Consider the following 57,671-nt stretch of genomic DNA (forward strand, 5'->3'; position numbering starts at 1 on the left):
CGTGCCGATCGTGCCGGCGGACGGCCGGTCCAGCCCCGCGACCAGGTTGAGCAGGGTGGATTTGCCGCAGCCCGAGGCCCCCAGGAGGGTGACGAACTCGCCGGGCGCGACATCGAGCGTGATGTCGTCCAGGACGAGCTGCCGGCCGGCGGGGCCGGGGAAGGACTTCGAGACATGCTCGATCCGGGCGGCATACGTCGCCGCCGTGGCGTCCTCGGCGACCTTGTCGGTCGTGGCCGTCAAAGTGGCCATGGTCGTCACCTCCTGGGAAACGTCGGGTGCGGGGGTATGGGCGGGGGAGCTACTCGACGCCGAGACCGGCGTCGTCGACCTCGTCCCTGCCCTCGGCCTTGAGGACCTTGTTGAGCGGCGCGAGGTCGTAGATGCCCTTGAGGTCGGGCTTTTCCAACAGACCGGCCTGGACCGCGTGGTCCGCCTCGGTGCCGAGGGTCGCGGCCAGTGGGTCGTCAAGGAAGGCGATCGACTTCCAGGCCGGGTCGATGACCTCGGCGGGCAGGGCCTTGCCGGAGAGCTGCTCCAGGGCCTTGTTCGCGGAGGCCTTGGCCTTGTCCGGGTTGGCGTTGATCCAGGCGTTGGTCTTCACCGAACCGCGCAGCACGGCCTCGACGACATCCGGGTGTTCCTTCAGGAAGTCCTGCCGCACGATGATGTTCGTGATCACGAACTTCTTGTCGGGCCACAGGTCGGCCTCGTCGAGGAGCACCTTGGCGCCCTCCGAGACCAGCTTGGACGCGGTCGGCTCCGGCACCCACGCGCCGTCGATCGAGCCGGACTTGTAGGCGTCGGGCGTGATCTTGTTGTCCGTGCGGACGACGGACACGTCGCCCTTGCCGCTCTCCGCGTCGACCTTCCAGCCCTGTTCGGAGATCCAGTTGAGCAGCGCCACGTCCTGGGTGTTGCCGAGCTGCGGGGTGGCGATCTTCTTGCCCTTGACGTCCTTCAGGGACTTGATCTTCTCCGGGTTGACGACGAGCTTCACGCCGCCCGAGGCCGAACCGGAGATGATCCGCAGGTTCTTGCCGTCCGCCTTGGTGTAACCGTTGATGGCGGGGGAGGGACCGATCCAGCCGATGTCGGTGGACTGGGAGTTCAGCGCCTCGATCTCCGACGGCCCCGCGTTGAACGTCGACGCCTTGATCGTGGTACCGCCGAGCTCCTTCTGGAGCAGGCCCTCCTGGACGCCCACCAGAGCGGTGGCGTGCGTGAGGTTGGGGAAGTAGCCGATCTTCACCTCGTCGGCGGAGAGCTTCTTGGCGTCCGCCGCGACCTCGGCCTGCTTGCCGTCGTCGGTGGACTCGGCGCCGTAGCCGCAGGCGGTCAGCAGCAGAGGGAGCGCCGCTGTGACGGCGAGGATGCGCAGGGCGGAGAGAGGTCTTGCGGCAGACACGGAGGTGTCCTCTCAGGAATGAGTGATCTGGAACGTACGGGGCGAGGCGCGCGGCCTCTGGATGCGCACCGGCACAGCACTCGCCCGCCGGCCCGGGAGGGGACGGCAGGGGTACTGCGTGTTCGGCGGCGCGGGCGGCTGCTGCGGCGGTCTCAGACGGGCCGACAGATGGCGCTGGACGTACGCCCGAAGTCGATGTGACGACGCGAGGTCAGAAGAGGCAGCAACAGGCCTGTGTGATGACGCGTCCGCATGGTGACCCCACCCCCACAGATTCCTAGTTTTCCTACCTGGTTGATGGGGATCGTGGCAGAAGGCGGCGTCCAGCCCAAGGGGATGTTCAGATAATGGACGATGCCATCTCTCTATGTGGGAACGGCGAGCTCAGAGCGCACAGCAGGGCACGTGCGACCGCGTCGTTCTGGCGGAACGCGGGCGCGTCGGTGCGGGGGCGGGCGAACGCGGCGACGGCCCGGCTGTTGGTCGGGGCGCCGAGCGCGATACGGCGCGGATGCGTGCCGCCCACGGACGGGTCGAGGACATGGCCGTCCGTGGGGGAGACGGCGAGCAGTCCGGAGCGGTGGGTGTGGGTGGCGTCGGCGATGACCTCCTCGGTGAGGGCGCCGGCCCGGTGCAGGTCGCGCAGGAGGGGGTCCTCGGTGCGGCTGAGGGAGGCGCCGGGCAGATACGCCTCGATCAGCGCGGACGCGTGGACGGTGTGGCCGGGGACGGTGGGGCTGGTCGCGGTGAAGGTGCCGGTGGTCTCGTCGGTGCCGATCAGGATGTCGGCGCCGAGGAACCGGACGATCCCGGCCCGGGACAGGGCCAGCAGCTGGCGCAGCCGGAAGCCGGGCGGCCCGGAGGCCAGGAAGCTGAAGAAACCCTGCCACCAGCCGTCGAGCTGCTCGGCGACGGACCGTGCGGTCAGCCGTCCCGCCGCGACCAGCCGGGGCAGTTGCCCGTAGAGGGAGAGCAGGGCGAGGAACGCCCCGAGATCGGCGCTGAACTCCGGGTCCTCGCGGCGGGTGACGTCCCGGGCGATGTGATCGCGCAGGTGCTCCTGGAAGGCGCCCGGGGTGGGGAAGGCGAGGCCGTCCAGGGGGTGGTCCAGAGCCTCGAAGTCCAACCGGTCCGCCGGGTCCGGTACGGCCTTGGCGACGAGGGCCGTCATCTCCTCGCCGTACCATTCCAGTCGGTCGTACGCGGCGACGAAGTCCGCCCAGGGGAGCGCGGTGCGCCCGGGGTGGGCGTGGAAGAGCTCGTGGTAGTGGCCGAAGCCGATCTCCTTGGCCATCAGCGGCCACACATCGCGCCGCAGATCCAGCGGGCGGCCCTCGGCGAGCAGCCCGTCGACCGCGTCGGGGCCGAAGTACCGGGGCAGCGGGGGCCGGGGGCCCTGGAGCTGGTAGCGGGTCTTTGAGTGGTACGGCACCCCACGCCGTGATCCGACGTGCAGGACGGGCTCACGGCCGGACGGCAGGTAGGTGAGGGTGCCGTCGGGCTCGGTGCGGTAGGTGCCGCCCCGGCCCTCGGTGAGCAGGGACATCAGGTCGATGAAGGCGAGCCCGAAGCCGCGCAGGATGACGTGTTCGCCGGGGCGCAGCGCGGACAGGTCGGCGTCGGCGGAGAACTCCGGCGGGAGGTGGAAGCGGCCGTGACGGCGGGCGAAGGCGGCGTGGTCGCGGTGCTCGGCGGAGGGGAGGGAGCCGATGTGTCCCTGGGCGAGGACCACCAGGTCGGCGGTGAGCGGCGTGGCGCGGTCGGCCAGGTGGACCTGCTGGGGGCCGTCGGCGGGACCGGTGACGGCGGTCGCGGTGGTGCGGTGCCACTCGACGGTGACGGCGGGCGGCAGCTCGGCCAGCGCCCGGCGGAACACCCAGTCCAGGTAGGCGCTCTGGGCACGGCGTGTGGGGAAGTCGCTCCCGGCCAGCGAGCGCAGCTCGGCCAGCACGTCCGGGTCGGCCGGTTCGGCGTAGGGCGTGTGGCGCGGGACCCGGCCGGAGAACTGGGCCGCCCACTCGGCGAGCGACGGCCCCGGCCGTACCGGACCCTCGATGGTGGACGACTCGTCGGTGAACATCGTGACGTCCTCGGCCATCGAGTTCATCCGCAGCAGTCCGGACTGCGCGTCCCGCCAGACCCGCCCCGGCCCGGGCGGATGCGGGTCCACCAGATGGATCCGCAACTCCCGCCGCCGGTCCCACAGTTCGGGCGCGTTGGCGGCGATCCGCTCCAGCAGTCCCGTGGCACGCGGCCCCGCGCCGACGACGACCAGGGCGGCCGCGGAAGTGCCGCCGCTCACCGGTCGCCGCCGATCACCGGGCGGGCGTCGGCCGCCGTCGCCGCGCTCAGCCGGAGGCGCACAGCGGTCAGGTGGCCGCGCAGCCGCTGGAGCGGAGTGGGCGGCAGGGCACGGGAGTTGCCGCGGGCGTAGTACCGCTCGACGTAGAACTGGCCGGCGCTCAGCACCGTGGTCACCGCGATGTACCACAGCGTGGCGACCATCAGCAGCGGGATCACCTGGTACGTCTGGTTGTAGATCAGCTGCACCGAATACAGCAGGTCGTGCACGGCCAGCACGCTGACGATGCTGGTGCCCTTGAGGGTGCCGATCAGCATGTTCCCGGCGGTCGGCACGATGGAGCGCATCGCCTGCGGGACGACGATCCGGCGCAGGGCACGGCGTCTGCTCAGACCGAGTGCCTGGGCGGCCTCGGTCTGCCCGGCCTCCACGGAGAGGATGCCGCCGCGGACGACCTCGGCGGCGTAGGCCGTCTCGTGCAGGGTCAGGCCGATGACGGCGGTGAGGGTCGGGCCGAGCAGGTTGACCGTCTTGACGGTGAGGAACTCCGGGCCGAACGGGATGCCCAGGCCCAGCGTCGGGTACAGGGCGCCGATGTTGAACCAGAACAGCAGCTGCACCAGCAGCGGCGTGGACCGGAAGACCCACACATAGCCCCAACTCAGCGTGCGCAGCACTGGGTTGGCGGAGAGTCGCATGACCGCGAGCGCGGTACCGAGCAGAAAGCCCAGCACCATCACGACCGCGGTCAGCCACAGCGAGAGCAGTAGTCCGTCGAGCACGGCGGCGGTGGTGAAGTACCGGCCCACCACGCCCCATTGGAACGCCTCGTTGCGGACCACGGAGTTGAGCACCATCGCGAAGAGCAGCAGGGCGACGGCGGCGGTCAGCCACCGTCCGGCGTGCCGGCGCGGCACGATCCGGGGGAGGTCGGGGGCAGGGGCGTCAGGTGCCCGCGGGGTCTTCGCGGCAGGCGTGGACGTGACATCGGGCGGCGTGACCATGGGGAGGCTCTCCGGGGAGGGAATCGCAGGCGTGGGTGTGCCCGGGGCGGCGCGGTGCGGCCGGGCTTCGGTGTCGTCACGCTGCCGCGTCCCTCAACGCGGCCGGAGAGGCTGCCGCGCGTCGCGGAGCCGATCCGCCTTCGATCGTATGTGCCCCTGCCGTGCGGGTGTCAACAGCCCATGAGGAAGGACCGTTCGAGCCGGTCCGGCATCCGGGCGTCGCTTGACGAGGGCCACGATGTGCTGCTCAATTAATCGCATGAACGCCCAGCAGCGCTTGGTCACGCGCGATCACATCGACTTCGGTCGGGTGTGGTCCGCGGCGTGTCGCGTCTGACTCGGCAGCGGGCCGTCTGACCGGCCCTTCCCTCCCTCGGTGACCCCGTCGCGGGCCGAGTTCTCCCTTCGCGCGCTGCCGCAACCCCCTCCTCGGTTTCACCGACGCCTGTCGTCGTCACGCCTTTGACCGACCCGTCAGCGGTTATCTGACGGTTCCTCACTCGTGCCTGTGCGCCGGGCAGTTGTGCTTCGCCCTGCCCGCGCGCTCCCGCATTCCCGAAAGGTCTTCCCATGCCCGTGGAGTTCCTCGGCATCGCCGCCACCAACGACGGCTCCGAAACCACGCCGCGCTCCGGCGCCGCGTTCGACAAGGAGTACACGCTCCGGCTCGCCCGGGCGCACGAGGACCACGGCTGGGACCGGGTGCTGTTCGCCTACGGCTCCGGATCGCCGGACCCGGCGCCGGCCGCCGCCTACATCGCGAGCCGGCTGGACCACCTCCAGATCCTCCTCGCCCACCGGCCCAACGTGTCCTACCCCACCTTCGCCGCCAAGACCTTCGCCACCCTCGACCAGATCAGCGAGGGCCGGCTGACCGTGCACTTCATCACCGGCGGCAACGACCACGAGCAGGGCCGTGAGGGCGACACCCTCACCAAGGACGAGCGCTACGCCCGCACCCGCGAGTACATCCGCATCGTCAAGAAGATCTGGACCACCCACGAGCCCTTCGACCACGAGGGTGACCACTACCGCTTCCACGACTTCGTCAGCGACGTCTTCCCGGTCCAACAGCCCCGCCCGGGCGTGTCGTTCGGCGGCTCGTCGGCCGCCGCGTACGCCGCCGGAGGCGCCGAGGCCGACATCTACTGCCTGTGGGGCGAGCCCCTGGCGAAGACCGCCGAGCAGATCGAGGAAGTGAAGGCCGCCGCGAAGGCCGCAGGCCGCACCGACGTGCCGCGCATCCAGGTCGCCTTCCGCCCGATCATCGCCCCGACCGAGGAACTGGCCTGGGAGAAGGCCCACCGCACGGTCGGCGCCATCCGGGAACGCCGCGAGACGGGCCTCGTACGGCACCACCGCAGCGGCGCACCCGAGAACGCCGGCTCGCAGCGGCTGATCGCCATCGCCGAGGCGGGCGAGCGCTACGACCGTGCCTTGTGGACCCCGACCGCCGCCGCGACCGGTGGCGCGGGCAACTCCAACGCCCTGGTCGGCACCCCGGAGACGGTCGCCCAGGCGCTGCTCGACTACTACGACCTCGGCGTCGACATCCTCTCCGCGCGCGGCTACGACCTGCTGGGCGACGCCATCGACTTCGGCCGCCACGTGATCCCGATCGTCCGCGAGGAGGTCGCCAAGCGCGACGCCGAGCGGGCGGCGCGCGGGACGCAGACCCTCGCGGCGGTGAACGGATGACCTCCGCACCGGAGTTGACGGCCATTCAGGTTGCCGTCTCCGATCCTCGGGTCGAGCCCCTGCTGCGCGAACTCGGCCACGAGTACTCCACCCGCTACGGCAAGGACGCGCACGCCGAGATCTCCCGCTACCCGGACGAGGAGTTCACCGAACCGCACGGCGGGCTGCTCCTGTTGCTGCTGGAGCGCGGGGAGGCGGTCGCGGGCGGTGCCTTCCGTCGGTACGACGCGACCACGGCCGAGCTGAAGCGGATCTGGACGCACTCCGCGCACCGCAGACGCGGCCTTGCCCGGCGCGTCATCGCCGAGTTGGAGCGGGCGGCGAGCGCGGGCGGCTACCGGCGGATCTACCTGACCACCGGGCCGCGCCAGCCCGAGGCCCGCGGCCTGTATCTGGCTACCGGCTACACACCGCTGTTCGACACGGAGGCCGACCCGGAAACCATCGGCCCGCTGCCGTTCGAGAAGCACCTCGCAGTCCGGGAACGCACGGGAAAGGCCCCCGACCAGTGAACCTCCGCACGATCAGAACCCGCCTGCGCGGCGCCGCCGCCCTCGCCCTGCTGCCCCTGCTCGCGCTGACCGCCTGCGGCTCCGGCGACACCGGCGGCGCGGTGCCCGTGGGCGCCCAGGGCTCTCCCGCGCCGACCGACGACCCGGTCGCCGCCGTACGCGAGGTGGACTCCGTCGCCGCCCTGCTGCCCGCCGACGTACGCAAGGCGGGCACGCTGCGGGTGGGCAGTTCGATCGGGTTCCCGCCCGGGGCGTACTACCCGAACGGTACGGACAAGGCCCCCGCCGGCCAGGACATCGACCTCGCCGACGCGGTGGCCAAGGTGCTCGGCGTGAAGCTGGAGCGCCAGGACGCCTCCTTCGAGACGATCCTGCCCGCCCTCGGCAGCGGCAAGTACGACTTCGGCACCGGCAACTTCGGCGTCACCAGCGAACGCCTGAAGACCATCGACTTCGTCACCTACATCAACGACGGCCAGGGTTTCGCCGTGAAGCAGGGCAACACCGCGCTCAAGTCGAAGATCACCGACCTCACCCAGCTGTGCGGGCTGACCATCGGCACCGGCGCCGGAACCACCTTCGAGGCGACCCTCACCGCGCAGAAGGGCGTGTGCGCCAAGGCGGGCCGGAAACCGTACGACGTGAAGGTCTACTCGGAGAACGCGGCGACGCTCACCGCGCTTCAGCAGGGCCGTATCGACGTGATCATGTCGACGATCAACGGCCTGCGCTACCAGGCGTCCCAGCCCGCGTCGCAGACCACGTTCCTGGGCGAGTTCCACCGCCTCGACGTCGGCTTCGCCTTCAAGAAGGGCTCCCCGCTCACCAAGGCCTTCCAGGCCGCCGTCAACGAGCTGATCAAGGACGGCGCCTACGCCCGGATCCTCACCAAGTGGGGCACCGCCGCCTCCGCGATCGACACGTCGCGGATCAACCCGGCCGAGCACAGGTGACCCATGAGCAGCCACACCATCACAGAACCGGCCACGCAACAGGTCGAGGACTCCGCTGACCTGAAGATCGTCGCCACCCGCCACTACGCCCGCTGGGCCGCGGGCATCGCCGTGATCGTGCTCGTCGCCCAGTTCACGCACGGCCTGGCCACCAACCCCGTCTGGGAGTGGAACGTCTTCTGGGACTACGTCTTCTCCGAGACGATCGTCCAGGCGGTGTGGGTGACCCTCCAGCTCACCGCCTACGCCACCGTCCTCGGTTTCCTCCTCGGCACCGTGCTCGCCTTCATGCGGCTGTCCCGCAGCCCGGTGCTCTCGACCGTCGCCTGGGCCTATGTCTGGATCTTCCGGTCGATCCCGATGATCGTCCAGCTGGTCTTCTGGTTCAACCTCAGCGCGCTGTACAAGGAGTTGGGCGTCGGCGTCCCCTTCGGCCCGGTGTTCTTCTCCATTGACAGCAACACGCTCATCGGCACCATCGGCGCCGCCGTCATCGGACTGACGCTGCATCAGGCCGCCTACGCCGCCGAGATCGTGCGCGGCGGCGTCCTCTCCGTCGACCACGGGCAGCTGGAGGCGGCGGCGACGCTGGGCATCCCCCGGCTGCGGCAGATCCGGCGGATCGTGCTGCCGCAGGCCATGCGCGCCATCCTGCCCACGGCCGGCAACGAGATCATCGGTCTGCTGAAGGGCACTTCGGTGGTCTATGTGATGTCCATCGGCGAGCTCTTCTACCAGGTCCAGGTGATCTACGGCCGCAACGGCCGGGTGATCCCGCTGCTGCTGGTCGCCACCGCCTGGTACGTCGTCCTCACCTCCCTCCTCTCGGTCGCCCAGTACTACGTGGAGCGCCGCTACGCCCGGGGCGCCGACCGCACCCCGCCGCCCACCCCGCTCCAGCGCGTCCGGCGCCGGTTCGCGACGAAGGAGATCTCATGAGTGCCGTCATGGTGGACGTCCACGGCGTCCACAAGAGCTTCGGCCCGCTGGAAGTGCTGCGCGGCGTCGACCTTCGGGTCCGCGCCGGCGAGGTCACCGTGATCCTCGGCCCCTCCGGCTCCGGCAAGTCCACGCTGCTGCGCACCATCAACCACCTGGAGAAGGTGAGCCGCGGCTGGGTCAGCATCGACGGCGAACTCATCGGCTACCGCCGCTCCGGGAACAAGCTCCACGAGCTGAAGGAGAAGGACGTTCTCAAACAGCGGACGAACATCGGGTTCGTCTTCCAGAACTTCCACCTCTTCCCGCATCTGACCGTGCTGGAGAACCTCGTCGAGGCCCCCGTCTCCGCGCTGCGCCGCCCGCGCAAGGAGGCGGAGGACACCGCCCGCCGGCTCCTCGACCGGGTCGGCCTCGCCGACAAGTCGGACGCCTACCCGCGCCGGCTGTCCGGCGGCCAGCAGCAGCGTGTCGCCATCGCCCGCGCGCTCGCCCTGGAACCGAAGGTGCTGCTCTTCGACGAGCCGACCTCGGCCCTCGACCCGGAACTCGTCGGCGAAGTCCTCGACGTCATCAAGGACCTGGCCGGCACCGGCACCACCATGATCGTCGTCACCCACGAGATCGGCTTCGCCCGCGAGGTCGCGGACACCGTGGTGTTCATGGACGGCGGCGTGGTCGTGGAACAGGGCCCGCCCACGGCCGTCCTGGACCACCCACGCCAGGAACGGACCCGCGCCTTCCTCTCCAAGGTCCTCTGACCCACCCTCAGCCACCGTCACCCCGGTCCGCCACGCAAGGAGAACGACCGTGTCCACCAGCCTCGCCCGTCGCCGTACCACCGCAGCCGTCCTGGGACTCGCCTGCGCCCTCGTCCTCTCCGCCTGCGCCAATCCCACCGACGGCGGCACCACCGAGGTCGCGGCCACGTCGGGCACCAAGACGAAGATCAACCTCAGTCCCGACCAGGACCGCGTCACCACCGACAAGGTCGACTCCATAGCCGCCGAGGTCCCGGAGGCGATCCGCAAGAGAGGCACGCTGGAGATCGTCGGCTCGTCCGGCTCCGCCGCGCCGCTCACCTTCTACGCCACCGACAACAAGACCGTCATCGGCGTCGAACCCGACCTCGCCCACCTGGTCGCCGACGTCCTCGGGCTCAAGGCGGACATCAACACGGTGTCCTGGGAGAACATCTTCGTCGGCCTCGACAGCGCCAAGTACGACGTCGGCTTCAGCAACATCACCGTCACCGAGGAGCGCAAGGAGAAGTACGACTTCGCCACCTACCGCGAGGACAACCTGGGCTTCGAGGCCAGGAAGGGCAGCGGCCTGAAGGTCACCGGCCCCGCGGACGTGGCGGGCAGGACGGTCGCCGTGGGCAGCGGAACCAACCAGGAGAAGCTGCTCATCGAGTGGAGCAGGGAGAACGAGAAGGCCGGCCGCAAGCCGGTGGACATCAAGTACTACCAGAACGACAGCGACACCTACCTCGCGCTCCAGTCCGGCCGGATCGACCTCTACCTCGGCCCCAACCCGACGGCCGCCTACCACGCGGCCGCCACCGGGAAGACGGAGGTCGTCGGCACCTACTCCGGCGCCGGTGCCACCCTCCAGGGCCTCATCGCCGCCACCACCAAGAAGGACAGCGGTCTGGTCAAGCCGCTCGCCGACGCCCTCGACCACGTCATCGAGAACGGGACGTACGCGAAGGTCCTGGGGCGCTGGGGCCTGTCCGACGAGGCCGTGACCAAGTCCGGGATCAACCCGCCCGGCCTGCCCCGGACCGACAAGTAGCCGACCCGTCCGACAGGACACGGGGTCATGCCCCGCCAACTCCGCCTCCCGGTCTCCTGAAAGGTCCACCCATGGCCACCGTCCTCTCCGTCTCCGGCAGCCCCTCCGCCGCCTCCCGCACCGCCCGTCTGCTGCGCCATCTGGACGACCGGCTCGCCGCCCAGGGCCACGACGTGATCCCGCTCGACGTCCGCACCCTCCCGCCCGAGGCGCTGCTGCACGCCGACTTCCGGCATCCGGCGATCATCGAGGCCACCGCCCTGGTCGAGCGCGCGGACGGCATCGTCATCGGCACCCCCGTCTACAAGGCCGCCTACTCCGGTCTGCTGAAGTCGTTGCTCGACCTGCTCCCGCAGTACGCGCTCGCGGGCAAGACCGTCCTGCCGCTGGCCACCGGCGGCACCACCGCCCATGTCCTGGCGATCGACTACGCCCTGCGCCCGGTCCTGAACTCCATGGGTCCCGCCCACATCACCCCGGGCTGGTTCACCCTCGACAAGGACATCACCGTGGGCGACGACGGCACATTGAGCGTCGCACCCGGCAGCGCCGAGGCGCTGGCCCAGGTCACCGACCAGTTCTCCCTCGCCCTCGGCGGCCGTCCGGCCCTGCTGGCGGCCGCCGGATGACCGAGAAGACCGTGATCGCCGGCCCGGCTGTCCGTACGGAGACACTCGCCGAGGACGCGCCGCTGATCCAGCGGTTCGGGGAACCGGTCGGCGCCCCACTCCCCGGGCCCGCACCGCCACGGGCGCGACGCCCGCACCCGCCCACGCGTCGCCTGGCCACCACCCCTCAACCAAACCCTTCGCGCCGCCCCTGCTGATGGCACGACCCGGCCCGCTGGAAGGTCCAGCACACCGGCCGCCACGTGTTCAACGGCGCCCGCACCGGCACGCACTGCTGTGACGCACCACCTCGATCGGAGACCCCCATGGCCCTCACCTTCCACTGGTTCCTGCCCACCAACGGCGACAGTCGCCACGTCGTCGGCGGTGGCCACGGCACCCCGGCCACGGCGTCGGGCCGCGACCGGCCGCCGACGGTCGCCTACCTCAGCCAGATCGCCCGCGCCGCAGAGGACCTGGGCTTCGTCGGCGCGCTCACCCCGACCGGCGCCTGGTGCGAGGACGCCTGGCTGACCACCGCGATGGTCAGCCGGCACACCGAGCGCCTGAAGTTCCTGGTCGCCTTCCGGCCCGGCTCCGTCTCACCCACCCTCGCCGCGCAGATGGCGTCCACCTTCCAACGGCAGAGTGGCGGACGGTTGTTGCTCAACGTGGTCACGGGCGGCGAGAGCCACGAGCAGCGGGCCTACGGCGACTTCCTCGACAAGGACGGCCGTTACCGCCGGACCGGTGAATTCCTCCAGATCGTCCGGGGGTTGTGGGAGGGCAGGACCGTCGATCTGGTCGGCGAGCACCTCCAGGTCGAGGACGCCAAGCTGGCCCGGGTGCCCGACCCGGTCCCCGGGGTGTACTTCGGCGGCTCCTCGCCGATCGCCGGGGAGATCGCCGCCCGGCATGCCGACGTCTACCTCACCTGGGGCGAGCCGCCGGCGGCCGTCGCCGAGAAGATCGCCTGGATCCGGGGGCTGGCCGAGAAGGAGGGCCGCAGCATCCGCTTCGGCATCCGTCTGCACGTCATCACCCGGGACACGAGCGAGCAGGCGTGGGCGGAGGCGCGGCGGTTGCTGGCCGGCTTCGACACGGAGACCGTACGGGCCGTCCAGGCCGGGCTCGCCCGCAGCGAGTCCGAGGGGCAGCAGCGGATGCTCGCCCTGCACGGCGGCAGCAGCGACGAGCTGGAGATCCACCCGAACCTCTGGGCCGGCATCGGGCTGGTGCGGGGCGGCGCGGGCACGGCGTTGGTCGGCAGTCATGACGAGGTGGCGGATCGGATCGCCGAGTACCACCGGCTGGGCATCGACGAGTTCGTGCTCTCGGGGTACCCGCACTTGGAGGAGGCGTACTGGTTCGGCGAGGGCGTGTTGCCGCGGCTGGAGGCCCGAGGGCTGTGGACACATCCCTTCCCGGGTGCGCCGGCCGCAGCGGCCGCGGCACAGATCCCGCTCGTCGACGCCGGGAGCCGGTGACGTCCGGAGCGCCGGAGACGGCGGACCGCCCTCGTGAACTGGCCGGTCGGGGGCGGGAATCGGCCACGCCGCCGCGCATTCCCTAGATTTCCTATCGAATTACTAGGGAAGTGTTGACCCTCGTCGGTGGAGCGAGTGAGGATGACGCCATGACGATCGCTCCCACGGCCCCGGCCGCTCCGTTCGGCGACCCCGAGCGGGGCGCGGCTGTGCCGTCCGCGGACGCGACTCCATGGGAGGCGGGACCGGACGACTGGCGGCACATCGCGCGTGAGCTGGCCGACGACCTGGCAACGGACGCGGTCGAGCGCGAGCAGGCCGGCAAGCCCCCGCTCGACGAGGTCGCCCGGCTGCGGGAATCGGGGCTGCTGACCCTGCTCGTACCGGCCGAGCGCGGCGGCGGGGGAGCGGACTGGCGCACGGCCTACGCCGTCGTCCGGACCGTCGCGGCCGCCGACGGGGCGGTCGGTCATCTGCTGGGCAGCCACTACTTCCTGTCCTACTGCGCCCGGTTCTTCGGCGGACCCGACCGCGCCGCACGCGTCGAGCGGGCCTCCGCGGCGGGACAGTGGTACTGGGGCGGCGGCATCGCCTCGCAGGAACCGCCGCTCATGCTGACCCCCACGGCCAACGGCTATCTGCTGGACGGCCATCAGCGCCACGGCTCCGGCGTCGGCGTCGCCGACCGCCTCCTGGTCCGCGCCGCCGTGCCCGGCACCGGCGAGCCCCTCGCCGTCCTCGTCGACCCCGCCCACCCGGGCCTGGTCAACGGCAGTGCCGGCGACACCTTCGGCCGACGACTTGCGGCCGCCGGGGGCGTGGCCTTCGACGCCGTACCGGTCGCGCACGACGACGTGCTCGGCTCCCTCTCCGCCGACGACGGCGCCCTGTCACCCTTCGCCGGCCTCGCCGCGCCGACCGCACGGCTGGTCTCCGCCCAGTTCTGTCTCGGCGTCGCCGAGGGCCTGCTCGGCGAAGTCCGCGAGCACGGACGGACGGTGAAGTCGTCGTGGGAGCCGTTCCCCCCGCAGCCGTGGCAGGGGCCCGCGCCGCAGGATCCGTACGTGCTGACGGCCTACGGCGAACTCGCCGTCTCCGCGCATGCCGCGTCCGCCCTCGCCGACCAGGCGGTGGCGGCCCTGACCCGGGGCCTGGCCCGGGGCGAGGACCTCGACGACGAGGAGTGTGCGCGGATCGCCGTCCTCGCGAGCGCGGCCGAGGCCGCCGCCGCCCGGGCCGCGCAGGACATCACCACCCGCGCCCTGGACGCCGTGGGCGCACCCGCCGCCTTCGCCCGGCACGGCCTGGACCGCTTCTGGCGCGACACCCGCACCCACACCCTGCGCGAACCGGTCGCCCACCGGTTGCGCGAGGTCGGGGACTACTTCCTCAACGGCGCGCACCCTCCCTTCAGCCTGCCCGCCTGACCGGGGGGACCGGCCGGTGGGGACGGGCGCGGCGGTGATGGATAATCTCAGCATGCGGATCTCGGCGAGGGCGGATTATGCGGTGCGGGCGGCATTGGAGCTGGCCGCGGCAGGAGAGGACACCTCACTCAAGGCCGAAGCGATCGCCGAGGCGCAGGGCATCCCGCACAAGTTCCTCGAGGGCATCCTCGGCGACCTGCGTCGCGGTGGCCTCGTGGTCAGCCAGCGCGGCGGCAAGGGCGGCTACCGGCTGGCCCGGCCCGCCGACTCGATCCCCATCGCGGACGTGATCCGGGTGGCGGACGGCCCCCTCGTCTCGGTGCGCGGCGTACGCCCGCCGGACCTCTCCTACATCGGCCCCGCGGAATCCCTGCTGCCGCTGTGGATCGCCGTACGCGCCAACGTCCGCAAGATCCTCGGCGAGGTCACCCTGGCGCACGTGGCCGCGGCCAAACTCCCCGACGAAGTGCTGAGCCTCGCGGACGACCCCGAGGCGTGGACGAATCCCTGACCGGCGTCTCGCTGCTCGGCGGCCCCCTTGACGTGGCTCGGATGTGGCCCGACACTCCACTCAGGGAATCCTAGTGAATTGGTAGGGAACCATGGGCCGCACCGCGCTGGACCTCGGTAGTGACGCGGTCCGCGTCGCCGCCCGGCCGCTGCCCCTACTGACGTCCCGCCGCCACATCGATCTCGTGCGTGTGTGCAGCGCGGCGAGTTCCCCGCACGGTGAGGGCGGCACGCCCGTCCGCGTCTGAACTCACCCTCACCCTCACGCTCAGCTGCCGCATCCCGGCCGCGCCGAAGCCGCCGCGCGCCCAAGCCGTCGTGTGCCCATGACCGAGCACCCCCAGGGAGACGCATGTCCGCCCCAGCCCCGACCGCCGTGCCGTCCTTCCGCAGCAGGATCGGCTGCGACGCGCGCAGCGGCTACTACGCCGCACCCCGCCGCTACCGCCTCCACCTCTCGCTCTCGTGCCCGCACTGTCTGCGGATCGCCGTCACGCACAGCCTCCTCGGCCTCCACGACACCGTCCCGGTGACGCTCCTGCCCGCGGTTCCCGACGCCGAGGACGGCGGGCATCTTCAGCTGCGCCCGCTGTACGAGGCCAGTTCGCACCAGCACCCCGGCCCGGCCGTCGCACCGGTGCTCAGCGACGCCTGGACCGGAACGATCGTCAGCACCCACGCCCCCGACATCCTGCGGGACCTGGCCCGCAGGTTCGGCGGCCGTGGCCCGGACCTCTTCCCCCGTGGCGCCGAGGATGCCATGGACGTCATCACCCGCCTCTGCGAGCAGGACATCTCCGGGGCGGCGCAGCGCGCCGGAGAGCCGCACGGCGACGCGACCGCACGCGACGCCGCGCTGGCCACACTCCTGCACGCACTGGACGAACTGGACCGACGGCTCGCCACCCAGGAGTACGTGCTCGGCACCCGACTGACCCACGCCGACGTCGAGTTGTGGGTCACGCTGGTCCAGCTGGACACCGTGCACCGCCATCACCTCTGCGCCGCCGCCGTGCACCGCGTCACCGGCCACCCGCACCTGTGGGCCTACGCGCGCAGGCTGGCCGCCCACCCCGCCTTCGGTTCCCACCTGGACCTGGACGCCATCGCCCGCAGGCACCACGCCCACTGCCGTGGCCAGGAGGCCGCCGGCGCCGCGGTGCCGATCGTCGACTGGACGACGTGATCCCCGGAATCCTCAGCCGGCCGGCTTCTCCCACACCGACACGTGCTTGCGGCTCTCGCCGGTGAACGGCTCGCGCGTCCAGCTCTCCCACCGGTCGCGCAGCCGGAGGCCGGCCAGCCGGGCCATCAGGTCCAGCTCGGCCGGCCACACGTACCGGAACGGGATCGACGAGTGCTGAGCGCGGCCGTCGACGATGGTGACGTAGTGGGAACTCATCGCCTGGGTGGCGGGGTCGTAGGTGTCGAACGCCCAGTGTGTGTCGCTGATGTGGAACGGTACGGCGCCCTGCCCGGGCGGCAGCCGACGCAGCTCGGGCACCCCCACCTCGACCACGAAGCAGCCGCCGGGCCGCAGATGGGCGGCGGCGTTGCGGAAGCAGTCGACCTGGGCGTCCTGGGTCGTCAGGTTGTTGATCGTGTTGAAGACGAGGTAGGCCAACGCGAACTCGCCCGTCACCCGGGTCGTCGCGAAGTCCCCGATCGTCACGCCGACGGCAGCGCCGCCGGGCTTGGCGCGCAGCCGTTTCACCATCGCGCGGGACAGGTCGATGCCGTGCACCGGCACGCCCCGGCCGGCCAGCGGCAGCGCGATCCGGCCGGTGCCGACGCCGAATTCGAGCGCCGCGCCGTCGCCGGCGAGCCCGGCCAGCAGGTCGACCGCGGGGTCCACCGCGTCGGGGCGGGACATGTCCGCCGTGTCGTCGTCGTAGTCGGCCGCGATGTTCTCGCCGAAGTAGCCGTCATCCGTGGAGCCGTCGTCATCGGTCACGCCGGGACCGTACTCCCGGCCGGCCTGCCCAGGCATCCCGATTTCCGCGCGCGGGACCGGAATCGGGTGCTGGCACCACCGTGACCGGGGGGCTGGGACGACTGTGCTCGCCGTCTTCGCGCCCTAGTTTCGTGACCGACGGAAGAGAGGCGAGGAGACGTGATGAGCGCACTAAGCAGGAGGAACGTGTTACGCGGCGGCGTGGTCGCCACGACGGCGGGGGTCGTGGCGCCCGGCGTGGCCGGCGCGGCCGACGGGGCGATCTGCTCTCCGGCGCCCGGGCCGGCCATGGTCGGACGCGGCGAGCCGCGGTACCGGTCGCTGGCCTCCCGGGGCTACAACCGCCGGTTCGTGGGCAGCCCGGAGCACGTGTGGGTGGTCGGCACGACGGCGCATGTCGTACGGGCCGTGCAGCAGGCGGTCGACAGCGGGCGGCGGATCACGGTCCGCAGCGGGGGCCATGGCTTCGAGAACTTCGTCGCCGACCCGGCCGTCGAGGTGGTCGTCGACCTGTCCGCCATGACGGCCGTCTCGTACGACCCGGCCCGCCGCGCCTTCGCCGTCGAGGCCGGCGCGCTGCTGGGCGAGGTGTACCGCAGGCTGTATCTCGGCTGGGGGGTGACGATCCCGGCCGGCTGGTGTGCCGACGTCGGGATCGGCGGCCATGTCCTCGGCGGCGGCTACGGCCCGCTGTCCCGGCTGTTGGGCCTGTCCGTGGACCATCTGTATGCGGTCGAGGTGGTCGTCGTGGACCGCGGTGGCAGGGCGCGCAGTGTGGTGGCCACACGCGAACCCGCAGATCCACACCGGGACTTGTGGTGGGCGCACACCGGAGGCGGAGGCGGCAGCTTCGGCATCGTCACCCGCTACTGGTTCCGGACACCCGGCGCCCACGGCGGTGACCCCTGCGGCCTGTTGCCCGCACCGCCCTCCGGTGTGCTGAGCTTCTCCGTCTCCTGGGACTGGCAGAAGCTGGACAGGACGTCCTTCGGCCGGCTGGTCCGCAACCACGGCGCCTGGGCCGAGCAGCACAGCGCCCCCGACTCGCCGTACCTCGCCCTCTACAGCGAACTCGCCCTGACCCGCCGCCCGTCGGGGACGGTCTTGATGATCGGGCAGGTGGCGGCGGACTCCGGTGCCGAGCGGATGCTGGACGAGCACATCGCGGCGATCAACCGGGGCGTCCCGGTCCAGCCGGTCCGCACGGTGCGCAACCAGTCATGGCTGGCCGCGGCCCTGGCCGGCTCACCCGGCGACCCCGGACCCGTCTACCGGCTGAAGGTCAAGTCCGGATACCTGCGCCGCCGTTTCTCCGACCGGCAGATCGACGCCCTGCACCACCACCTCACCCGGTCCGACTACGACCACCCCGGCGGCAGCGTGAGCCTCTACACCCACGGCGGCAAGGTCAACACCGTGGCACCGGACGCGACCGCGACCCCCCACCGCGACGCGAGCATCAAGATGTTCTACGCCAACGGATGGGAGGACCCCCGCGACGACGCCCGGCACATCGGCTGGCTGCGTGAGCTCTACGAGGACCTGTACACCGAGACCGGCGGGGCCCCGGCGGCGGCCGACGGCGCGTTCGTCAACTACCCGGACACCGACCTGGCCGACCCGGAACGGAACACGGGCGCTCCTTGGCAGACCCTGTACTTCGGCGACAACTACCGCCGGCTCCAGCGCGTCAAGGCGAAGTGGGACCCCCGTGACATCTTCCGCCACGCCCTGTCGGTCAGGCCGGGTTCACCTCCACCGGCAGCTTCTTGATGCCGTCGACGAAGTGGGACCGCACGCGCGGCACGTCGCCGGCCAGCTGGGGCAGACGGGACCCGGGAGTACGGCACCTGGGCGGACTGGCTCGGCGTCCCACGCCACACCTTCGCGGCCATGTTCGGCGCTGTCATCGCCCAGGGCCGCCACTACCGCGAGGTCTTCCTTCGCCGTGGAAGAGATGCTCTACGTCGGTGACCGAGTCGACAACGACCTGCGGCCAGCTGTTGCCGCGGGGATGCACACCGCGCTCGTCCACCGGGGCCCGTGGGCCACGATCCAGTGGCACACCGAGGAAAGCCGAGAAGCTCCCGACCTTCAGGGTCGAGAGCCTGCGCGAACTGCCGGGGCTGGTCCGCGACTTCAACGGCTGAGCGCGCTGACCGTCGTCGACCAGCCGTACACCCGGTCGTCCAGCTCGCGCACACACCGCTCGTGCTGGTGCGGCCCCCGGGTCGAGCATGTCGAGGACACGCCCGCCCACCCGGGGATGAACGCGGTGTGCGCGAGGACCGCGGCCCCGAGCAGAGGATCGTCGGCTTCGCCCCACTCGAAGCCGCCGGCCTCATCCTCCTCGTCGAGCGCTTACGCGGCCGCCTCGGCGACATGCTGGACCTCTGGGACGAGGTCCTCCCCGACTGAGCAATCCCGCCCGCATGGCGTGGCCGGACGCGTCGCCCTCCCCCGAAGGCGGCGCGCCCGGCCACATCCCCCGGCGCCGGACTGTGGACTGCATCGTCCGTGCGCGTCAGCGGACCAGTGCCGTCACCAGCACATGACCGCTGTCTCCCCCGAACCCCAGTTGGCATAGAGACGCACTCGGACGAAATAGCGGCGGCCCTTCACGAGGCGGGCCCGGACGGTGGCGTTGTGCGGGGTGCCGCCGTCGTCCTGGGCCGTGACGTAGCGGGGTTCGCCGTCCCGTTCCTCGAAGACCACGGCGACGGTGTCGCTGTCGCCGAAGGTGCCCAGCGTGTACGTGCGGGTCTGAGGCGGTTCGACGACGAAGTCGGCCTGCTCTGCCGGGCCGAGCCGCAGCGCTACCGAGCGGAACGGCACCAGCTCGCGCGGGCCCGGCGTCTCGGCCGGCGGATACCAGCGGCGGACGAACTCCTTGTCGGCCTTGGACAGCGTGCCCGGCGGGTTCAGGCCCGCGCGGAACTGCTCCGGCTCCAGGATCAGCCCGGCCGAGAAGGGATACTCCATGATCGAGTGCGGGTCCCAGACGGAACCGTTGACCTCGTCCGGGTCGAGCTTGCGCAGGATGTTGAAGAACGTCGTGTCCCGGCTCCAGTAGTTCGGCGGGCCGGCCAGATCGGTGTACACGGCCTCGTCGTCCCAGTGGATGCCGGCGAACGGGCTCTGGTGCTCGTGCAGCATGCCGAGCGCGTGCCCGATCTCGTGCAGCGCCGTGCCGCGCTCCCCGGGCACGGTCAGGTCCCAGCCGAAGTTCATGGTGCGTTCGCCCAGACCGACCCCGAGCGCGTCCTTGCCGATGTGCGACCAGGAGCCGTCGCCGAGCTGGAACCCGATGCGCAGCTCGGCCTCCGACCGGTCGCCCACCTCCACGAACGACAGCCCGATGCCGAGGTCCTGCCACTCCTGGAAGCACTCGCGCACGACGTCCCGCTGCTCCTTTCCGCCGACCCACGAGACATGCCCGCTCCGGCCGGTCCCCGGGTCGGGGATCACGGACCCGTCGCCGTCCCGGTCGAAGAAGTAGTAGTGCAGGACCGTGCCGTTGACCCACATCCGGCTTCCGCCGATGAGCGCACGCAGCCGCCCGGCGGCCAGTCCCGGTGCGAACGCGGGGACCGACTGCTGCGCGAGGGAGCAGTACCGTGCGGTCATGCGAACAGGGTGCCGTCGACCCGCCCCGGGCGCCTGAGTCGAGGGCTACTCAAGTGCCCCTGTATCAAGGGTGAGTCACCGCGCTCCTACTCCCGTGACGACTTTCGAACGGGACGCGAAGACCCTGGACACGCCCTGGCCCTTCACCGGCCGGGCGGACGAACTCGACCTGGTCCGCGGATCCTTGACGGCCGGCCGGAACGGCATCGTGATCACGGGCGCGGCGGGCTGCGGCAAGACCCGGCTCGTCACCGAGGCCGTCCGCGGCGGCGACTGCGCCAGAGTGGTCGGCACCCCGGAGACCCGTGGCATCCGCTTCGCCGCGTTCGCGCACCTCGTGCCCGAGTCGGCCTCCCTGCACGGCGCCTTCCAGCATCTGTGCGGCGTACGGCTGCTCCTGGTCGACGACGCGCATCTGCTCGACGACGCCTCCGCCGCCCTCGTCCACCAGCTGGCCGTGCACGGACGCACCCGTCTCCTGGTCGTCACCACCGACGGCGCCCCGGTCCCGGGCGCGATCTCCCGGCTGTGGACCGGAGACCTCCTGCCCCGCCTCACCCTGGAGCCGCTGCCCCGCGAGGAGACCGGCCTGCTGCTGGCCGGCGCAGCGGGCGGCGACGCCTTCGAGCCGCTCACCCTGAACCGGCTGCACCGCCTGTGCCGCGGAGACCTGCGGCTGCTGCGCGACCTGGTGGCCGGGGCGCGCGAGCACGGGCTGCTCAACCGCCTCCCGGACTCGGACGAATGGGCGTGGCGCGGGCCCGTGCCGGTCACCACGGCCGTACGCGAGCGCACCGCACACGTCCTCGACCGCGACTGCCCCGAGGAGCGCGAGACCCTCGAACGTCTCGCCTTCGCCGAGCCGTTGCCCCTGCACCTGGACGAACTGCCCCTTCGCGTCCTGGAACACCTGGAGGCCGACTCCCTGGTCCACGTCGACGACGAGGGTGCTGTCCGCCTCGCCCACCCCCTGCACGGCCCGGTGCTGCGCGCCGCGGCCGGCCGGCTCCGGGCGAGGCGGCTCTCCCTCCGCCGGCCTCCGGCCGGGGCGACCCCCCTCCCGCTTCCCGCGCCGGACCGGTGCGGACCCGCCCTCGACGCCGAGCGGGCCGCGCTGACCCGCCGCATCGAGCGGGCGGACGTACGGGCGATGCCGACGCCCGTGGGGGAGTGGCTGGTCGCGGAGGGCGCGCCGGTGCCGACCGGATACGCGGCCGTGCGCGCCCGGTTCGCGCGGCTGCGCGGGGAGCTGCGGGAGGCGGCCGCATGGGCGCGGGAGGGGTTGCGGGAGCGCGGGGACGACCCGTCCTGCCGGCTCGAACTCGCCCTCGCCGCAGCGCAGTCCGGCGACACGCCGACCGCGCACACGATCCTGGGTGGCCGCTCCCACGGGGGTGGGGCGGTCACCCGGCCGGCAACGGCCCGCGGCGCCGCCGACAGGGACGACGAGGCCCTCACCGACGACGCGTACGACGCCGTCCGCCTCGGTGCCCCCGAGCGTGCCGCGGGCCGTCTGACCGGTGTCTTCGCCGCCCACGCCGACGCGCTCGACCGCGCCGACGGCCCCGCGCTGGACCGGGTGGCCGGGGAACTGGCGGAGCGCGGCTTCCTGCTGTTCGCGGCCGAGGCACACGCCCAGGCCGTACGGGCCCACCGCGACCCGAGGGCCGCGCGCACCTCACGCACGCGTGCCGTCACCCTGGCCCGCCGCTGCCAGGGCGCCCGCACCCCCGCGCTCTCCGGTCTCGTCCTCGGCGAACTGACCGCCCGACAACGGCAGATCGTCGACCTGGCGGCCGCGGGCCTGAGCAACCGGCAGATCGCCGAGAAGCTCACCCTGTCCGTCCGCACCGTCGGCAACCACCTGTACAGCGCCTACGCCCGCCTCGGCGCGAGCGACCGTGGCGCCCTGCCGTGGCTGGTGGCACTGCCGGACACACAGCCGGCGTAAGGGAGTCGATCCCCCTTCCGAACGTCTCAGGCCGCACCGAACGCCGAGAACGCCCACCCCGTCGCCCGGTGCAGCGCGTCGCCCGGCAGCGCCGCCCGCGCGTCGCGCAGTGCCTCCGCCAGGGAGAGCCCTTCGCTCAGCCCTTTGTGCAGGGCGAGCATCAGCGGCACCACCGCGGCGTCGTTGACCGGCGCGGTGCACGCCACCACTCCCGCCGTGCCCAGCGGCAGCAGGGCGGTGACCAGGCCGAGCAGTTCGTCGGCGCCGACGGAGGCGAACCGGGCGGTGTCGCAGCACGACAGGATGATCCGGTACGGGCTGCGGTCCAGGCGCTCGAAGTCGTGCACGACGATCGGCCCGTCCGCCATCCGCAGCGACGAGAACAAGGGGCTGTCCGCCCGGAACGTGCCATGGGCGGCGATATGGGCCAGTGCGGCGCCGTCCAGCTCCTCCAGGACACGCGGCACGCGCGCGTCGGCGTGCTCCAGGACGACGGCACCGCCGTACCGCCCGGCCAGATGCGGCACCTCCGCACCGCCCGTCGCCAGACCCGGCCCCCGCACCAGCACCTGGCGGCCGCCAGTCGGCGCCTCGGTCTCCCGGGCGCGCAGCCAACTGCTCGCCGACGGCGACACGCTGAGCACCCGCTGACGCAGCGACGGCAGCAACGCCCACGGCACCCGGTGCAGCCGGGCCGGCGGCACGATGACCACGGGACCGTCGCCCAGCTGCGCCGCGGCCGGACCGAGCAGCAGCTTCTCCAAGCACCGCCCCGCGGCCTCCACCACCGCGAGCCGCCCCTCCGCACCCGGGTGGGCCAGCCGCCGCAACCCGGCCTGGACATGCTCGGCCTCGGTCTCCGCGTCAGCCAGCAGCCCGGCCTCGTACCGACGCACCCGCCCCTGACCGCACAGCAGCACCTGCACCCGCCCGTCCAGCACGGCGAGTTCGACCAGACGTACGTCGTCCGCGCCCAGCCGCTCCAGGAGCCGGCCCGGGTCGAAGCGGTAGCCGTCGCCGGGAGTGTCGCCGCGCAGGTGCAGGGTCCGGGAGCGGATCTCCCGTTCCAGGCGCCGCTGTTCGCGCTCCAGCGCCGGAACCGGACGGTCCTCGCTGCGGGCCTCCTCGGCGCGCGCCGCGATCTCCCGGAACGCCGTCAGATCGCTCTGGAGCGCAGGGTCGGCCGGCGGCCGGGTCGGCGGCGTCGACAGCGCGGTGGCCCGCCAGCGCTCGCTCCACACCAGCAGCCGGCGCGGACTGCCGGAGTCGAGGCTGGCCTGCTGCGCCAGCGCGGCGAGCTCGGCGCCCTGCGCGGTCGCGCGGGCCCTCAGCTCCGAGGCGCCCAGCGTCATCCGGTGCGCGTCGAGCACGTCCAGGCCACGCCGACAGGCCTCCACGACACCACGCCCCGACCCGGCCGCCCGGGCCCTGAGCGCCTGCGCCGCCCAGCCCGTCATCCGCGCCAGCGGCGGCCCGCTGTGTCTGCTGCGGGCGGCGTCACGCAGATGCCGCTCGGCGTCGGCCCGCCAGCCCAGGTCGAGCGCCATCCGGCCCGCGAGCAGCGAGGCCTCCGGCGCGGCCGGCGCGCCGAAGGAGGCCAGCCGCTCCGCGACCGCCGCCGTATCGGCCACCAGCCGCCCCGAACTGCGCCCGGCCGCCACCCGCGCCTCGATCAGCACCAGCCGGGCATGCGTCTCCCACCAGTTGCGCCGCTGCCCCGCGAACAGCCGTACGGCCATGTCGGCACGTGCGATGGCGGTGTGCGCGTCACCCGCCAGCCGGGCGGCACGCGCGGCGGCCAGCAGCAGCTCGGCCTTGCGGGTGGACTGGCCGCCGATGCCGTCGAGCACCCCGATCGCCGCGTCCGCCTCGGCCAGCGCCTCCGGGGCCAGCCCCGCGGCCATCAGCACCTCGCAACGGCGGATGTTCAGCATGAACGTCGGAGTGCCGAGCTTGGCGTACCGCTCCTCCGCCTCGTCGAGCAGCCGCAGCGCGGCCGGGATGTCGCCCGACCGGAACGCCGCGAGCCCCCGGCTCTCCACCGCGTCGGCCTTGTCGTGCTCCTGGCCCGTGGTGTCCCACAGCGCCTCGGCCGCGGTGAAGTCGGCGTCCGCCCGGTCCACCGCACCGAGCGCCAGATGCACGGTCGCGCGCAGCGTCAGCGCCCGCGCCGTCCAGATGACGTCGTCCATCTGCCGCAGCACGGGTATCGCCCGGCGCACGTCCTCCAGGGCCTCCCGGTGCTGACCGAGCACCCAGCGGGCGTAGGCCCGGCGGAACAACACGCGCGCGCGGGTGTGCCCGCTGCCCCGCTCGACCCCGCGCTCCAGCGCGGCCAGCCCCTGCTGCGTGCGCCCCGCGTGCACCAGCGCGACGCCGAGCGCGGCCAGGACATCCGCCTCCCGGTCGGCCGACTCCGCGCGTGCCGCGAGATCCCGGGCACGCCGCAGGTGGTACAGGGCGATGCGCATGTCGCCCCAGTCCCGCTGCCAGATGCCGATCACCTGGTGGGCGACGGAGGCGTGCAACGGCGACGGATCGGCGTCGAGCACCCCTTCCGCCCTCGCCAGCGCGTCGTTCGGGGCGGCGAACACCATCGGCAGCAGTTCGAGAACCGAGTCGCTTCCCGCTGTCACTCCACGGATGGTAGTTGCACCGGAACCGTGCCACACCGGTTTGGCGCTGTATCAATCGGCGACCGCACGGATCTGACTGACGAACGCCGCCTCAGGGGGAGGACCCGCCATGGCACCACAGCGATTCCACGAGCAGTTCGAGCAGATCCAGCGCTCCATGCGCGACGTCCCCCTCGCGATGGGACCGGACGACTCCGCCGAGTTCATCTACGAGAAGGGCTATGTGCTGGTCCGCGACGGCGAGGACGCCCGCGTCGTGGAGGACACCGTGCGGGCGCACTTCACCGCCGACCCCGACCTGGTCCAGGACCATGTGCGCCGCGCGGGCCCGCGGACCAACCGCTCGGGCATCACCCGGATCCAGGTCGGCGACCCCGGCGCGGGCGACCGCAGCGGCGACCCCACCGTCGCGCACGCCCTGCGCGCCCTGCGGGAGACCGAGGGCCGGGCCGGACGACGGCTGGTCAGCCGCAACCACCTCGTCGGGATCACGGGAGGCGTCAACTCCTGTCCCGGTGACGAACCCGCGCCCGCCCCGCTCGCCGACGGCACCAACCCCACCGCGGCCGAGGGCGTCCACGACCCGGACAGCGCCGTCGGCGTCCTCGTCATCGACACCGGCCTCATGCACGACTACCGCGCCTTCCCGCTGCTCGCCCACACCGAGGGCGACTTCCAGGTCCAGGAGTGCGACGACCAGGGTGTCCTGCGGCAGTACGTCGGCCACGGCACCTTCATCGCCGGGCTCGTCGCCGCCGTCGCGCCCAACACGGACATCACGGTCCGGGGCACCCTGCACGACGCGGGCGCCATCCTGGAGTCCGAGTTCGGCGAGAAGCTCTTCGAGGCCGTCGACGCGGGCGGCTGGCCCGACATCCTCAGTCTCTCCGCCGGCACCTCCAACGGCCGCACCGACGGCCTGCTCGGTGTCGAGGCCTTCATGCGGGAACTGCGCGACCAGCGCACCCTGCTCGTCGCGGCGGCCGGCAACAACGGCAGCGCCACGCCGTTCTGGCCCGCCGCCTACGCCGACCTGCCCGACTTCCAGGACGTCGTGCTGTCCGTCGGAGCGCTGCGCGGCGACGGCGAGTTCGGCGCCTGCTTCAGCAACCACGGCGGCTGGGTGAAGGTCTACGCCCCCGGCGAGCGTCTCACCAGCGCCCTCACCGGCTTCGACGGGCCCGTGCCGTACGTGTACCAGCACTCCACCTACGACGCCTGCCGTTACGGCTTCGGCTACTCCTGCACCTGCCGGTCCCCGCGCCACACCGGCGTGTTGAGCGAGACCGGCGGCACCGCCGAGCCAGACCAGGTGATGTTCGAGGGGTACGCGCAGTGGAGCGGCACCTCGTTCGCCACGCCTCTCGTGGCCGGCATGGTCGCCGCCCACATGAGCGCGCAGGCGGAGCGCGACCCGCGGGTCGCCCGGTACAAGATGCTCGCCGCGAACTCCGGGTACGCGGAGGTGCGGGGGGCGCATGTGCCCGCCCTTCGTCCTCCGACCTGGCGCCCTGTCTCCGTCACACCGCCGGCTCCTCGCTCATGAGGGTCGGAACCGTCCCCTCCGCGGCGTACGATGACTTGCCGTACACGAGGGGTGGGGCTGTGGACCGTGCAGATGTCGGTGCGTTGGTCCAGTCCGCCGTCGACGGTGACGCGGCGGCCTGGAAGGCGCTCGTGGAAGGGCTGAGCCCACTGGTGTGGTCCGTCGTGCGCGCGCACCGGCTGGGGGACGCCGACGCCCATGAGGTGTACCAGACCGTCTGGTTCCGCTTCGCCCAGCACCTCGGGCGCATCCGCGAACCCGAGAAGGCCGGCTCCTGGCTCGCGAGCACCGCACGGCACGAGTGCCTGAAGGTCCTCAAGAGTCTGCGGCGGCTGACCGTGACGAGCGATCCGCAGCTGCTGGACCGGGTCAGCGAGGACCGTACGCCCGAACAGTCGGTCCTGGACTCCGAGGAGGCCGCCGCCGAGTCCGAGCGCATTCGCTGGATGTGGCAGGAGTTCGAGGAACTCGGGGACCGCTGCCGCCAGTTGCTGCGCGTGCTGATGGCCTCGCCGCCGCCCAGCTACCAGGAGGTGTCCGCCGCCCTGGGCATCGCCGTGGGCAGCATCGGGCCGCTGCGCCAGCGCTGTCTGCGCCGCCTTCGGGCCCGACTCGACGCACGGGGAGCGCTGTGAACGACGACATGCACGACGACGGGTTCGATGGCGAACTGCTGGAGGAGGAGCTCCGCCAGGCCACCGCCATCCTGGACCCGGTACCGGCGCAGCTGCGCCAACTCGCCGTCGAGGCCTTCGCACTGCACGATCTCGACGCCCGGATCGCCGAGCTGACCTTCGACTCGGTGGTGGACGCCATCCCGGTCAGAGGGGCGACGGACGTGCCGCGGATGCTGACCTTCCGCGCGGGTGAGGTGACCGTCGACGTGGAGGTGAGCGCGCAGGGCCTGATGGGCCAATTGCTGCCGCCGCAGCAGGCGCGGATCGAGGTGCTCGGCGGTCCGCAGACGGCCACGTCGGTCGTCGCCGACGACATGGGCCGCTTCACCAGCGACGCCCCGCCCGCCGGCCCGTTCGCCCTGCGGCTGCGGACCGGCGGCGAGGTCGTCGTCACGGAGTGGCTGCGGGCCTGAGTCATCGGCTCAGTGGGGTACGGCGTCCACCAGCGCCGCGAGCGCCCCCGCGAGCCGGGTGAGTCCGGGACCGGCCGGACCACCCGGCTCCGCCATGTACGTGTCCCGGCGGATCTCGACCATCAGGGCGCTGACGCGCGGGTCCTTGCCGTAGAACTCCAGCGGGACGTAGGTGCCGCTGAACGGGCTGTCGAGTCCCGTCTCCCCGCACGCCGCGAACACCTCGCGCGCCGCCGTGAGCAGTGCGGAGGGTGTGTGGAAGGGATCCGTGCCGAGGCAGACCGGCGGCCGCGGGCCCTCGCCGTGCAGCTCGTAGGGGAGGCGGGCGGTCGGGTACGAGTGGACGTCGATGATCACTGCCCTGCCGGTGACGGCGAGGCGGTCGGCCACGGCTTCCGTCATGGCCTTCGCGTACGGCCGGAAATACCGCGCGATGAGGGGTTCCGGGTCGGTGTCTGCGGGCCGTAGCCGCGTGAGGTGCGTGGTCTGGGTGTACACGGCGCCCATGCCGACGGCCAGCATCTCCTCGCGCTCGTCCGGGAAGCGCTCCGGGTCGACGACCAGCCTCGACAGCCGGTTCACGAACCGCCATGGGGTGAGCTGCGCGGCGTTGGCCGCCGCCTCCGCCAGGTCCGCGGTGTGTGCGTCGACGATGTGGTCCAGCTCGCGTTCCAGTGCGGTGTCGTCCAGGACGATGCCGGTGCGTACGTCGGCCGGTACCTCGCGTGAGGAGTGCGGTATGTGCAGGATCACGGGGGAGTCGGGCGCGCCGGGGAGCAGTTCGAATGAGGGCGTCACGGTTACTCCGGGGGCGTTGTCGGTCGTGCGCTGCGGCGTTGGGGCTGGTCGCGCCCGCGCGGCGGAGCCGCATATGGATACGGCCCCGCGCCCCAAAAACAGGGGCGCCGCCCCGGCCGGTACGCAACCGGTCGGGGCGGCAGCCTCAAAGCACCTGCGTCAGCTCAGGGACGCCAGCGCGGCGTTCCAGGTGGCGGAGGGGCGCATGACCGCGGCGGCCTTGGCCGGGTCGGGCTGGTAGTAGCCGCCGATCTCGGCCTGCTTGCCCTGGACGGCGTTCAGCTCGTCGACGATCTTCTGCTCGTTGGCCGCGAGCGTCTCGGCGAGCGGGGCGAAGGCCTTCGCCAGGTCCGCGTCCTCGGTCTGCGCCGCGAGCTCCTGCGCCCAGTACAGGGACAGGTAGAAGTGGCTGCCGCGGTTGTCGATGCCGCCGACGCGACGGGTCGGGGACTTGTCCTCGTTGAGGAAGGTCGCCGTGGCGCGGTCGAGGGCGTCGGCGAGGACCTTCGCGCGGGCGTTGCCGGTGGCGGTCGCGTACTGCTCCAGGGACGGCACCAGGGCGAAGAACTCACCGAGGGAGTCCCAGCGCAGGTAGTCCTCCTTGACCAGCTGCTGGACGTGCTTCGGCGCGCTGCCGCCGGCGCCCGTCTCGAACAGGCCGCCGCCCGCCATCAGCGGGACGACCGACAGCATCTTGGCGCTGGTGCCCAGCTCCAGGATCGGGAACAGGTCGGTCAGGTAGTCACGCAGGACGTTGCCGGTCACCGAGATGGTGTTCTCGCCGCGGCGGATGCGCTCCACCGACAGCTTGGTGGCCTCGACCGGGGCGAGGATGCGGATGTCCAGGCCCTCGGTGTCGTGCTCCGGCAGGTAGGCGTTGACCTTGGCGATCAGGTTGGCGTCGTGGGCGCGGGTCTCGTCCAGCCAGAAGACGGCCGGGTCGCCGGTGGCGCGGGCGCGGGTGACCGCCAGCTTCACCCAGTCCTTGATCGGCGCGTCCTTGGTCTGGCAGGCACGGAAGATGTCACCCTCGGCGACCGGCTGCTCGATGACCACGTTGCCGGCCTGGTCGACCAGACGGACCGTACCGGCCGCCTTGATCTCGAAGGTCTTGTCGTGGGAGCCGTACTCCTCGGCCTTCTGCGCCATCAGGCCGACGTTCGGGACCGAGCCCATCGTCGACGGGTCGTAGGCGCCGTTGGCGCGGCAGTCGTCGAGCACGGCCTGGTAGACGCCCGCGTAGGAGGAGTCCGGCAGCACCGCGAGGGTGTCGGCCTCCTGGCCGTCCGGGCCCCACATGTGGCCGGAGGTGCGGATCATGGCCGGCATCGAGGCGTCGACGATCACGTCGGACGGGACATGCAGGTTGGTGATGCCCTTGTCGGAGTCGACCATCGCCAGGGCCGGGCCCTCGGCGATCTCCGCGTCGAAGGACGCCTTGATCTCGGCGCCGTTCGGCAGCGCGTCCAGGCCCTTGAGGATGCCGCCCAGACCGTCGTTCGGGGAGAGGCCGGCGCCGGCGAGGACCTCGCCGTACTTCGCGAAGGTCTTCGGGAAGAAGGCGCGCACGACGTGGCCGAAGACGATCGGGTCGGAGACCTTCATCATCGTGGCCTTGAGGTGCACGGAGAACAGCACGCCCTCGGCCTTGGCCCTGGCGATCTGCGCCGTCAGGAACTGGCGCAGCGCGGCGACGCGCATCACCGAGGCGTCGACGACCTCGCCGGCGAGGACCGGTACGGACTCGCGCAGGACGGTGGTGGTGCCGTCCTCGGCGACGTGCTCGATCTTCAGCGCGCCGGCCTCGGAGATCACGACGGACTTCTCGGTGGAGCGGAAGTCGTTCTCGCCCATGGTCGCCACGTTGGTCTTGGACTCGGCGGTCCAGGCGCCCATGCGGTGCGGGTGGTTCTTGGCGTAGTTCTTGACCGAGGCGGGGGCGCGGCGGTCGGAGTTGCCCTCACGCAGGACCGGGTTCACCGCGGAGCCCTTGACCTTGTCGTAGCGGGCCTGGATCTCCCGCTCCTCGTCGGTCTTGGGGTCGTCCGGGTAGTTCGGCAGCGCGTAGCCCTGGCCCTGGAGCTCGGCGATGGCCGCCTTGAGCTGGGGGATCGACGCCGAGATGTTCGGCAGCTTGATGATGTTGGCCTCGGGCGTCTTCGCGAGCTCACCGAGCTCGGCGAGGGCGTCCGGGATGCGCTGGTCCTCGGCCAGGTACTCCGGGAACACCGCGATGATGCGGCCGGCCAGCGAGATGTCACGCGTCTCCACGGTGACACCCGCCTGCGAGGCGTACGCCTGGACCACCGGCAGGAAGGAATACGTCGCCAGGGCCGGGGCCTCGTCAGTGTGCGTATAGATGATGGTCGAGTCAGTCACCGGGTGCTCCGCTCCACGTCTGCAACATTGCTCGACATCAAGATATCTCGTGATCGACCTCGGCTCGACAGGGGTCCGCACACGGGTGCGGCAAGGAGGCCGGCGATCCCGGATCCGGGCAACCGGAGGAATCGCCTCCGTGCAACCGGATCAGCTGGTCCCACAGTCATGCGGGGAGATCACCGATCCGGTGGCCGGACAACGGGACTGTGCCCACCAACCGCGCTCCAGGCGCGTCCGGGCAGGTCAGTCGAGGCGGACGGGGGGCATCTCGTCCGCTTCCTCGGGGCCGCGCTGCTGTGGGATCGCCATCGTGCCCTGCTGGATCGCCACCGTGCGTGTCGGCGCCGGGATGCGGATGCCCTCCTTGCGGTAGCGCCGGTGCAGGCGCTTGATGAACTCGTGCTTGATCCGGTACTGGTCGCTGAACTCGCCCACGCCCAGGATCACGGTGAAGCCGATCCGGGAGTCGCCGAAGGTGTGGAAACGGATGATCGGTTCGTGATCCGGTACCGCCCCCTCGACCTCGGCCATCACCTCGCCGATGACCTCGTTCGTCACCCGCTCGACATGGTCCAGATCGCTGTCGTAGGCGACGCCCACCTGGACCAGGATCGTCAACTGCTGCTCGGGGCGCATGAAATTGGTCATGTTCGTCTTCGCGAGCTCCCCGTTGGGGATCACGACCAGGTTGTTGGACAGGTTGCGGACCGTCGTCTGGCGCCAGTTGATGTCCTCGACATAGCCCTCCTCGCCGCTGCTCAGCCGGATGTAGTCGCCGGGCTGGACGGTCTTGGAGGCGAGGATGTGGATGCCCGCGAAGAGGTTGGCGAGCGTGTCCTGCAAGGCGAGCGCGACGGCCAGACCGCCGACGCCCAGGGCGGTGAGCAGGGGTGCTATCGAGATGCCCAGCGTCTGGAGCACGACCAGGAAACCGATGGCCAGGATCAGGATCCGGGTGATGTTGACGAAGATCGTGGCCGACCCGGCGACACCGGGCCGGGACTGGGTGACCGTCCGCATCAGCCCGGCGATCCCGCGGGCCACAGCCAGCGTCACGACGAAGATCAGCAGTACGGTCAGGATCTGGTTGACGTTGTGCTGGACCGTCCGGGTCAGCGGCAGCGCCGCGCCCGCGGAGGCCGCGCCGCCGAGGAAGGCCGCCCACGGCACCACGGTCCGCAGGGTGTCCACGATCAGGTCGTCGCCGCTCCAGCGGGTGCGGTCGGCGTGCTTGCGCAGCCAGCGCAGCAGCATCCGCAGCAGGAAGGCGGCGAGCAGCCCGGCGGCCACCGCGATCCCGGCGACGACCAGGTCGTCCACGGTGAGCGCCCGGTTCACCGGTCACCTCCGGGGAGAAGAACTGCGGCGAATTCCTTCGCCGACGGCCGGATGTGAAGTCTCGTCACGTTGTCACCTGCTCGATTCCGCGATGTGCCGTCGCGTCGGCCACCCCATCCCCCGAGACCGGCGCGAGGGCTCATCCTGCCGTATCGCGTACACGTGTTCGTGCCAGGATCGTCGGCCGGGCGGCCGCATCGGTCGCTTTCGGGCATTCTCCCTCGGACAGCCGTTTCCCCGGAGGGCCGAACGGCCGCACGCCGGGGCCCAATCGAAGCGCGAGCGCAGCACACGGGTCGCACGCCGGACGACCACGTGACGCCATGCGTGACGGGAAGCGCCCCATGGGGGCGCGGGGCTGCATCGATATGAGGCTCCGCCGTGCGGGCGCCACCAGCTCCCGCGAACCCGCACCCCCCGACGGCGCGGCCGTCCCGAGCCGACCGGGCACTGCGTCCTCGTCACATGTCCGCAAAAGATCCATGCCGCCCGGCGCCGGAGGCGAAACGAGCCGCACCCTCCAAGCTCTCGGCCAGCACGCCCGTCCCGTGCGCGAGTTCCCCGCGCATCGCCCCCGGCTCGTCCAACCCGTCCTGCTCCAGCACCGAGGCGCGGTCGGCGCGCAGGCAGGCCTGTGGGAACCGTGCGATCGTGGCGGCCAGTTGCTCCGCCTCCGCGCGGGCACGCCCGGTCGGCACGACACGGTTGGCGAGCCCCATGGCGTGGGCCTCGCCCGCCGGTACCGCCCGTCCCGTCAGGATCATGTCCAGCGCGCGGCTCGTGCCGATCAGCCGGGGCAGCCGTACCGTGCCGCCGTCGATCAGCGGCACGCCCCAGCGGCGGCAGAACACCCCGAAGACGGCGTCCTCCTCGGCGACCCGCAGATCGCACCACAGGGCCAGCTCCAGGCCACCGGCCACGGCATGCCCGGCGACGGCCGCGATCACCGGCTTCGACAGCCGCAGCCGGGTCGGTCCCATCGGCCCGTCGCCCTCCTCGGTGACCCGGTTGCCCCGCTCGGTGCCGAGCGCCTTGAGGTCGGCTCCCGCGCAGAACGTGCCGCCCTCGCCCCACAGCACGGCCACCCGCGCCTCGTCGTCGGCCTCGAACTCCCGGAAGGCGGCGACGAGCTCGGCGGCGGTGGGGCCGTCGACCGCGTTGCGGACCTCGGGCCGGGAGAGGACGACGGTGCTGACGTGTCCCTGGCGCTCGACACGGACCGGCATGGCGGGGCCCCTTTCGTGGGTCGGACCCTGCACGTTACTGACCGGTCACATGGTCTTCCACCGGAACCGGCCGCTCCGATCACCGTCCACCCGGACCGGCCTTTCAGATCACCTTCCACCGCACCAGCGCACCCAGCGTCAACGCCCCCGGCAGCAGCGGCAGCCACACCGTGATGATCCGGTACGCCAGCACCACCGCCGTCGCCACCGCCACCGGGCCGCCCGCCGCCACCAGCGCCACGATCAGCGCCGCCTCCACCGAGCCGATCCCGCCCGGCGTGGGCACGAGGGCGACGGCGACGGTCGCCGCGAGGTACGCGAGCGCCATGTGGGCCGGTGGCACGTCCAGCCCCAGGGCGAGGCCGACCAGGACCAGACCGGCCGCCTGAAGCGCCGGAAAGGCCAGGGAGCCTCCCCACAACGCCAGCGCCCGCGAGGGGCGGGTGTGGACCGAGCGCGCCTCGCCCAGCGCGGTCCGCAGGAACGACAGCACGGCGGTGCGCAGCCGGCGTACGAGCGCGAAGACCGCCATGACCACGAGCGCCGCCGCACCGATGATCAGCAGCAGCGGACCCCACGCGCCGTCCGGAAGGAGCGGCCCGAGCCGCAGCGCGTGCGGGAAGGCGATGAGCAGCGCGGCCAGCAGGCCGACCCGGGCCACGCTCTCCGCGAGCAGATACAGCGCCAGCGCAGCCGAGGAACGGGCGAGCGGCAGCCCGCACACCGTCATGAAGCGCAGGTTGACCGCGCTCGCGCCGAGCCCGGTGGGCAGCAGATGGTTGGCCGAGCCCGCCGCGAACTGCGTGACGAGCAGCCGCAGTCGGGGCAGCCGGTCGACCACGGCGCCCTGCCGGGTCACCGCCGCCGCCACCCAGGTCAGACAGGTGGCGCAGGCCGCCGCGAGGAGCCAGGGCCACTTGGCCGTCGCCAGATGGCCGATGCCCTCGGCGAGCACGGCCCGGTGCCGCACCGCGACCACGACGACGAGGACGAGCGGGAGCAGGCACAGTATCTGGCGCAGCGGGAGCCGCCTGACCAGGCGTCCCGCGGGGAGTCGTACGGCTGTCACATGCGAAGAGGTTTCCCACGCCGCGCCAACGGCGGGTTGCGGCCGTGGAGACGGCGTCTTACGGAGAAAAGGATTGACCTCAACGTCGATTGAGGTTCTACGGTCGCCACCATGAGCATGGAGACCACAGCCTGGACACAGCTGTACAGCGTCATGAACGCCCAGCAGGAGCGGCGTCCGTTCGCCCGCGCCACGCTGCGCCGCATCGGCGCGTTCGCCCGCCCGCACCGCCGCAGGATCGCGCTCTTCGTCGTGCTCGGGATGATGACCGCGCTGCTCGCCGTCGCGACCCCCGTACTCGCCGGACATGTCGTCGACGCGATCGTGACGGGCGACGACGAGGGCACCGTCGTCCGCCTGGCCCTGCTGATCGCCCTGATCGCGCTCGCCGAGGCAGCCCTCGGGATCCTCGCCCGGCGGCTGTCGGCCACCCTCGGCGAGGGACTGATCCTCGATCTGCGGACGGCTGTGTTCGATCATGTGCAGCGCATGCCGGTCGCGTTCTTCACACGTACTCGTACGGGAGCGCTCGTCTCCCGACTCAACAACGACGTGATCGGCGCGCAACGCGCCTTCAGCAACACCCTGTCCGGCGTGGTCAGCAACCTCGTCACGCTGCTGCTCACCGTCGCCGTCATGCTCACCCTGTCCTGGCAGATCACCCTGCTCGCCCTCGTCCTGCTGCCGGTGTTCGTCTTCCCGGCCCGGCGCATGGGGCACCGCATGGCCCGGATGCAGCGGGAGGCCGCCGGCCTCAACGCGGCGATGGGCACCCGCATGACCGAGCGCTTCTCGGCGCCCGGCGCCACGCTGGTCAAGCTCTTCGGGCGCCCGGAGGAGGAGTCGGAGGAGTTCGCGAGCCGGGCCAGGCGGGTGGCGGAGATCGGCGTACGGACGGCCACCGCCCAGTCGGTGTTCATCACCGCGCTCACCCTGGTGTCCGCCCTGGCCCTCGCCCTGGTCTACGGCCTCGGCGGCTGGTTCGCCCTGCGCGGCACACTGGAGCCGGGCGCCGTCGTCGCGCTGGCCCTGCTCCTGACCCGCATGTACGCGCCGCTCACCGCGCTCGCCGGCGCCCGCGTCGAGGTCATGAGCGCCCTCGTCAGCTTCGAGCGGGTCTTCGAGGTGCTCGACCTCAAGCCGCTGATCGAGGAGAAGCCGGACGCGAAGAAGGTCCCGGACGGCCCCGTTCCGGTGGAGTTCGACGACGTCCGCTTCGGCTATCCGTCCGCCGACAAGGTCTCCCTCGCCTCCCTGGAGGAGGTGGCGACCCTCGACACCCGCGGCGGCGCCGAGGTGCTGCACGGCATCTCCTTCCGCGCCGAACCAGGGCAGACCGTCGCCCTGGTCGGCTCGTCCGGCGCCGGGAAGTCGACCATCGCCCAGCTGCTGCCGCGTCTTTACGACGTCGACGAGGGCGCCGTCCGTGTGGGCGGGGTGGACGTCCGTGACCTGAGCGCCGAGTCCCTGCGCTCCACCCTCGGCATGGTCACCCAGGACGGCCACCTCTTCCACGACACCGTCCGCGCCAACCTGCTGCTGGCCCGCCCCACCGCCACCGACACCGAACTCTGGGACGCCCTGAGCCGCTCCCGCCTCGACGATCTCGTCCGGTCCCTGCCCGACGGCCTCGACACCGTGGTCGGCGAGCGCGGCTACCGGCTCTCCGGCGGCGAACGCCAGCGCATGACCATCGCCCGCCTGCTGCTGGCCCGCCAACGCGTCGTCATCCTCGACGAGGCCACCGCCCACCTCGACAACACCTCCGAAGCCGCCGTCCAGGAGGCCCTCACCGAGGCGCTTCAGGGCAGGACCGCGGTCGTGATCGCCCACCGGCTGTCCACCGTGCGAGCGGCGGACCTGATCCTCGTCGTCGAGGCCGGCCGGATCGTCGAACGCGGCACGCACGAGGCACTGTTGGCGGCCGGGGGACGCTATGCCGAGCTGTACCGGACGCAGTTCGAGCAGGGGCCCGGGGGGATGGCGCAGGCCGCGGCGGCGGGGGAGGCGGCGTAGCGCCGAGGCGCACAGGTCGGCCCCGGGGCCGGGGGCCCGTGGGCGTTCCGGGGCGCGCCTGGCTCAGGCGCGCCGGACGGAGGTGTCGCCGGCCGACGACGGCCCTCGGCGCGCGAGACCGACGCGAGCGACGGAACCGGCCCCGTGCCTCCGGCCCCGGGGCGCATCGCGCTGCTGCTGGACCACCGCACGCTATGGCGCCGACGGCCCCGACCGCTGAGGGGCTCACCGGCCTCGACAGCCTGGCCTTCACCGGCGGACGGGACCGCACCCACGGCGAGCACGGGCCTCTGGCGGCCGCGGACGGCACACGGCCGGGATTCGGCCAACGTCGGCGGCAGGACCCGTCAGGAACACACAAACATCGACAGCATCATTGCTTCACCTGTGTTCGCAACCTAGTGTGCGTTCGGTTTCCCAACAGCACCGCACAGGACCTGACGTTCCCTCAAGTCACATAGCGCTCGCGCTCTGCCGTCCCGAGGAAGGCCACGTCATGCCGCACGCTCCCGAGTCCCCTGCCGGCCACGCGTCCCACCCCGAGGGTGTGCCCGTCAGCCGGCGTCGTCTTCTGGAGGGCGGAGCCGCCGTCCTCGGCGCGCTCGCCCTGTCCGGACCGTCCGCCGCCGTGGCACACGCGGCCGACGGGGCCGGCGCTGCGGCCGAATCCCCGGAGTGGAACGGCAGGATCAACCTCTTCCAGGTCGGCGCCGAGCCACCGCACACCACGCTCATGCCGTATGCGCACGTGAAACAGGCCCTGGCCGCCGACCGCACCCGCTCGCCCTACCGCATGAGCCTCGACGGCAAGTGGAAGTTCGCCTACGCCGACCGCCCCGACGACCGGGACGCCGACTTCTACCGCACCGACGTCGACGACAGGGACTGGGACACCATCCCGGTCCCCTCCGTCTGGCAGCTGCACGGCTACGACTTCCCGATCTACGTCAACATCACCTACCCGTACTGGGGCCCCAACGGTCTCGGCGAGGAGCCCCAGCCGCCGAACGCCCCCACCCGCTACAACCCCGTCGGCCAGTACAGACGTACCTTCACCGTCCCGAAGGACTGGGCGGGACGGCGGACCTTCCTGCACTTCGAGGGCGTCAAGTCCGCCCACTACGTCTGGATCAACGGCGAGTTGGTGGGCTACAAGGAGGACTCCTTCACCCCGGCCGAGTACGACATCACCAAGTACCTCAAGCCCGGCACCAACCAGATCGCGGTGGAGGTGTACCGCTACTCCGACGGCGACTGGCTGGAGGACCAGGACATGATCCGGCTGAGCGGCATCTTCCGCTCGGTCTACCTGTACTCCACGCCGGTGGTGCACCTGCGCGACTTCAAGCTGGACACCCCGCTCAGCGACGGCTACGAGGCGGCCGCCCTGTCGGTCACCGCGAGCGTGCGAGCCTACGCCGGAAGCGGCGGCGGACGCCACACCGTCGAGACACAGCTGTACGACCGGACCGGGCACCCCGTGTGGACGCGTCCCCTGCGGCAACACGTCGACGTGGATGCCGTCGGCGAGGACGTGACCGTACAGGCCGAGAAGGCCGTGCCCGCGCCGAAGCTCTGGTCGGCCGAGCACCCGTACCTCTACACCGCCGTCCTCCAACTGCGCGACCCGGCCGGAAGGGTGGTCGAGACCCTGTCCCACCGCGTCGGCCTGCGCGAGTTCGCGCTCAAGGACGGCCTGATGCGGATCAACGGCAAGCCCGTCTCCTTCCGCGGCACCAACAGGCACGAGATGCACCCCGACCGCGGCATCGCGCTCACCCGCGCGGACATGATCGAGGACATCACGATCATCAAGCGGCTGAACATGAACACGGTCCGCACCTCGCACTACCCCAACAACCCGGTCTGGTACGAACTCGCGGACGAATACGGCGTCTACCTCGTGGACGAGACCAACCTGGAGACCCACGGCATCCGCGGCCAGCACCCCGGCAACCACGCCGACTGGAGCGAGGCGTGCGTCGCCCGCGCGCAGAACATGGTCCACCGCGACAAGAACCACGCCTCCGTCGTCATCTGGTCGCTCGGCAACGAGGCGGGCGCCGGCAGCACGTTCGTCGCCATGCGCGACTGGATCAAGTCGTACGACACCACACGCGTCGTCCAGTACGAGGGCGACGACCGGCCGACGATCAGCGACATCCGCTCGGAGATGTACGACAGCCCCGCCACCGTCGAGTCCCGGGCTAAGAACACCAGCGACACCCGGCCGTACGTCATGATCGAGTACTCCCACGCGATGGGGAACTCCAACGGCAACTTCAAGAAGTACTGGGACCTGATCCGCCGCTACCCCGTCCTCCAGGGCGGCTGGATCTGGGACTTCGTGGACCAGTCGCTGAGCTGGCCCACCCCGACCCGCAAGCAGTTCACCGAGGCGGGGCCGCGTGGCCTGCGCGGCGAGATCCTCGCGCCCAGCGGCACCTTCGACCGGGCCAAGGGCGTCTTCGGCGGCACCGTCTTCGCCCGTGACGCGAGCCTCGACCTCACCGGCTCGCTGACACTGGAGGCGTGGATCACCCCGCACGTCCTCGGCTACCAACAGCCGATCCTCGCCAAGGGCGACACCCATTACGCGCTGAAGCAGAACGACAAGAACCTCGAGTTCTTCATCTACGGCGGCGGCCAGTGGATCACCGCGAACTGGGCCCTGCCCGACGGCTGGACCGGTACCGAGCACCACGTCGCGGGCGTCTTCGACGCGGACGCGGGCAGGCTCACCCTCTACGTCGACGGCGAGGCCAAGGCCACCCGCACCACCACCCAGAAGCCCACAAAGAACACCGCCGCCCTCGCGCTCGCCACCGACTCGGACAACCCCAGCCGGGAGTTCAGCGGCACCATCCGGCGGGCCCGCGTGTACGCCCGAGCCCTGAGCGCCGGCGAACTGGCCTCCGACCGCCGGGACCCCCGTGACGACGGGGTGCGGTTCTGGTTCGACGCGGCGACGGTCGCCCTGACCGAGAAACGGCCCAAGGACAAGACCTTCTTCGCCTACGGCGGCGACTGGGGCGACAACCCCAACGACTTCAACTTCGTCGCCGACGGCGTCGTCACCGCCGATCGCGGACACACCGGCAAGGCCGCCGAGATCAAGCGGATCTACCAGGCGGTCAACGCCGCCCCCGCCTCCGGCGACCGACTCATGCCCGGCGCGGCGATCACCCTCACCAATGAGAACCTCTTCACCAACCTCCGCGAATTCCACGGACGTTGGGCGCTCGTGGCCGACGGACGGGTGGTGCGGCGCGGGAAGCTGAGCCGCGCCCAGCTGGACATCGCTCCGCTCACCAGTAAACAGATCACCGTGCCCTTCACGGTGCCGGCCGACCCGGCCCCCGGAGCCGAGTACTTCCTGGAGCTCTCCTTCGCCACGAAGGAGACGACGCCGTGGGCCAGGGCCGGCTTCGAGGTCGCCAAGCAGCAGCTCCCCGTCGACGCGGGCAGCCCGGCGGTGACAGCGGTGCCGCTGGACAGTGTTCCGGCACTGACGTACGAGGACGGCGACGACACGATCACCGTCACGGGCCGGGCCTTCTCCGTCGTCGTCGACAAGAAGAGCGGCGTCATCACCTCCTACAAGGCGCGCGGCGCCCAGCTCATCACCTCCGGGCCCGCCCCGAACTTCTGGCGGGCGCCCACGGACAACGACAAGGGCAACGGCCAGCACACCCGCAACCAGACCTGGCGTGACGCCGGCGCGGGCCGCAAGGTCACCGACGTCACCGTGCGCGAGCTGCGGGACCGGGCCGTCGAGATCAAGGTCGGCGGCACCCTGCCGACGACCACCGAGTCGACGTACACCACCACCTACACGGTCTTCGGCAACGGTGAGATCAAGGTCGACAACACCTTGCACCCGGGGGCGTCCTCGCTGCCGTACATCCCGGAGGTCGGCACGCTGCTGTTCCTGCCCGGCCGCCTGGAGGAGCTGCACTACTACGGCCGCGGCCCCGAGGAGAACCACTGGGACCGCAACAACGGCACCGACGTGGGCCGCTACTCCGGCACCGTCTCCGGCCAGTGGGAGCCCTACATCCGCCCGCAGGAGAACGGCAACAAGACCGACGTCCGCTGGATCGCGCTCACCGGCCGCGACGGCACCGGCCTGCTCGTCTCCGGCGAGCCGCTCCTGGAGGTCAGCGCCTCGCACTTCACCCCGGAGGACCTGTCGGCCGGCGCACGCCATGACTACCAGCTGACCCCGCGGGAAGAGGTCGTCCTCCGTGTGAGCCACCGGCAGATGGGCGTGGGCGGCGACAACAGCTGGGGCGCCCACACCCACGACGAGTACAAGCTGTTCGCGAGCCGCGACTACTCCTACACCTACCGGCTGCGCCCGCTGACCGACCTCGACGAGGCGATGAGGGCGTCGCGCAGGCCGACCGCGGTGGAGTGACGCACGTGACCGGCGGCGAGGTGGTCCGGCCTTCGGGTGGGCCACCTCGCCGCCTTTGGGATCACGTCACGGAGTCCCTCGTCGTACCTCCCGGGCGTACGGCGCCACGGTGATCCGGTCGATCAGCGGTGCGTAGCGGGAGCGGAGCAGCACCCCGGGGAAGGTGTCCGAGGCGTAGCTTGTGCCGTCGAAGTTCGGCAGTTCCTCGGAGCGGAAGGAGACCGTGTTCGGTCCCTTCTTCAGGAGGACGGGGACGGTCAGCTCCCAGAAGTTGTTCTGATGGAAGCTGTGCGGGAAGCCGACACGCTGTGCCTCGCCGCCGTTGACGCTGATGTCGGCGTGGCGGGCGAGCGGGTCCGGGTTGTAGTGCGTGGCCTCGGACTGCTCGGGGTTGGAGTAGCGGATGCGCAGCGCGTACAGGCCGGCCCGGTCCGCGGCGACGGTGAAGGTCGCGGTGTTGCCGTTGCCCGGGTCGCCGCCGATGCCGGAGATGGCCGTACCGCCGGTGGCGAGGGACAGCGGGGTGAGCGCGGCCGTACCCGCGAGTTCGGCGTCGCCGGCCTCGTACGTACGCTCCGGCAGCGTGCCCTGTGTCGGCGTGACCGTGAGGCGGTCGACGAGGGTCGTGGACGAACCCCCGGTCAGTGTCACCTTGTTGACGCCGCCCGAGAGGGAGACCGCGACGCTGTTCCCGCCCTTGGCCAGACGCAGGACGTCCTTCCCATTGACGGAGAGCCGGGCTCCCGAGCCGTCGAGGGTGTCCACCCTGAGGGTGGCCTCGCGGTCGGCGGGGGAGTGGACCCAGAACGTTGCCGTCTGGCCCTTGGCGATCTGAACCGCGCCCGAGCCGGTGGCCGCCCGCTTGTCGTACACGGGCTTCGCCCCGCCGCCCAGCCAGGCCAGCTCGCCCTCGTACACCTGGGTGTTCGCCGATGCCTTCGGCAATGACAGCGTGACGCGGTCGACGATGGCGTCACCCTTGGTGGCGCGCTTGCCGTCGGCGCTCTTCGCGGCGAGCGTCAAGGTGTGCTTGCCCTTGGTGAGTTTGACCTTGGTGTCGGTGTGGTCCCACACCACCCACTTGTAGCTCAGCGGCAGATGCAGCTCCTGCTCGCTGTCCGCCTTGCCGTCCACCCGTAGGAAGACGTTGGTGGGGCCCTGTTCCTTCACCTTGTCGAAGGTGTTGAGGGAGTTGGCGAAGACGCTCAGGTCGTAGGTGCCGTCCTCGGGCACGTCCACGGTGAAGTCGAGCGTGACGTCCGAACCGGTGCGCAGGCCGCCCACGTCGTAGCCGCCGGAGGTGTAGAACTTCGACACGTCGCGGGGCGAGCCCTCGGGACCGTTCCTGGAGTAGTCGGACCCGGTGTGGGCGGCGTCCTCCGCCTCGTACGAGCCCTGCCAGCGCAGGGGCGGGGACTGCGTGCCCTTCGCCTTCCCGGCGGGGCTGAGGACGATCTCGTACGCCGAGGACTCCTTCAGCGTCGGCAGCGCGCCTTCGGCGAAGTCGACGACGACCGTGCCGTCGTCACCGACCTTCAGGTTCTGCTCGGCGAGCAGCTTCGGGCCGGAGTTGTCGCCCACCTGCCCGCTCCACTCGATCTCCTTCACCCAGGCGTGCACGCGGCTCCCGAAGATCTTCTTCGGGACACCCGTGAACGCGATGTGGCCCTTGCCGGTGGAGCCACCGAAGATCAGCCGCGCCTGCCGCTTCTTCTCGTCGAGCGTGGCCACGCCCTGCATGGTGTAGTTCTCGCCGGGGAACGGCGGAGTCACCTTCACCGTGTGCCCGCTCATCGAGGCGTAGGAGTGCAGCAGCCACCACTGGCCGTTGCCCCGGTTCGACTGCACCGCGGAGTCGGAGAGGTTGCCGTCGATGTTCCAGTACGCGATGTCGGCGTCCACCTTGGACTCCTCGATCGCGGAGACCCACTGGATCATCTGGCCGGGGACGGAGGTGTGGTAGTTGAAGGCGTACTCGTTGATGTTGACCGGGAGCCGGGTGCCCTCCTTGGCAGTGCCCTTGAACAGGTCCTTCTCCCACGTCCGGTACTTGGCGACGCTCGCGCGGACCGCCTCCGGGTGGCTCAGCTCGTGCCAGGTGACGACGTCCGGGAGGGTGCCGGCGGCCAGTGCGTGCGTGAGGAAGCCCTTCACCTGCTCGTACAGGATGCTGGTGTTGGGTCCGGCGATGCGGGCGCCGGGCATCTTGCTCTTGATGAGCTTGTAGAAGTCGTCCCAGGCGGCGAAGTAGTCGTCCGGGTCGTCCAGCCAGCTGACCTTGTTGTAGCTCCACTCACCGGTGCCGAACATGTTGCCCTCGGGCTCGTTGAACGGCACGAAGACGATGTTGTCCTGGTACTCCTTCGGCAGCTTCAGCACCTGGTCGACCTGGACCGCGATCTTCTCCCGGTAGAGCTTCAGCTTCTCCTCGGGGGTGCTGCCCGGCCACTGGTACGGGAAGCCGCGGTGGATGTCGGTCATGTAGATGTACACGTCGCCGTCGGTGGAGTCGGCCAGGGGCTTGACCACCTCCAGCGCGTCGGCGCCGGGGTGCTGCGGGCCGTCCTGGGCCTTGGTGGAAACGGTGCGCAGGCCCATGCCCTCGATGAGGTTGTTGGTGGGGACGTCCGGACCGTAGACGCCGTAGAGGGTGCCGGAGGCGCCGCCGTGGAACGCGCCGGTGTCCGAGCCCAGGTCGACGGTCAGCTGTCCCTCACGGACCACGGTGACCGTCGCCTTCACGGCGCGTCCGGCCGCCGTTCCCGCCACACTGAACGTCCCTGGCTGCGCGTACTTCTCGGGCGGTACGGCGTCCCAGGTGATCGGCATGTCGCGGTCGTAGCCGTCGGAGAAGGAGGAGCGCACGCCCGCGGGGAGGGACGGGGCGGTCCCGGTCGTGGTGCGGACCTCGAAGGATGTCCGCGAGAGCTGCTGGAAGCTGGGGATGTTCTCGAACATGCCGGCTACCTGGTCGGAGCTGAGCGCCGAGTGCCACACGGTGAAGTCGTCGATCGCGCCCTTGAACAGCTGATCCGGCCAGAAGGACTTGCCGATGTAACCGGCCGCCGTGGCCGAACCGCCCAGCAGATCCTTGGCGTTCATGCTGGTCTTGGCGGAGGAGACGGCCACGCCGTCGAGGTAGGTGGTGAGCCGGTCGGCGGAGGTGTCGAGGGTGACGGTGACGGTGCGCCACTCGTTCGCGGGAAGCGTCGCGTAGCCGTTGACCTGGGTCTCCGTGCCCCCTTCGCCGGTTGTCATGGACGTACGCAGTGCCCCGTCGCCGCTGTACGGTGTCGTGTTGAGATACGCGCTGGTGTCGGTGCCCAGATCGAAGAGCCGTTGCCAGGGCGACGTGCTGCCGCTCCACTTCACGCGGGTGGAGACCGTCAAGTCGGTGGCATCGCTCAGCACTTCGCGGGGCAGGCGGACGTACGCGCCGTCGGAGGCACTCGACCCGCCGGGCAGGGCGAGTGCCTTGCCTCCGTCCGTGCCCTCGACGGACTCGGCGGTGGAGCTGTTGACCAGGCTCGCCGTGCGGCCGTTGCCGGAACTGTCGATGATCTTTCCGGAGGCGAGGTCGTCCTGGTCGAAGGTGTAGCGGATCGCGGGGGGAGGCGCCTCGGCAGCGTGCGCCGGCACGGCCGGTGCGGCCAGCAGGCCCGCGCCGAGAGCCGCTGCCACAGCGGCCGGGGTCACGCGCCGGGCGGATCTGTCAACGGATGACATGGATCGCGTCCTCAATCCTTGAGTGTCGGCATGCGTCGAACCGGTTCGATGATGTGCGCCATGCAGGTACGGGAACTCCGCTGCTCGGCGGGACGGCGGCCGTGCTCCGGGAAAAGCAGGGCCTCGGCTACCGGTCGTCGGAAGGATCACTTCATCGAACCGGTTCGCGAAGCTAGCAGCGGGGAGGCTGGAGCATCAATCCCTCCGACACGAGGTTTTCCGGCTCCCGGTGAGAATCGGCAACTGTGGTGAAGGGTGTTGACAGGCGTGCGGCCAGTTTCTAACTTCGCTTCACTCGAACCGGTTCGGCAACCGGTCCGTAGAGTCGAACCGGTTCGAGCAAGGAGCTGCCGTGAACATCGGTGAGATCGCCCGGCGGGCCGGTGTCTCGCGGAGCACCGTGTCGTATGCGCTGAGCGGCAAGCGCCCGGTCTCGGAGGACACCCGCCGGAGGATCCAGCAGGTCGTCGACGAGCTGGGCTACCGGCCCAGCGCCAGCGCCCGCGCCCTGGCCAACGGGCGGACCAGCACGATCGGACTGGTCTTCCCGCCGGCCGGGAACCACTACACGGGCATGCAGCTGGACTTCATCGGCAGCGTGGTGGAGGCCGCCGCGGCCTACGACTACGACGTGCTGCTGTCACCCAGCGGTATGGACAGCGACCGTTCCTTCCAGCGGCTGCTGGGCGAGCGGAGGGTCGACGGCGCGATCCTGATGGAGATCAGGCTGGCGGACGACCGCGCCGACCACCTGGCCGAACTGGACTTCCCCTCCGTCGCCATCGGCCGCACCGCCCACCCCGAGGGCAGCTGGTGGGTCGGCCTGGACCACACCGCCCTCGCGGCGGCGTGTGTCCACCACCTGGCGGACCTCGGCCACCGCCGGGTCGCCTTCGTCAACCGTCCGGAGCAACTGCTGCGGGCCGGGTACGAGTCCGCGCACCGCGGTCTTGACGGCTTCACGAAAGCCGCCGCCGAGCGCGGGCTGACGGTCCGGACGTACTGCTGCGGGGACGACGCCGCCTCGGGCCAGGCCTGCGTGGAACGGATCCTGCACGACGACCCGGCCACCACGGCCCTGGTCACGCTGAACGAGGCCGCTCTCGGCGGCCTCTACCGAGGGCTCGCCCAGGCGGGCCGCCATGTACCACGCGACTTCTCCGTCACGGGAGTCGTGGCCGGCCGCTGGGCGGAGACGGTGACTCCGCAGCTCACGGCGGCGGACGTACCGGCGGCCGAGTTGGGCCGGCTCGCCGTCGACCTGCTCGTGGAGCGGCTGGACCACCCCGGTGCGCCGGCCCGCCACCATCTGCTCACGCCGCCGATCTCCCTGCGGGCCAGCACCGGTCCCGCGGGAGCCGCGCGGGCCCACGCGATGCCCTGACCGCACAGCACGCCCGAACCGCTCGACGGCACCGTCAGCCGCACAGTGGACAGGGGTCCCGGTTCGACACCTCGCCCGTGGTGGCGGAGAAGACGTACACCGAATGCCTCCGAACCAGCACGGCAGCGACAGCGGCTGGGACAACGCCACCCCCTTCGACCCCGAGCGGGTGGGCGACGGCGACGGGTTGTGCATCGCGCTCAACCGCGATCTGCGCCAGGACCCGCTCATCATCCGTGGGCGCCAGGGCAAGGAAGCCATCGAAACTGCCGTCATCGCGGGCCATGAGAAGTACGACGGCGACTTCGAACTCCGCATTGGCCCCACCGCGGGCAATGACGGTATGGAGCCGACGCGGCCCACCCGGTCCGAGCAACCCACCCGGCCGACGTCCTCCTCCCGCTGAGACTGCGGGATCCGCACCCGGCGGGGTCGTGGAACCCGATCTGTGTGGCCACGACCCCGTCGGGTGTTCGCTGCCGCGGCGCGATCACGCCCGCCTGAGGAACCCCCGTCGGGCTCCTTGACCCCCGGTCGGCGCTCCACGATGCTGTGTTGCGGCACACGAGATACGTGCCGTAATGAGCAACATCTGATTCAAGTCTCGATCAGCCGAGGAGTGGCCATGACGCACCAGGTCCGTGCTGTCGTCGCGCGGGGCAAGGGCGCCCCCGTCAGCCTGGAAACGATCATCGTGCCCGACCCCGGTCCGGGTGAGGCGCTGGTGAAGATCGAGGCCTGCGGGGTCTGCCACACCGATCTGCACTACCGCGAGGGCGGCATCAACGACGACTTCCCCTTTCTGCTGGGCCACGAGGCGGCGGGTGTGGTGGAGTCGGTGGGGGAGGGGGTCACCGACGTCGCCCCCGGGGACTTCGTCATCCTCAACTGGCGTGCGGTGTGCGGACAGTGCCGGGCCTGTCTGCGCGGGCGGCCGTGGTACTGCTTCAGCACCCACAACGCGAAGCAGAAGATGACCTTGCTGGACGGCACCGAGCTGGCGCCTGCGCTGGGTATCGGCGCGTTCGCGGAGAAGACGCTGGTCGCGGCCGGGCAGTGCACGAAGGTCGACCGGGCCGCGTCGGCGGCCGCCGCCGGTCTGCTGGGGTGCGGTGTGATGGCGGGCATCGGTGCGGCCATCAACACCGGCGGCGTCGGCCGGGGCGACTCGGTCGCCGTCATCGGCTGCGGCGGTGTCGGCGCCGCGGCGATCGCCGGGGCGAACCTGGCCGGTGCTGCCAAGGTCATCGCGGTGGACATCGACGACCGCAAGCTGGAGACCGCCGCGAAGCTGGGCGCGACCCACACGGTCAACTCCAAGAACGCCGACGCGGTCGAGGCGATCCGCGAGCTGACCGGCGGCTTCGGTGCCGATGTCGTCATCGAGGCGGTCGGCCGCCCGGAGACGTACCAGCAGGCGTTCTACGCCCGTGACCTCGCCGGCACGGTCGTCCTGGTCGGCGTACCCACCCCCGAGATGAAGCTCGAACTGCCGCTGCTGGACGTCTTCGGCCGTGGCGGGGCGCTGAAGTCGTCCTGGTACGGCGACTGCCTGCCGAGCAGGGACTTCCCGATGCTCATCGACCTCTACCTCCAGGGCCGGCTGGACCTGGACGCCTTCGTCACCGAGACCATCGCGCTGGACCAGGTCGAGAAGGCCTTCGAGCGGATGCACCACGGCGACGTGCTGCGCTCGGTGGTGGTCCTCTGATGGCCGCCCGTATCGAGCACCTGGTCACCTCAGGGACGTTCTCGCTGGACGGCGGCACCTGGGACGTCGACAACAACGTATGGATCGTCGGCGACGACAACGAGGTGATCGTCATCGACGCCGCGCATGACGCCGACGCCATCGCTGCGGCCGTCGGCGGGCGTACCCTGCGGGCCATCGTGTGCACGCACGCGCACAACGACCACATCGACGCCGCACCGGAACTGGCGGCGCGCACGGGTGCCCCGGTCCTCCTCCATCCGGACGACCTGCCCCTGTGGAAGCAGACCCACCCCGACAAGGCGCCGGACGCCGAACTGACCCACGGGCAGGGACTCACGGTGGCCGGTATCGAGCTGACCGTGCTGCATACGCCCGGTCATGCGCCGGGCGCGGTCTGTCTGTACGCCCCGGAGCTGGCCGCCCTGTTCAGCGGCGACACGCTGTTCGCCGGTGGCCCTGGGGCGACAGGGAGGTCGTACAGCCACTTCCCGACCATCGTCGAGTCGATCCGGGACCGGCTGCTGACGCTGCCCGGCGACACCGCCGTGCACACCGGACACGGCGAGCGGACCACGATCGCTGCCGAGTCCCCCCACCTCCAGGAGTGGATCGACCGCGGCTTCTGATGCTCCCGGGGAAGGCTGCCGGTGGCGCCCGTTCCGCCTGTTCGCGCAGGTGGTTCGGGCGCTTCGGGCTGCCCGGGGACCGGGGTGCGAGGTGTGTCCGAACGAGGCCTTTTGACGGCTTGACAACGCTTCTGAGCGGCCCCCAAACTGACGTTGCGCTTACCGCAATCCGTTTCGCTATACGCACCGAGGTGTCATGATGATTCCCGCGTGCCGGCTCGTGGACCTTCCGCGAGGCGAGGCCCACCGGCTCGACGTCCACCCGCCGGTCTCGGTGTTCCACACCGACGACGGCGAGCTCTTCGCCATCGACGACACGTGCACCCACCAGGACGCGTCGCTCGCCGACGGCTGGCTGGAGGGGCGTGAGGTGGAATGCCCGCTGCATGCTTCCAAGTTCGACCTGAGGACCGGCGCGGTCGACGCCCCGCCGGCCAAGCTCCCGGTCCGGACGCACGAGGTTCTGGTCGAGGACGGCATGATCTACGTCCGGCTGTCCACGGACGCACCCAACCTGCCGCCCTGCATCGCAGCCCGGCTCGCCGGGGGTCCCGCGTGAGGACCGTCGCCGTCGTCGGCGCCTCGCTGGCCGGACTGTCGGCGGCGCGCTCGCTGCGCAAGCAGGGCTACGACGGCCGGCTGGTCCTCATCGGGGACGAGCTCCACCGCCCGTACGACCGGCCCCCGCTGTCCAAGGAGTTCCTCTCCGGCACTCTCGGCGAGGCCGAACTCGCCCTGGAGACGGACGGCGAGGACCTGGCGGCCGAATGGCTGCTCGGCGTCCGGGCCACCGGCCTCGACCACACGAACCGTGCCGTCCGGCTCGCGGACGGCCGGGAGGTGCACGCCGACGGCTTCGTCATCGCGACCGGCGCCGCGGCACGCACCCTCCCCGGTTCCGAGGGGCTGGCCGGAGTGCACACCCTGCGCACCCTGGACGACGCGCGTGCCCTGCGGGACGAACTGGCCCGCGGCGGACGGCTGGTGGTGATCGGCGGAGGCTTCATCGGCGCCGAGATCGCCTCCACGGCGTACGCCCTCGGGCTCGACGTGACCGTCGTGGAAGTGGCCCCGACGCCGCTCGCCGGACCGCTCGGCGAGACCATGGGCGCCATCGTCTCCGGCCTGCACACGGACCACGGCGTACGGCTGCTGTGCGGTGTGGGGGTCAAGGGACTGAGCGGGGAGCGGCAGGTGGACGCCGTCCTGCTCGAGGACGGCCGCAGCATCCCGGCCGACATCGTCGTGGTCGGTGTCGGCGCCCGCCCGAACGTCGAGTGGCTGGAGGGTTCCGGCGTCGTACTCGACAACGGAGTCAAGTGCGGCGCGGACGGTCGCACCAGCCTGGCCGGCGTGGTCGCGGTCGGCGACTGCGCCAACTGGTACGAGCCGCGCCTGGGCCTGCATCGCCGCGTCGAGCACTGGACCGGCGCCCGCGAGCGCCCCGACGCCGCGGTCGCCACGCTGCTGGCGTGGGGTGCGGTGGAACCGGGCGTGCCCCGGCCGCCGTACTTCTGGTCCGACCAGTACGGCGTGAAGATCCAGTTCGCCGGTCACGCGGCCGCCGCCGACAGCGTGACCATCGAGGACGGCAGCGCGGACGAGCGCAACGTCCTGGCCGTCTACCGGCGGGCCGGAAACCCGGTCGCCGTACTCGGGATGAACCAGCCGCGCTCGTTCATGCGCTGGCGCAAGCAACTCGCCGCTGCCACCTCTTGACCCCGCCCCAGCGACACCCCATGCTGCGGTTGCGCACAGCACGCAGTGTTGCTCCACACACAACGCCGTCCGGAGTCGCTCTTCCCGGCGCGTGTATGCCCCCTCCACGACGTTCTCCCGAGGAGTGCACCGTGACCTCGACCAGCCTGCCGGACAGCCTGATCGCCACCCTCCCCGGCTCCTCCTACACGGATCCCGGCATCTTCGCCCAGGAGCAGGAGCGCATATTCGAGACCATGTGGTTCTGCGTCGCGCGCGCTTCCGAACTGGCGAAGCCCGGGGCCTTCCGCACCGTCGACGTGGGACGCGAGAGCATCCTCGTCACCCGGGCACGCGACCACTCGATCCGGGCGTACTTCAACGTGTGCCGGCACCGCGGCGCCAAGCTCTGCACCGAGGAGAGCGGCGAGGTGAAGCGGGCCTTCCAATGCCCGTACCACGCCTGGACCTACGACCTGAACGGCAAACTGGTCGCGGCTCCCAACCTCACCAAGATGCCCGACATCGGCCGCACCGAGTACGGCCTGGTGAGCGTGGCCGTGCGCGAATGGCTCGGCTATGTCTGGGTCTGCCTGGCGGAGAACCCGCCGGACTTCGACGTGGACGTCATCGGTGACGTCGTGGCCCGCCTCGGCGACGTCGAGTCGATCGAGCGCTACGGCATCGAGGACCTCTCCGTCGGCAGGCGGATCGTCTACGACGTCAGGTCGAACTGGAAGCTCATCATCGAGAACTTCATGGAGTGCTACCACTGCGCGACCATCCACCCCGAACTGACCGAGGTACTGCCGGAGTTCGCGGACGGTTACGCCGCCCAGTACTACGTGGGTCACGGCGCCGAGTTCGGCGAGGACGTCCAGGGCTTCACCGTGGACGGCTCCGAGGGGCTGGACCGCATTCCAGGGGTCGCCGACGACCAGGACCGGCGCTACTACGCGATCACCGTCAGGCCCCAGGTGTTCATCAACCTCGTTCCCGACCATGTGATCTTCCACCGGATGTACCCGGTGTCCGTGGACCGCACGATCGTGGAGTGCGACTGGCTGTACCTTCCGCACGTCGTCGAGAGCGGCAAGGACGTCAGCCGGTCCGTGGAACTCTTCGACCGGGTCAACCGTCAGGACTTCGAGGCCTGCGAACGGACCCAGCCCGGCATGAGTTCCCGCATGTACGCCAAGGGCGGTGTGCTGGTGCCCAGCGAGCACCACATCGGTGCCTTCCACGACTGGGTGAACGAGCGCCTCGGCGCTTCCCTTCCGTAGCCGGGCGGATCAGCCCAGGTATCCCATCCGGTGGCTGATCTCCTCGGCGCCCTTCAGCAGTACCGGCGAGAGCTCGTGCATGCGCTCCTCGGTCAGCCGGTAGCCGGGACCGGAGGCGCTCAGCGCGGCGATGACGTCGCCGTCCCGGTTGCGGACCGGGGCGGCCATCGCGTGCAGGCCGACCTCCAGTTCCTCCAGGGTGATGGAGTAGCTCCGCTCCCGCGTCTCGGCCAGGTTCTTCTCGAGCTTCGTCTTCGCGGTGATGGTGCGCGGCGTGACCTTCTTCAGGCCGGCCTCGCTCAGCAGCGCCGCGCGCGCCTTGGAGGGCATGTAGGCCAGCAGGATCTTGCCGCTCGACGTGGCGTGCAGGGGAGTCAGCTGGCCCACCCAGTTGTGCGCGGTGATGGCTCCCGGACCGCGCACCTGGTACAGGTTGATCGCGTAGTGCTCCTGCATGACGGCGATGTTGACGGTCTCGCCGAGTTCCTCGGCGAGACGTTCGCAGATCGGGCGGCCCTGCTGGGTGATGTCGATCCGGCCGGTGACCGCGCCGGCCAGACGCACGATGCCGAAACCGAGGCGGTACTTGCCGCGCTCGCCGGCCTGCTCCACCAGTCCGCGCGCCTCCAGGGCGCCGAGCAGGCGGAACGCGGTGGACTTGTGCACGTCGATCTCGGCCGCGACCTCGCTGACGCCCGCTTCGCCACGCTGGGCAAGGATCTCCATGACGCTGATGGCGCGGTCCACCGACTGGACGCCCCCGGCCTGCGAATTCGACGTTTCCGTGTCATGACTGTAGTTGCTCACAGTGAAACTATACGCGTAGTAAACAACGTCCTTGCAAGTAACCGGACCGCAACAAAGACCTTGCAAGTTGCGTTGTTCGCAACCTGGTGCGTATTGCGGGACTGGGTCTAGCATGCCTCGCGTATCGACGGCGCGAGCGAGACGAGGCACCATGGCTCCCCAGCAGTACGACTTCGTCATCGTCGGTGGCGGGTCCGCCGGCAGTGCACTGGCGAACAGACTCTCGGCGGACCCCGCGAACCGCGTGCTGGTCCTGGAGGCGGGCCGGTCGGACTATCCGTGGGACGTCTTCATCCATATGCCCGCGGCGCTGACCTACCCCATCGGCAGCCGGTTCTACGACTGGAAGTACGAGTCCGAGCCGGAGCCCCACATGGGCGGCCGACGCGTCTACCACGCGCGCGGCAAGGTGCTCGGCGGCTCCAGCAGCATCAACGGCATGATCTTCCAGCGCGGCAACCCCATGGACTACGAGCGCTGGGCGGCCGACCCGGGCATGGAGACCTGGGACTACGCCCACTGTCTGCCGTACTTCCGGCGTATGGAGAACTGTCTGGCGGCCGACCCGGACGACGAGTTCCGCGGCCACGACGGCCCCCTCGTCCTCGAACGCGGCCCGGCCACCAATCCCCTCTTCGGCGCCTTCCTCAAGGCCACTCAGGAAGCGGGCTACGCGCCGACCGATGACGTCAACGGCTATCGCCAGGAGGGTTTCGCCAAGTTCGACCGGAACGTCCATCGCGGACGTCGACTCTCCGCCTCGAAGGCGTACCTCAAGCCCGCGATGAAGCGGTCGAACCTCACCGTCCGGACCCGCGCCCTCGTCACCCGCGTCCTGTTCGAGGGCAAGCGCGCCGTCGGCGTCGAGTTCCAGCGCGGCCGGGGAGCGCTCCAGCAGGTCCGTGCCAGGGAGGTCATCCTCTGCGGCGGCGCCATCAACTCCCCCCAGCTGCTGCAACTCTCCGGCGTCGGCAATGCCGGGGAACTGCGCGCCCTCGGCATCGACGTCGTCCACGACCTCCCGGGCGTCGGCGAGAACATGCAGGACCATCTGGAGGTCTACGTCCAGTACGCCTGCAAGCAGCCCGTCTCCATGCAGCCGTACATGGCGAAGTGGCGCGCTCCCTTCATCGGGCTCCAGTGGCTGTTCCGGAAGGGCCCGGCGGCCACCAACCACTTCGAGGCCGGCGGCTTCGCCCGCAGCAACGAGGACGTCGACTACCCCAACCTGATGTTCCACTTCCTGCCGGTCGCGGTCCGCTACGACGGCTCCTCACCGGCCGGCGGCCATGGCTACCAGGTGCACGTGGGGCCGATGTACTCCGACGCGATCGGCTCGGTGAAGATCAAGAGCAAGGACCCGCGCGAGCACCCGGCATTGCGCTTCAACTACCTCTCCACCGAGCAGGACCGCCGCGAATGGGTCGAGGCGATCCGCGTGGCCCGCCGGCTCCTCAACCAGCCCGCGCTCGCCCCCTACAACGGCGGGGAGGTCTCGCCCGGCCCCGAGGTGGACACGGACGAGGAGATCCTCGCCTGGGTGGCGAAGGAGGGGGAGACCGCGCTGCATCCGTCCTGCACCTGCAAGATGGGCACCGACGAGATGGCCGTCGTCGACCCGGCCGACATGCGGGTGCACGGGCTGGACGGCCTGCGGGTGGTGGACGCCTCCGTCATGCCCTATGTCACCAACGGCAACATCTACGCGCCCGTGATGATGATCGCCGAGAAGGCGGCCGATCTGATCCTGGGCAAGGAACCGCAGGCGCCGTCGAAGGCCGTGTACTACCGCCACCGCGACGTCCAGAAGCAGGCGGAGTAGGCGTTGGGCGCCGCAGGACTCCGGGCGCTGCTGGACAGCGTCCGCTATGAGGTGCTGCCCGCGAAGTCGACCGAGGACAAGGTCCTCGCCCATGTCCCGCGCGACGTCGTCGTCACGGTGACGGCGTCGCCGGTCAAGGGCCTGGAGCCGACCCTCGATCTCGCCACCCGCCTCGCGGGGCACGGCTACCGGGTCGTCCCGCATGTGCCGGCGCGGCTGCTGCGGGACGACCTGCACCTGAAGGAGGTGACGGGCCGGCTGTGCGAGGCGGGCGTGGACGACGTCTTCGTCCCGGCCGGCGACGCCGACCCGCCCGCCGGGGTGTACGACGGGGCGCTGCCCGTGCTGCGCAGGCTGACCGAGCTGGGCAGCCCCTTCGCGCACATCGGCGTCACCGGCTATCCCGAGAGCCACCCCCGCATCCACGACGACGTCACCGTCCAGGCGATGTGGGACAAGCGCGAGCACGCCACGTACCTCGTGAGCAACCTCTGCTTCGACCCGCGGGTGCTGGGGGAGTGGATCGCTCGTATACGACGCCGGGGCATCACCCTGCCGGTCCATGTGGGCGTCGCGGGGCCCGTGCAGCGGGCGAAGCTGCTGGCGATGGCCACGAAGATCGGGGTGGGGGAGTCGACGCGCTTCCTGGCGAAGCACGCCTCGTGGTTCGTGCGTCTCGCGGCCCCTGGGGGCTACGCCCCCGAGAAGCTGCTGGGCCGCGCCGAGGAAGCTCTCACGGATCCCGAGGCGGGGGTGGCCGGGCTGCATCTGTTCACGTTCAACCAGATCGCCGAGACGGAGCGGTGGCGCCGTGCGCTGCTGGACCGGCTCGGCGGCTGAACGCGAAGAGGCGGGACCGGAACCCCGGTCCCGCCCCGCCGCCGTGCGGTTCAGCGGAAGACCACCGTGCGGTTGCCGTCCACCATCACCCGGCTCTCGCTGTGCCACTTCACCGCGTGCGCGAGCACCTGCGCCTCCACGTCCCGCCCGACCGTGACCAGCTCTCCTGGGTCGAGGGAGTGATCGACCCTGACCACGTCCTGTTCGATGATCTGGCCCTCGTCCAGGTCCGGCGTCACATAGTGCGCCGTCGCCCCGACGAGCTTCACTCCGCGCTGGTAGGCCTGCTCGTACGGGCGGGCTCCCTTGAAACTGGGGAGGAAGGAGTGGTGGATGTTGATCGCGCGGCCCTCCAGCTGCTTGCACAGGTCGTCGGAGAGGATCTGCATGTAGCGGGCGAGCACCACCAGGTCGACGTCCAGCTCGCTCACGAGCTCGAGGAGCCGTGCCTCGGCTTCCGGCTTGCTGTCCTTGGTCACCGGGATGTGGTGGAAGGGGATGCCGTAGGTGTCCGCCAGCTTCTCGAAGTCACGGTGGTTGGAGACGATCGCGGGGATCTCGATGTTGAGGGCGCCGGTACGCCGGCGGAAGAGCAGGTCGTTGAGGCAGTGGCCGAACCTGGACACCATGATCAGCGTGCGGGTCGGGGTGGCCGCCTCGCTCAGGGTCCAGGAGATGCCGTAGGCCTGGGCCACGGGACCGAAACGGTAACGCAGTTGTTCCAGACGGGTGTTGGGGTCGGAAACGTCGAAGTGGACGCGCATGAAGAAGCGGCCCTGAAGTCGGTCGTCGAACTGCTGGCTTTCCAGGATGTTGCCGGAGTTCCTGACGAGAAAGCCGCTCACGGCGTGAACCAGTCCGGCGCTGTCCGGACAGGAGAGGGTGAGGACGTACTCACGGCCAGGTTGCGGGCGAGGGGACATGGGCGGGCCTCCGCTGGTGCGCATTGCACAACATGGTGAGCGATACGCAACATGGTCGGCTCGGTGTCGCCCGGGGTCAAGGGCGGGCGGGAAATGCGGGGCATGGTGAAATCGTCATCGGCCGTCCTCTTGACGTCTGTCCGGACATTCGCCAGGGTGTTCCACCACAAGCAATCGGGTGCACGATGCGCAACGAATTTCTGTGGAAAGGCTCGGCGCGTGGCAGACCTGTACGTGGATGGCGAATGGCGGGACCCGGTGGCCGGTGGACACCGGGACATCCGGTGTCCCGCTGACGGCGCGCTCGTGGCGACCGTCGCGGAAGCGACCCGCCCCGACACCGAGGCCGCGATCACCGCGGCCCGCCGAGCCTTCGACGAGGGCCCCTGGCCGGGCACCTCCGAGCGGGAGCGCGGCACGCTGCTGCTGCGCACCGCCGGGATCATCGAGCGCGACGCCAAGGAGTTCGCCCGCGCCGAGTCCCTGGACACCGGCAAGCGGCTGGTGGAGAGCGAGTACGACATCGCCGACGTCGTCTCCTGCTTCCGCTACTACGGTGGCCTCGGGGGCACCGACGCCGGCCGGGTGATCGACACCGGCCGCGACGACGCCGTCAGCCGCGTCGGGTACGAGCCGGTCGGTGTGTGCGGGCTGATCACGCCCTGGAACTACCCCCTGCTGCAAGCAAGTTGGAAGGTGGCCCCGGCGCTCCTGGCCGGCAACACGATCGTCCTGAAACCGAGTGAACTCACCCCCTCCACCTCGATCCTGCTGATGAAGGCACTGGAGGAGGCCGGACTCCCGGCCGGCGCCGCCAACCTCGTCCTGGGCGCCGGCCCCGAGGCGGGCGCACCACTCTCCGAGCACCCGGCCGTGGACATGGTCTCCTTCACCGGTGGTCTGGAGACCGGCAAGCGGATCATGGCCACCGCCGCCGCGACCGTGAAGAAGGTCGCCCTGGAGCTCGGCGGCAAGAACCCCAACGTCGTCTTCGCCGACGCCGACTTCGAGACGGCCGTGGACTTCGCCCTCACGGCCGTCTTCCTGCACTCGGGACAGGTCTGCTCGGCGGGCGCGCGGCTGATCGTCGAGGACTCCCTCCACGACCGCTTCGTCGACGAGGTCGTTCGCCGCGCCCGGCGGATCCGTCTCGGCGGGCCCTTCGACCCCCGGGCGGAGACCGGAGCGCTGATCTCCGCACAGCACCGGGAGAAGGTCGAGGCATACGTCGCCGCGGGCCTCGCCGAGGGAGCCGTACTGCGCTGCGGCGGTGCACGGCCCGACGATCCCGCGCTGGCAGACGGCCACTACTACCTGCCCACCGTGCTCGACGAGTGCCGGCAGGACATGCGGGTGGTGCACGAGGAGTCCTTCGGGCCCGTGCTCACCGTGGAGCGTTTCACCGACGAGGACGACGCCGTACGCATCGCCAACGACACCGAGTACGGACTCGCCGGAGCCGTGTGGACGCAGGACGCGGGCAAGGCTCAGCGGGTCGCGCGGCGGCTGCGCCACGGCACGGTGTGGATCAACGACTACCACCCCTATGTGCCGCAAGCGGAATGGGGTGGCTTCGGGCATTCGGGAGTGGGCCGGGAGCTGGGACCGACCGGCCTGAACGAGTACCGAGAGCCCAAACACATCTGGCAGAACATCCAACCCCGGCCGCAGCACTGGTTCCGCGGCTGAACGCCGAAAGAAGGTCGAACGTGACCACACAGACCGAGGTGCCGCAGCGGCGCGGCACGCCCCAGGACTCGGGCTCCACCCCGGTCATATCCGTGCGCAGGCTGTGGAAGGTGTTCGGGCCGAAGGCCGACCAGGTCCCGGACTCCGAGGAGTTGTGCGGGCTCACCCGTCGCGAGCTCATGGACCGCACCGGATGCACCGCCGCCGTGCGCGACGTCCACTTCGACGTCTCGCCCGGCGAGGTCTTCGTCGTCATGGGCCTGTCCGGCTCCGGCAAGTCCACTCTGGTGCGATGTCTCACCCGGCTGATCGAGCCCACCGCGGGCGAGATCGTCTTCGAGGGCGAGGACATCCGCCAGGCGGACCCGGGCCGCCTGCGCGACCTGCGGCGCCGCAAGTTCTCCATGGTCTTCCAGCACTTCGGTCTGCTGCCCCACCGCCGCGTCGTCGACAACGTGGCG

The 57,671-nt window shown here is 71.0% G+C and carries 45 protein-coding genes and 2 pseudogenes (1 of these 47 only partly in view); 32 read left to right on the forward strand and 15 right to left on the reverse strand.

The window, feature by feature from the left end; translation table 11 throughout:
* The 4 genes from KUM44_RS45365 to KUM44_RS13605 all read right to left on the reverse strand — a co-directional run.
* A partial coding sequence (locus tag KUM44_RS45365) for an ATP-binding cassette domain-containing protein (protein WP_254389426.1) occupies positions 1 to 252 on the reverse strand: 252 nt, incomplete at its 3' end.
* A 49-nt stretch (positions 253 to 301) separates the two neighbouring features.
* Positions 302 to 1,408, reverse strand: a complete 1,107-nt coding sequence (locus tag KUM44_RS13595; RefSeq protein ID WP_217208077.1) for an aliphatic sulfonate ABC transporter substrate-binding protein — start codon at positions 1,406 to 1,408, stop codon at positions 302 to 304.
* Positions 1,409 to 1,748: 340 nt separating this feature from the next.
* The gene (locus KUM44_RS13600) at positions 1,749 to 3,710 is read right to left on the reverse strand and encodes an FAD/NAD(P)-binding domain-containing protein (RefSeq protein WP_217208078.1); all 1,962 of its coding nucleotides are present in this window, start codon (positions 3,708 to 3,710) and stop codon (positions 1,749 to 1,751) included.
* Positions 3,707 to 4,714, reverse strand: coding sequence for an amino acid ABC transporter permease (locus KUM44_RS13605; protein WP_217208079.1), 1,008 nt, complete (start codon positions 4,712 to 4,714; stop codon positions 3,707 to 3,709). The genes KUM44_RS13600 and KUM44_RS13605 overlap by 4 nt, the downstream gene beginning before the upstream one ends.
* Before the next feature lie 570 nt (positions 4,715 to 5,284).
* Between KUM44_RS13605 and KUM44_RS13610 the strand changes: the two genes are divergently transcribed.
* The 12 genes from KUM44_RS13610 to KUM44_RS13665 all read left to right on the forward strand — a co-directional run bounded on the left by KUM44_RS13610 (position 5,285) and on the right by KUM44_RS13665 (position 15,831).
* Positions 5,285 to 6,412, forward strand: a complete 1,128-nt coding sequence (locus KUM44_RS13610; protein WP_217208080.1) for an LLM class flavin-dependent oxidoreductase — start codon at positions 5,285 to 5,287, stop codon at positions 6,410 to 6,412.
* On the forward strand, positions 6,409 to 6,924 hold the full coding sequence (locus KUM44_RS13615) for a GNAT family N-acetyltransferase (RefSeq protein WP_217208081.1): 516 nt from the start codon (positions 6,409 to 6,411) through the stop codon (positions 6,922 to 6,924). Before KUM44_RS13610 ends, KUM44_RS13615 begins: the two co-directional genes overlap by 4 nt.
* Complete coding sequence (locus KUM44_RS13620; RefSeq protein ID WP_217208082.1) at positions 6,921 to 7,877, forward strand: ABC transporter substrate-binding protein; 957 nt, start codon at positions 6,921 to 6,923, stop codon at positions 7,875 to 7,877. Before KUM44_RS13615 ends, KUM44_RS13620 begins: the two co-directional genes overlap by 4 nt.
* Positions 7,878 to 7,880: 3 nt before the next feature.
* The gene (locus KUM44_RS13625; RefSeq protein WP_217208083.1) at positions 7,881 to 8,816 is read left to right on the forward strand and encodes an amino acid ABC transporter permease; all 936 of its coding nucleotides are present in this window, start codon (positions 7,881 to 7,883) and stop codon (positions 8,814 to 8,816) included.
* A complete protein-coding gene (locus KUM44_RS13630) occupies positions 8,813 to 9,577 on the forward strand; it encodes an amino acid ABC transporter ATP-binding protein (protein WP_302185994.1) in 765 nt (254 codons plus the stop codon). The genes KUM44_RS13625 and KUM44_RS13630 overlap by 4 nt, the downstream gene beginning before the upstream one ends.
* A gap of 49 nt (positions 9,578 to 9,626) precedes the next feature.
* On the forward strand, positions 9,627 to 10,613 hold the full coding sequence (locus KUM44_RS13635) for an ABC transporter substrate-binding protein (RefSeq protein WP_217208084.1): 987 nt from the start codon (positions 9,627 to 9,629) through the stop codon (positions 10,611 to 10,613).
* Positions 10,614 to 10,684: 71 nt separating this feature from the next.
* Positions 10,685 to 11,242, forward strand: coding sequence for an NADPH-dependent FMN reductase (gene ssuE, locus KUM44_RS13640; protein ID WP_217208085.1), 558 nt, complete (start codon positions 10,685 to 10,687; stop codon positions 11,240 to 11,242).
* Between the two features lie 305 nt (positions 11,243 to 11,547).
* Positions 11,548 to 12,708: an LLM class flavin-dependent oxidoreductase gene (locus KUM44_RS13645; RefSeq protein WP_217208086.1), complete on the forward strand. Its 1,161-nt coding sequence runs from the start codon at positions 11,548 to 11,550 to the stop codon at positions 12,706 to 12,708.
* A gap of 149 nt (positions 12,709 to 12,857) precedes the next feature.
* A complete protein-coding gene (locus KUM44_RS13650) occupies positions 12,858 to 14,135 on the forward strand; it encodes an acyl-CoA dehydrogenase family protein (protein WP_217208087.1) in 1,278 nt (425 codons plus the stop codon).
* A 52-nt stretch (positions 14,136 to 14,187) separates the two neighbouring features.
* Positions 14,188 to 14,646, forward strand: a complete 459-nt coding sequence (locus tag KUM44_RS13655) for an Rrf2 family transcriptional regulator (protein WP_217208088.1) — start codon at positions 14,188 to 14,190, stop codon at positions 14,644 to 14,646.
* Between the two features lie 91 nt (positions 14,647 to 14,737).
* Positions 14,738 to 14,893 (forward strand): hypothetical protein, encoded by a 156-nt coding sequence (locus KUM44_RS13660; protein ID WP_217208089.1) that lies wholly within the window; start codon positions 14,738 to 14,740, stop codon positions 14,891 to 14,893.
* Positions 14,894 to 14,997: 104 nt separating this feature from the next.
* The gene (locus KUM44_RS13665; RefSeq protein WP_217208090.1) at positions 14,998 to 15,831 is read left to right on the forward strand and encodes a glutathione S-transferase C-terminal domain-containing protein; all 834 of its coding nucleotides are present in this window, start codon (positions 14,998 to 15,000) and stop codon (positions 15,829 to 15,831) included.
* 12 nt (positions 15,832 to 15,843) lie between these two features.
* Here the strand turns inward: KUM44_RS13665 and KUM44_RS13670 are convergent, their stop codons facing one another.
* Complete coding sequence (locus KUM44_RS13670) at positions 15,844 to 16,635, reverse strand: class I SAM-dependent methyltransferase (RefSeq protein ID WP_217208091.1); 792 nt, start codon at positions 16,633 to 16,635, stop codon at positions 15,844 to 15,846.
* Between the two features lie 126 nt (positions 16,636 to 16,761).
* Here KUM44_RS13670 and KUM44_RS13675 point away from each other — a divergent pair, with 126 nt between their 5' ends.
* The 3 genes and pseudogenes from KUM44_RS13675 to KUM44_RS13685 all read left to right on the forward strand — a co-directional run bounded on the left by KUM44_RS13675 (position 16,762) and on the right by KUM44_RS13685 (position 19,017).
* Positions 16,762 to 18,372: an FAD-binding oxidoreductase gene (locus KUM44_RS13675; protein WP_217208092.1), complete on the forward strand. Its 1,611-nt coding sequence runs from the start codon at positions 16,762 to 16,764 to the stop codon at positions 18,370 to 18,372.
* A gap of 54 nt (positions 18,373 to 18,426) precedes the next feature.
* Positions 18,427 to 18,749 (forward strand): annotated as a pseudogene (locus KUM44_RS13680) (HAD hydrolase-like protein); the annotation flags it as partial.
* 127 nt (positions 18,750 to 18,876) lie between these two features.
* Positions 18,877 to 19,017, forward strand: a complete 141-nt coding sequence (locus KUM44_RS13685) for a hypothetical protein (protein ID WP_217208093.1) — start codon at positions 18,877 to 18,879, stop codon at positions 19,015 to 19,017.
* 123 nt (positions 19,018 to 19,140) lie between these two features.
* Here KUM44_RS13685 and KUM44_RS13690 read toward each other — a convergent pair whose 3' ends face one another.
* Entirely contained in the window at positions 19,141 to 20,226 is a 1,086-nt protein-coding gene (locus KUM44_RS13690; RefSeq protein ID WP_217208094.1) for a M12 family metallopeptidase, read from the reverse strand.
* A 94-nt stretch (positions 20,227 to 20,320) separates the two neighbouring features.
* Here KUM44_RS13690 and KUM44_RS13695 point away from each other — a divergent pair, with 94 nt between their 5' ends.
* Positions 20,321 to 22,177: a helix-turn-helix transcriptional regulator gene (locus KUM44_RS13695; protein ID WP_217208095.1), complete on the forward strand. Its 1,857-nt coding sequence runs from the start codon at positions 20,321 to 20,323 to the stop codon at positions 22,175 to 22,177.
* Between the two features lie 26 nt (positions 22,178 to 22,203).
* On the opposite strand, the gene KUM44_RS13700 is transcribed toward KUM44_RS13695, so the two are convergent.
* Entirely contained in the window at positions 22,204 to 24,774 is a 2,571-nt protein-coding gene (locus tag KUM44_RS13700; protein ID WP_217208155.1) for a CHAT domain-containing protein, read from the reverse strand.
* Between the two features lie 148 nt (positions 24,775 to 24,922).
* On the opposite strand from KUM44_RS13700, the gene KUM44_RS13705 reads away from it, so the two are divergent.
* From KUM44_RS13705 to KUM44_RS13715, 3 genes are read left to right on the forward strand one after another with little or no spacing between them, the layout of a single operon-like run.
* Positions 24,923 to 26,359, forward strand: a complete 1,437-nt coding sequence (locus KUM44_RS13705; RefSeq protein ID WP_217208096.1) for a S8/S53 family peptidase — start codon at positions 24,923 to 24,925, stop codon at positions 26,357 to 26,359.
* Between the two features lie 59 nt (positions 26,360 to 26,418).
* On the forward strand, positions 26,419 to 26,994 hold the full coding sequence (locus KUM44_RS13710; protein ID WP_217208097.1) for an RNA polymerase sigma factor: 576 nt from the start codon (positions 26,419 to 26,421) through the stop codon (positions 26,992 to 26,994).
* 8 nt (positions 26,995 to 27,002) lie between these two features.
* Entirely contained in the window at positions 27,003 to 27,449 is a 447-nt protein-coding gene (locus KUM44_RS13715) for a hypothetical protein (protein WP_217208156.1), read from the forward strand.
* A 9-nt stretch (positions 27,450 to 27,458) separates the two neighbouring features.
* Here KUM44_RS13715 and KUM44_RS13720 read toward each other — a convergent pair whose 3' ends face one another.
* From KUM44_RS13720 to KUM44_RS13740, 5 genes are all read right to left on the reverse strand, one after another.
* A complete protein-coding gene (locus KUM44_RS13720; RefSeq protein ID WP_217208098.1) occupies positions 27,459 to 28,247 on the reverse strand; it encodes an N-formylglutamate amidohydrolase in 789 nt (262 codons plus the stop codon).
* Positions 28,248 to 28,406: 159 nt separating this feature from the next.
* On the reverse strand, positions 28,407 to 30,626 hold the full coding sequence (locus KUM44_RS13725) for an NADP-dependent isocitrate dehydrogenase (protein WP_217208099.1): 2,220 nt from the start codon (positions 30,624 to 30,626) through the stop codon (positions 28,407 to 28,409).
* Between the two features lie 246 nt (positions 30,627 to 30,872).
* Positions 30,873 to 31,967, reverse strand: coding sequence for a mechanosensitive ion channel family protein (locus tag KUM44_RS13730; protein WP_217208100.1), 1,095 nt, complete (start codon positions 31,965 to 31,967; stop codon positions 30,873 to 30,875).
* A gap of 461 nt (positions 31,968 to 32,428) precedes the next feature.
* Complete coding sequence (locus KUM44_RS13735) at positions 32,429 to 33,193, reverse strand: crotonase/enoyl-CoA hydratase family protein (protein ID WP_217208101.1); 765 nt, start codon at positions 33,191 to 33,193, stop codon at positions 32,429 to 32,431.
* Positions 33,194 to 33,296: 103 nt separating this feature from the next.
* Positions 33,297 to 34,262 carry a flippase-like domain-containing protein gene (locus KUM44_RS13740; RefSeq protein WP_217208102.1) on the reverse strand — a complete coding sequence of 322 codons (966 nt, stop codon included), beginning with the start codon at positions 34,260 to 34,262 and terminating at the stop codon, positions 33,297 to 33,299.
* Positions 34,263 to 34,379: 117 nt separating this feature from the next.
* Here KUM44_RS13740 and KUM44_RS13745 point away from each other — a divergent pair, with 117 nt between their 5' ends.
* Together KUM44_RS13745 and KUM44_RS13750 are read left to right on the forward strand one after the other, a co-directional pair.
* Positions 34,380 to 36,278 carry an ABC transporter ATP-binding protein gene (locus KUM44_RS13745; protein ID WP_217208157.1) on the forward strand — a complete coding sequence of 633 codons (1,899 nt, stop codon included), beginning with the start codon at positions 34,380 to 34,382 and terminating at the stop codon, positions 36,276 to 36,278.
* A gap of 496 nt (positions 36,279 to 36,774) precedes the next feature.
* Positions 36,775 to 40,698 (forward strand): glycoside hydrolase family 2 TIM barrel-domain containing protein, encoded by a 3,924-nt coding sequence (locus KUM44_RS13750; protein WP_217208103.1) that lies wholly within the window; start codon positions 36,775 to 36,777, stop codon positions 40,696 to 40,698.
* 66 nt (positions 40,699 to 40,764) lie between these two features.
* Here KUM44_RS13750 and KUM44_RS13755 read toward each other — a convergent pair whose 3' ends face one another.
* A complete protein-coding gene (locus KUM44_RS13755) occupies positions 40,765 to 44,424 on the reverse strand; it encodes a LamG-like jellyroll fold domain-containing protein (RefSeq protein WP_254389428.1) in 3,660 nt (1,219 codons plus the stop codon).
* A gap of 352 nt (positions 44,425 to 44,776) precedes the next feature.
* Between KUM44_RS13755 and KUM44_RS13760 the strand changes: the two genes are divergently transcribed.
* From KUM44_RS13760 to KUM44_RS13790, 7 genes and pseudogenes are all read left to right on the forward strand, one after another.
* Positions 44,777 to 45,808, forward strand: a complete 1,032-nt coding sequence (locus KUM44_RS13760; RefSeq protein ID WP_217208104.1) for a LacI family DNA-binding transcriptional regulator — start codon at positions 44,777 to 44,779, stop codon at positions 45,806 to 45,808.
* Positions 45,809 to 45,992: 184 nt separating this feature from the next.
* Positions 45,993 to 46,214 (forward strand): annotated as a pseudogene (locus tag KUM44_RS13765) (BCCT family transporter); the annotation flags it as partial.
* A gap of 219 nt (positions 46,215 to 46,433) precedes the next feature.
* On the forward strand, positions 46,434 to 47,519 hold the full coding sequence (locus KUM44_RS13770; protein ID WP_217208105.1) for an S-(hydroxymethyl)mycothiol dehydrogenase: 1,086 nt from the start codon (positions 46,434 to 46,436) through the stop codon (positions 47,517 to 47,519).
* Positions 47,519 to 48,148: an MBL fold metallo-hydrolase gene (locus tag KUM44_RS13775; protein ID WP_217208106.1), complete on the forward strand. Its 630-nt coding sequence runs from the start codon at positions 47,519 to 47,521 to the stop codon at positions 48,146 to 48,148. The genes KUM44_RS13770 and KUM44_RS13775 overlap by 1 nt, the downstream gene beginning before the upstream one ends.
* 196 nt (positions 48,149 to 48,344) lie before the next feature.
* The gene (locus KUM44_RS13780) at positions 48,345 to 48,707 is read left to right on the forward strand and encodes a bifunctional 3-phenylpropionate/cinnamic acid dioxygenase ferredoxin subunit (protein ID WP_217208107.1); all 363 of its coding nucleotides are present in this window, start codon (positions 48,345 to 48,347) and stop codon (positions 48,705 to 48,707) included.
* Complete coding sequence (locus tag KUM44_RS13785) at positions 48,704 to 49,867, forward strand: FAD-dependent oxidoreductase (protein WP_217208108.1); 1,164 nt, start codon at positions 48,704 to 48,706, stop codon at positions 49,865 to 49,867. Before KUM44_RS13780 ends, KUM44_RS13785 begins: the two co-directional genes overlap by 4 nt.
* A gap of 131 nt (positions 49,868 to 49,998) precedes the next feature.
* Positions 49,999 to 51,129 (forward strand): aromatic ring-hydroxylating dioxygenase subunit alpha, encoded by a 1,131-nt coding sequence (locus KUM44_RS13790; protein ID WP_217208109.1) that lies wholly within the window; start codon positions 49,999 to 50,001, stop codon positions 51,127 to 51,129.
* Between the two features lie 9 nt (positions 51,130 to 51,138).
* On the opposite strand, the gene KUM44_RS13795 is transcribed toward KUM44_RS13790, so the two are convergent.
* Entirely contained in the window at positions 51,139 to 51,936 is a 798-nt protein-coding gene (locus KUM44_RS13795) for an IclR family transcriptional regulator (protein ID WP_217208110.1), read from the reverse strand.
* A 151-nt stretch (positions 51,937 to 52,087) separates the two neighbouring features.
* Between KUM44_RS13795 and betA the strand changes: the two genes are divergently transcribed.
* Together betA and KUM44_RS13805 are read left to right on the forward strand one after the other, a co-directional pair.
* On the forward strand, positions 52,088 to 53,758 hold the full coding sequence (gene betA / locus KUM44_RS13800) for a choline dehydrogenase (protein ID WP_217208111.1): 1,671 nt from the start codon (positions 52,088 to 52,090) through the stop codon (positions 53,756 to 53,758).
* A gap of 3 nt (positions 53,759 to 53,761) precedes the next feature.
* Positions 53,762 to 54,598 (forward strand): methylenetetrahydrofolate reductase, encoded by an 837-nt coding sequence (locus tag KUM44_RS13805; RefSeq protein ID WP_217208112.1) that lies wholly within the window; start codon positions 53,762 to 53,764, stop codon positions 54,596 to 54,598.
* Positions 54,599 to 54,648: 50 nt separating this feature from the next.
* Here the strand turns inward: KUM44_RS13805 and purU are convergent, their stop codons facing one another.
* The gene (gene purU, locus KUM44_RS13810; RefSeq protein WP_217208113.1) at positions 54,649 to 55,521 is read right to left on the reverse strand and encodes a formyltetrahydrofolate deformylase; all 873 of its coding nucleotides are present in this window, start codon (positions 55,519 to 55,521) and stop codon (positions 54,649 to 54,651) included.
* Positions 55,522 to 55,740: 219 nt separating this feature from the next.
* Here purU and KUM44_RS13815 point away from each other — a divergent pair, with 219 nt between their 5' ends.
* Together KUM44_RS13815 and KUM44_RS13820 are read left to right on the forward strand one after the other, a co-directional pair.
* Entirely contained in the window at positions 55,741 to 57,210 is a 1,470-nt protein-coding gene (locus KUM44_RS13815; protein WP_217208114.1) for an aldehyde dehydrogenase family protein, read from the forward strand.
* A 20-nt stretch (positions 57,211 to 57,230) separates the two neighbouring features.
* Positions 57,231 to 57,671, forward strand: partial view of a glycine betaine/L-proline ABC transporter ATP-binding protein gene (locus tag KUM44_RS13820; RefSeq protein ID WP_217208115.1) — the 5' end (the start) only. The gene runs 645 nt beyond the window's last position; only the first 441 of its 1,086 coding nucleotides appear in the window; its start codon is at positions 57,231 to 57,233; the stop codon falls past the right edge of the window.

The sequence above is a fragment of the Streptomyces sp. AC550_RSS872 genome, assembly GCF_019049285.1.
GTDB lineage: Bacteria > Actinomycetota > Actinomycetes > Streptomycetales > Streptomycetaceae > Streptomyces.

Excerpts from the sequence above, each read along its gene's own strand:
- KUM44_RS13605 (WP_217208079.1), bottom strand. The coding sequence starts at position 4,714 with ATGGTCACGCCGCCCGATGTCACGTCCACGCCTGCCGCGAAGACCCCG.
- KUM44_RS13610 (WP_217208080.1), top strand. The coding sequence starts at position 5,285 with ATGCCCGTGGAGTTCCTCGGCATCGCCGCCACCAACGACGGCTCCGAA.
- KUM44_RS13615 (WP_217208081.1), top strand. The coding sequence starts at position 6,409 with ATGACCTCCGCACCGGAGTTGACGGCCATTCAGGTTGCCGTCTCCGAT.
- KUM44_RS13625 (WP_217208083.1), top strand. The coding sequence starts at position 7,881 with ATGAGCAGCCACACCATCACAGAACCGGCCACGCAACAGGTCGAGGAC.
- KUM44_RS13630 (WP_302185994.1), top strand. The coding sequence starts at position 8,813 with ATGAGTGCCGTCATGGTGGACGTCCACGGCGTCCACAAGAGCTTCGGC.
- ssuE (WP_217208085.1), top strand. The coding sequence starts at position 10,685 with ATGGCCACCGTCCTCTCCGTCTCCGGCAGCCCCTCCGCCGCCTCCCGC.
- KUM44_RS13645 (WP_217208086.1), top strand. The coding sequence starts at position 11,548 with ATGGCCCTCACCTTCCACTGGTTCCTGCCCACCAACGGCGACAGTCGC.
- KUM44_RS13650 (WP_217208087.1), top strand. The coding sequence starts at position 12,858 with ATGACGATCGCTCCCACGGCCCCGGCCGCTCCGTTCGGCGACCCCGAG.
- KUM44_RS13655 (WP_217208088.1), top strand. The coding sequence starts at position 14,188 with ATGCGGATCTCGGCGAGGGCGGATTATGCGGTGCGGGCGGCATTGGAG.
- KUM44_RS13660 (WP_217208089.1), top strand. The coding sequence starts at position 14,738 with ATGGGCCGCACCGCGCTGGACCTCGGTAGTGACGCGGTCCGCGTCGCC.
- KUM44_RS13665 (WP_217208090.1), top strand. The coding sequence starts at position 14,998 with ATGTCCGCCCCAGCCCCGACCGCCGTGCCGTCCTTCCGCAGCAGGATC.
- KUM44_RS13670 (WP_217208091.1), bottom strand. The coding sequence starts at position 16,635 with ATGCCTGGGCAGGCCGGCCGGGAGTACGGTCCCGGCGTGACCGATGAC.
- KUM44_RS13675 (WP_217208092.1), top strand. The coding sequence starts at position 16,762 with ATGAGCGCACTAAGCAGGAGGAACGTGTTACGCGGCGGCGTGGTCGCC.
- KUM44_RS13690 (WP_217208094.1), bottom strand. The coding sequence starts at position 20,226 with ATGACCGCACGGTACTGCTCCCTCGCGCAGCAGTCGGTCCCCGCGTTC.
- KUM44_RS13700 (WP_217208155.1), bottom strand. The coding sequence starts at position 24,774 with ATGGTGTTCGCCGCCCCGAACGACGCGCTGGCGAGGGCGGAAGGGGTG.
- KUM44_RS13705 (WP_217208096.1), top strand. The coding sequence starts at position 24,923 with ATGGCACCACAGCGATTCCACGAGCAGTTCGAGCAGATCCAGCGCTCC.
- KUM44_RS13715 (WP_217208156.1), top strand. The coding sequence starts at position 27,003 with ATGCACGACGACGGGTTCGATGGCGAACTGCTGGAGGAGGAGCTCCGC.
- KUM44_RS13735 (WP_217208101.1), bottom strand. The coding sequence starts at position 33,193 with ATGCCGGTCCGTGTCGAGCGCCAGGGACACGTCAGCACCGTCGTCCTC.
- KUM44_RS13745 (WP_217208157.1), top strand. The coding sequence starts at position 34,380 with ATGGAGACCACAGCCTGGACACAGCTGTACAGCGTCATGAACGCCCAG.
- KUM44_RS13750 (WP_217208103.1), top strand. The coding sequence starts at position 36,775 with ATGCCGCACGCTCCCGAGTCCCCTGCCGGCCACGCGTCCCACCCCGAG.
- KUM44_RS13755 (WP_254389428.1), bottom strand. The coding sequence starts at position 44,424 with ATGTCATCCGTTGACAGATCCGCCCGGCGCGTGACCCCGGCCGCTGTG.
- KUM44_RS13770 (WP_217208105.1), top strand. The coding sequence starts at position 46,434 with ATGACGCACCAGGTCCGTGCTGTCGTCGCGCGGGGCAAGGGCGCCCCC.
- KUM44_RS13775 (WP_217208106.1), top strand. The coding sequence starts at position 47,519 with ATGGCCGCCCGTATCGAGCACCTGGTCACCTCAGGGACGTTCTCGCTG.
- KUM44_RS13780 (WP_217208107.1), top strand. The coding sequence starts at position 48,345 with ATGATGATTCCCGCGTGCCGGCTCGTGGACCTTCCGCGAGGCGAGGCC.
- betA (WP_217208111.1), top strand. The coding sequence starts at position 52,088 with ATGGCTCCCCAGCAGTACGACTTCGTCATCGTCGGTGGCGGGTCCGCC.
- purU (WP_217208113.1), bottom strand. The coding sequence starts at position 55,521 with ATGTCCCCTCGCCCGCAACCTGGCCGTGAGTACGTCCTCACCCTCTCC.